This window comes from Chryseobacterium sp. FW101-FHT12H09, from assembly GCF_058790395.1.
On the sequence record NZ_JBYTCP010000005.1, the window covers coordinates 609,309 to 666,979 of the forward strand.

60 protein-coding genes and 1 tRNA gene (2 of these 61 cut by a window edge) are annotated in these 57,671 nt (G+C 32.9%); 30 read left to right on the forward strand and 31 right to left on the reverse strand.

The genetic code is table 11. From position 1 onward, the window contains the following. From AC3WRL_RS21800 to AC3WRL_RS21820, 5 genes are all read right to left on the reverse strand, one after another. On the reverse strand, window positions 1–324 hold the beginning of the coding sequence (locus tag AC3WRL_RS21800) for a mechanosensitive ion channel family protein (RefSeq protein WP_214827554.1). 522 nt of this gene lie to the left of the window's left edge; only the first 324 of its 846 coding nucleotides appear in the window; its start codon is at window positions 322–324; its stop codon lies off the left edge, out of view. 367 nt (window positions 325–691) lie between these two features. Continuing rightward, window positions 692–1,426: an SDR family NAD(P)-dependent oxidoreductase gene (locus AC3WRL_RS21805; protein WP_214827550.1), complete on the reverse strand. Its 735-nt coding sequence runs from the start codon at window positions 1,424–1,426 to the stop codon at window positions 692–694. Window positions 1,427–1,556: 130 nt separating this feature from the next. Continuing rightward, window positions 1,557–1,934 carry a preprotein translocase subunit YajC gene (gene yajC / locus AC3WRL_RS21810; RefSeq protein WP_214827545.1) on the reverse strand — a complete coding sequence of 126 codons (378 nt, stop codon included), beginning with the start codon at window positions 1,932–1,934 and terminating at the stop codon, window positions 1,557–1,559. A 4-nt stretch (window positions 1,935–1,938) separates the two neighbouring features. Then, window positions 1,939–2,448, reverse strand: coding sequence for a DUF1573 domain-containing protein (locus AC3WRL_RS21815; RefSeq protein ID WP_214827544.1), 510 nt, complete (start codon window positions 2,446–2,448; stop codon window positions 1,939–1,941). A gap of 1 nt (window position 2,449) precedes the next feature. Next, a complete protein-coding gene (locus AC3WRL_RS21820) occupies window positions 2,450–3,355 on the reverse strand; it encodes a transcription antitermination protein NusB (RefSeq protein WP_214827543.1) in 906 nt (301 codons plus the stop codon). A 90-nt stretch (window positions 3,356–3,445) separates the two neighbouring features. Between AC3WRL_RS21820 and AC3WRL_RS21825 the strand changes: the two genes are divergently transcribed. Further along, window positions 3,446–5,107 (forward strand): ABC transporter ATP-binding protein, encoded by a 1,662-nt coding sequence (locus tag AC3WRL_RS21825; protein ID WP_214827542.1) that lies wholly within the window; start codon window positions 3,446–3,448, stop codon window positions 5,105–5,107. A gap of 99 nt (window positions 5,108–5,206) precedes the next feature. After that, window positions 5,207–5,542 carry a DUF3276 family protein gene (locus AC3WRL_RS21830; RefSeq protein WP_034679055.1) on the forward strand — a complete coding sequence of 112 codons (336 nt, stop codon included), beginning with the start codon at window positions 5,207–5,209 and terminating at the stop codon, window positions 5,540–5,542. Between the two features lie 230 nt (window positions 5,543–5,772). Here the strand turns inward: AC3WRL_RS21830 and AC3WRL_RS21835 are convergent, their stop codons facing one another. From AC3WRL_RS21835 to AC3WRL_RS21890, 12 genes are all read right to left on the reverse strand, one after another. After that, entirely contained in the window at window positions 5,773–8,319 is a 2,547-nt protein-coding gene (locus tag AC3WRL_RS21835) for a T9SS type A sorting domain-containing protein (RefSeq protein WP_214827538.1), read from the reverse strand. A 286-nt stretch (window positions 8,320–8,605) separates the two neighbouring features. Continuing rightward, a tRNA-His gene (locus tag AC3WRL_RS21840) sits at window positions 8,606–8,681 on the reverse strand. Between the two features lie 35 nt (window positions 8,682–8,716). Further along, window positions 8,717–9,436: a bacillithiol biosynthesis deacetylase BshB1 gene (bshB1, locus tag AC3WRL_RS21845; protein WP_214827534.1), complete on the reverse strand. Its 720-nt coding sequence runs from the start codon at window positions 9,434–9,436 to the stop codon at window positions 8,717–8,719. 166 nt (window positions 9,437–9,602) lie between these two features. Then, the gene (locus AC3WRL_RS21850; protein ID WP_261510031.1) at window positions 9,603–11,252 is read right to left on the reverse strand and encodes a tetratricopeptide repeat protein; all 1,650 of its coding nucleotides are present in this window, start codon (window positions 11,250–11,252) and stop codon (window positions 9,603–9,605) included. Window positions 11,253–11,341: 89 nt separating this feature from the next. Next, complete coding sequence (locus AC3WRL_RS21855; protein WP_214827528.1) at window positions 11,342–12,214, reverse strand: PstS family phosphate ABC transporter substrate-binding protein; 873 nt, start codon at window positions 12,212–12,214, stop codon at window positions 11,342–11,344. Beyond that, window positions 12,204–12,401: a DUF308 domain-containing protein gene (locus AC3WRL_RS21860; protein WP_373428030.1), complete on the reverse strand. Its 198-nt coding sequence runs from the start codon at window positions 12,399–12,401 to the stop codon at window positions 12,204–12,206. The genes AC3WRL_RS21855 and AC3WRL_RS21860 overlap by 11 nt, the downstream gene beginning before the upstream one ends. A 74-nt stretch (window positions 12,402–12,475) precedes the next feature. After that, window positions 12,476–13,312: an energy transducer TonB gene (locus tag AC3WRL_RS21865; RefSeq protein ID WP_214827525.1), complete on the reverse strand. Its 837-nt coding sequence runs from the start codon at window positions 13,310–13,312 to the stop codon at window positions 12,476–12,478. A gap of 23 nt (window positions 13,313–13,335) precedes the next feature. Next, window positions 13,336–13,908 (reverse strand): ExbD/TolR family protein, encoded by a 573-nt coding sequence (locus AC3WRL_RS21870; RefSeq protein ID WP_261510032.1) that lies wholly within the window; start codon window positions 13,906–13,908, stop codon window positions 13,336–13,338. 11 nt (window positions 13,909–13,919) lie between these two features. Beyond that, on the reverse strand, window positions 13,920–14,522 hold the full coding sequence (locus tag AC3WRL_RS21875) for an ExbD/TolR family protein (RefSeq protein WP_214827519.1): 603 nt from the start codon (window positions 14,520–14,522) through the stop codon (window positions 13,920–13,922). 62 nt (window positions 14,523–14,584) lie between these two features. Next, window positions 14,585–15,448, reverse strand: a complete 864-nt coding sequence (locus AC3WRL_RS21880; RefSeq protein ID WP_172280800.1) for a MotA/TolQ/ExbB proton channel family protein — start codon at window positions 15,446–15,448, stop codon at window positions 14,585–14,587. 241 nt (window positions 15,449–15,689) lie between these two features. Beyond that, a complete protein-coding gene (gene leuS / locus AC3WRL_RS21885; RefSeq protein ID WP_261510036.1) occupies window positions 15,690–18,503 on the reverse strand; it encodes a leucine--tRNA ligase in 2,814 nt (937 codons plus the stop codon). A gap of 171 nt (window positions 18,504–18,674) precedes the next feature. Beyond that, window positions 18,675–19,142, reverse strand: a complete 468-nt coding sequence (locus AC3WRL_RS21890) for a lipocalin-like domain-containing protein (protein WP_214827514.1) — start codon at window positions 19,140–19,142, stop codon at window positions 18,675–18,677. 146 nt (window positions 19,143–19,288) lie between these two features. Here AC3WRL_RS21890 and AC3WRL_RS21895 point away from each other — a divergent pair, with 146 nt between their 5' ends. Continuing rightward, window positions 19,289–20,041 carry a glycosyltransferase family 2 protein gene (locus AC3WRL_RS21895; protein WP_214827511.1) on the forward strand — a complete coding sequence of 251 codons (753 nt, stop codon included), beginning with the start codon at window positions 19,289–19,291 and terminating at the stop codon, window positions 20,039–20,041. After that, entirely contained in the window at window positions 20,041–20,667 is a 627-nt protein-coding gene (locus AC3WRL_RS21900; protein ID WP_261510039.1) for a deoxyuridine 5'-triphosphate nucleotidohydrolase, read from the forward strand. Before AC3WRL_RS21895 ends, AC3WRL_RS21900 begins: the two co-directional genes overlap by 1 nt. Here the strand turns inward: AC3WRL_RS21900 and AC3WRL_RS21905 are convergent. From AC3WRL_RS21905 to AC3WRL_RS21930, 6 genes are all read right to left on the reverse strand, one after another. Next, on the reverse strand, window positions 20,659–21,894 hold the full coding sequence (locus tag AC3WRL_RS21905) for a 3-deoxy-D-manno-octulosonic acid transferase (RefSeq protein ID WP_214827504.1): 1,236 nt from the start codon (window positions 21,892–21,894) through the stop codon (window positions 20,659–20,661). The two genes, AC3WRL_RS21900 and AC3WRL_RS21905, sit on opposite strands and share 9 nt — an antisense overlap. Window positions 21,895–21,897: 3 nt before the next feature. Then, on the reverse strand, window positions 21,898–22,242 hold the full coding sequence (locus AC3WRL_RS21910) for a cupin domain-containing protein (RefSeq protein WP_492331236.1): 345 nt from the start codon (window positions 22,240–22,242) through the stop codon (window positions 21,898–21,900). After that, the gene (locus tag AC3WRL_RS21915) at window positions 22,223–22,690 is read right to left on the reverse strand and encodes a DUF1648 domain-containing protein (RefSeq protein WP_214827500.1); all 468 of its coding nucleotides are present in this window, start codon (window positions 22,688–22,690) and stop codon (window positions 22,223–22,225) included. The genes AC3WRL_RS21910 and AC3WRL_RS21915 overlap by 20 nt, the downstream gene beginning before the upstream one ends. Before the next feature lie 12 nt (window positions 22,691–22,702). Next, window positions 22,703–23,419 (reverse strand): C40 family peptidase, encoded by a 717-nt coding sequence (locus AC3WRL_RS21920; protein ID WP_492331237.1) that lies wholly within the window; start codon window positions 23,417–23,419, stop codon window positions 22,703–22,705. Window positions 23,420–23,485: 66 nt separating this feature from the next. Beyond that, window positions 23,486–24,133 (reverse strand): O-methyltransferase, encoded by a 648-nt coding sequence (locus tag AC3WRL_RS21925; RefSeq protein WP_492331238.1) that lies wholly within the window; start codon window positions 24,131–24,133, stop codon window positions 23,486–23,488. 392 nt (window positions 24,134–24,525) lie between these two features. Further along, window positions 24,526–25,359: an OmpA family protein gene (locus tag AC3WRL_RS21930; RefSeq protein ID WP_214827485.1), complete on the reverse strand. Its 834-nt coding sequence runs from the start codon at window positions 25,357–25,359 to the stop codon at window positions 24,526–24,528. Window positions 25,360–25,445: 86 nt separating this feature from the next. On the opposite strand from AC3WRL_RS21930, the gene tilS reads away from it, so the two are divergent. The 7 genes from tilS to AC3WRL_RS21965 all read left to right on the forward strand — a co-directional run bounded on the left by tilS (window position 25,446) and on the right by AC3WRL_RS21965 (window position 32,623). Continuing rightward, window positions 25,446–26,756, forward strand: a complete 1,311-nt coding sequence (tilS, locus tag AC3WRL_RS21935) for a tRNA lysidine(34) synthetase TilS (RefSeq protein ID WP_214827482.1) — start codon at window positions 25,446–25,448, stop codon at window positions 26,754–26,756. An 8-nt stretch (window positions 26,757–26,764) separates the two neighbouring features. After that, window positions 26,765–28,840: a protein-disulfide reductase DsbD family protein gene (locus AC3WRL_RS21940; RefSeq protein WP_492331239.1), complete on the forward strand. Its 2,076-nt coding sequence runs from the start codon at window positions 26,765–26,767 to the stop codon at window positions 28,838–28,840. Window positions 28,841–29,052: 212 nt separating this feature from the next. After that, window positions 29,053–29,580 (forward strand): biopolymer transporter ExbD, encoded by a 528-nt coding sequence (locus tag AC3WRL_RS21945; protein WP_214827476.1) that lies wholly within the window; start codon window positions 29,053–29,055, stop codon window positions 29,578–29,580. 66 nt (window positions 29,581–29,646) lie between these two features. Then, the gene (locus tag AC3WRL_RS21950) at window positions 29,647–30,156 is read left to right on the forward strand and encodes a hypothetical protein (protein ID WP_214827473.1); all 510 of its coding nucleotides are present in this window, start codon (window positions 29,647–29,649) and stop codon (window positions 30,154–30,156) included. Window positions 30,157–30,167: 11 nt separating this feature from the next. Next, entirely contained in the window at window positions 30,168–30,950 is a 783-nt protein-coding gene (locus AC3WRL_RS21955) for an alpha/beta fold hydrolase (RefSeq protein ID WP_261510050.1), read from the forward strand. A gap of 10 nt (window positions 30,951–30,960) precedes the next feature. Then, window positions 30,961–31,782, forward strand: coding sequence for a hypothetical protein (locus tag AC3WRL_RS21960; protein WP_492331240.1), 822 nt, complete (start codon window positions 30,961–30,963; stop codon window positions 31,780–31,782). Window positions 31,783–31,831: 49 nt separating this feature from the next. Next, window positions 31,832–32,623 carry a patatin-like phospholipase family protein gene (locus AC3WRL_RS21965; RefSeq protein WP_261510053.1) on the forward strand — a complete coding sequence of 264 codons (792 nt, stop codon included), beginning with the start codon at window positions 31,832–31,834 and terminating at the stop codon, window positions 32,621–32,623. A 51-nt stretch (window positions 32,624–32,674) separates the two neighbouring features. Here AC3WRL_RS21965 and AC3WRL_RS21970 read toward each other — a convergent pair whose 3' ends face one another. Then, complete coding sequence (locus AC3WRL_RS21970; protein ID WP_492331241.1) at window positions 32,675–33,679, reverse strand: DHH family phosphoesterase; 1,005 nt, start codon at window positions 33,677–33,679, stop codon at window positions 32,675–32,677. A gap of 228 nt (window positions 33,680–33,907) precedes the next feature. On the opposite strand from AC3WRL_RS21970, the gene rpmH reads away from it, so the two are divergent. Together rpmH and AC3WRL_RS21980 are read left to right on the forward strand one after the other, a co-directional pair. Continuing rightward, window positions 33,908–34,066: a 50S ribosomal protein L34 gene (rpmH, locus tag AC3WRL_RS21975; protein WP_034681061.1), complete on the forward strand. Its 159-nt coding sequence runs from the start codon at window positions 33,908–33,910 to the stop codon at window positions 34,064–34,066. Window positions 34,067–34,223: 157 nt separating this feature from the next. Next, window positions 34,224–34,934 carry a cell division ATP-binding protein FtsE gene (locus tag AC3WRL_RS21980; RefSeq protein ID WP_214827459.1) on the forward strand — a complete coding sequence of 237 codons (711 nt, stop codon included), beginning with the start codon at window positions 34,224–34,226 and terminating at the stop codon, window positions 34,932–34,934. On the opposite strand, the gene AC3WRL_RS21985 is transcribed toward AC3WRL_RS21980, so the two are convergent. From AC3WRL_RS21985 to AC3WRL_RS21995, 3 genes are read right to left on the reverse strand one after another with little or no spacing between them, the layout of a single operon-like run. Further along, on the reverse strand, window positions 34,935–35,630 hold the full coding sequence (locus AC3WRL_RS21985) for a tRNA1(Val) (adenine(37)-N6)-methyltransferase (protein ID WP_261510056.1): 696 nt from the start codon (window positions 35,628–35,630) through the stop codon (window positions 34,935–34,937). Beyond that, window positions 35,630–37,084, reverse strand: a complete 1,455-nt coding sequence (locus tag AC3WRL_RS21990) for a sensor histidine kinase (RefSeq protein WP_214827455.1) — start codon at window positions 37,082–37,084, stop codon at window positions 35,630–35,632. Before AC3WRL_RS21990 ends, AC3WRL_RS21985 begins: the two co-directional genes overlap by 1 nt. Then, window positions 37,074–37,670, reverse strand: coding sequence for a riboflavin synthase (locus tag AC3WRL_RS21995; RefSeq protein ID WP_261510057.1), 597 nt, complete (start codon window positions 37,668–37,670; stop codon window positions 37,074–37,076). Before AC3WRL_RS21995 ends, AC3WRL_RS21990 begins: the two co-directional genes overlap by 11 nt. Before the next feature lie 49 nt (window positions 37,671–37,719). On the opposite strand from AC3WRL_RS21995, the gene pdxA reads away from it, so the two are divergent. The 12 genes from pdxA to AC3WRL_RS22055 all read left to right on the forward strand — a co-directional run bounded on the left by pdxA (window position 37,720) and on the right by AC3WRL_RS22055 (window position 49,318). Then, a complete protein-coding gene (gene pdxA, locus AC3WRL_RS22000; RefSeq protein ID WP_492331242.1) occupies window positions 37,720–38,811 on the forward strand; it encodes a 4-hydroxythreonine-4-phosphate dehydrogenase PdxA in 1,092 nt (363 codons plus the stop codon). A gap of 84 nt (window positions 38,812–38,895) precedes the next feature. Beyond that, a complete protein-coding gene (locus tag AC3WRL_RS22005) occupies window positions 38,896–39,423 on the forward strand; it encodes a YceD family protein (protein WP_492331243.1) in 528 nt (175 codons plus the stop codon). Window positions 39,424–39,492: 69 nt separating this feature from the next. After that, on the forward strand, window positions 39,493–39,696 hold the full coding sequence (gene rpmF, locus AC3WRL_RS22010) for a 50S ribosomal protein L32 (RefSeq protein ID WP_034681046.1): 204 nt from the start codon (window positions 39,493–39,495) through the stop codon (window positions 39,694–39,696). Between the two features lie 125 nt (window positions 39,697–39,821). Continuing rightward, window positions 39,822–40,301, forward strand: a complete 480-nt coding sequence (accB, locus tag AC3WRL_RS22015) for an acetyl-CoA carboxylase biotin carboxyl carrier protein (RefSeq protein ID WP_492331244.1) — start codon at window positions 39,822–39,824, stop codon at window positions 40,299–40,301. A 93-nt stretch (window positions 40,302–40,394) separates the two neighbouring features. Further along, complete coding sequence (gene accC / locus AC3WRL_RS22020) at window positions 40,395–41,750, forward strand: acetyl-CoA carboxylase biotin carboxylase subunit (protein ID WP_214827441.1); 1,356 nt, start codon at window positions 40,395–40,397, stop codon at window positions 41,748–41,750. A gap of 177 nt (window positions 41,751–41,927) precedes the next feature. After that, window positions 41,928–42,953, forward strand: a complete 1,026-nt coding sequence (locus tag AC3WRL_RS22025) for an MACPF domain-containing protein (RefSeq protein WP_261510064.1) — start codon at window positions 41,928–41,930, stop codon at window positions 42,951–42,953. Window positions 42,954–43,144: 191 nt separating this feature from the next. Further along, complete coding sequence (gene rocD, locus AC3WRL_RS22030; RefSeq protein ID WP_261510066.1) at window positions 43,145–44,395, forward strand: ornithine--oxo-acid transaminase; 1,251 nt, start codon at window positions 43,145–43,147, stop codon at window positions 44,393–44,395. Between the two features lie 2 nt (window positions 44,396–44,397). Continuing rightward, window positions 44,398–45,159 (forward strand): glycosyltransferase family 2 protein, encoded by a 762-nt coding sequence (locus tag AC3WRL_RS22035; RefSeq protein ID WP_261510067.1) that lies wholly within the window; start codon window positions 44,398–44,400, stop codon window positions 45,157–45,159. A gap of 4 nt (window positions 45,160–45,163) precedes the next feature. Then, the gene (locus AC3WRL_RS22040; RefSeq protein ID WP_261510069.1) at window positions 45,164–46,144 is read left to right on the forward strand and encodes a WaaS/CpsH family glycosyltransferase; all 981 of its coding nucleotides are present in this window, start codon (window positions 45,164–45,166) and stop codon (window positions 46,142–46,144) included. A gap of 24 nt (window positions 46,145–46,168) precedes the next feature. Then, window positions 46,169–47,158, forward strand: a complete 990-nt coding sequence (locus tag AC3WRL_RS22045) for a hypothetical protein (RefSeq protein ID WP_261510071.1) — start codon at window positions 46,169–46,171, stop codon at window positions 47,156–47,158. Beyond that, window positions 47,155–48,102, forward strand: coding sequence for a WaaS/CpsH family glycosyltransferase (locus AC3WRL_RS22050; protein ID WP_261510072.1), 948 nt, complete (start codon window positions 47,155–47,157; stop codon window positions 48,100–48,102). Before AC3WRL_RS22045 ends, AC3WRL_RS22050 begins: the two co-directional genes overlap by 4 nt. A gap of 4 nt (window positions 48,103–48,106) precedes the next feature. Further along, on the forward strand, window positions 48,107–49,318 hold the full coding sequence (locus tag AC3WRL_RS22055; RefSeq protein ID WP_261510073.1) for a glycosyltransferase: 1,212 nt from the start codon (window positions 48,107–48,109) through the stop codon (window positions 49,316–49,318). Window positions 49,319–49,345: 27 nt separating this feature from the next. Here the strand turns inward: AC3WRL_RS22055 and AC3WRL_RS22060 are convergent, their stop codons facing one another. The 3 genes from AC3WRL_RS22060 to AC3WRL_RS22070 are packed head-to-tail and all read right to left on the reverse strand — an operon-like array spanning window position 49,346 to window position 52,036. Further along, on the reverse strand, window positions 49,346–50,569 hold the full coding sequence (locus AC3WRL_RS22060; protein ID WP_261510075.1) for a glycosyltransferase family 4 protein: 1,224 nt from the start codon (window positions 50,567–50,569) through the stop codon (window positions 49,346–49,348). An 8-nt stretch (window positions 50,570–50,577) separates the two neighbouring features. Continuing rightward, on the reverse strand, window positions 50,578–51,234 hold the full coding sequence (locus AC3WRL_RS22065) for a glycosyltransferase (protein ID WP_261510078.1): 657 nt from the start codon (window positions 51,232–51,234) through the stop codon (window positions 50,578–50,580). Window positions 51,235–51,238: 4 nt separating this feature from the next. After that, window positions 51,239–52,036, reverse strand: a complete 798-nt coding sequence (locus AC3WRL_RS22070) for a glycosyltransferase family protein (protein WP_261510079.1) — start codon at window positions 52,034–52,036, stop codon at window positions 51,239–51,241. A 188-nt stretch (window positions 52,037–52,224) separates the two neighbouring features. On the opposite strand from AC3WRL_RS22070, the gene AC3WRL_RS22075 reads away from it, so the two are divergent. The 3 genes from AC3WRL_RS22075 to AC3WRL_RS22085 all read left to right on the forward strand — a co-directional run bounded on the left by AC3WRL_RS22075 (window position 52,225) and on the right by AC3WRL_RS22085 (window position 55,358). Further along, entirely contained in the window at window positions 52,225–52,746 is a 522-nt protein-coding gene (locus tag AC3WRL_RS22075) for a hypothetical protein (RefSeq protein ID WP_261510081.1), read from the forward strand. Between the two features lie 96 nt (window positions 52,747–52,842). Further along, a complete protein-coding gene (gene gltX, locus AC3WRL_RS22080) occupies window positions 52,843–54,354 on the forward strand; it encodes a glutamate--tRNA ligase (RefSeq protein ID WP_214827410.1) in 1,512 nt (503 codons plus the stop codon). Between the two features lie 47 nt (window positions 54,355–54,401). Continuing rightward, window positions 54,402–55,358, forward strand: a complete 957-nt coding sequence (locus tag AC3WRL_RS22085) for an acetyl-CoA carboxylase carboxyltransferase subunit alpha (protein ID WP_214827407.1) — start codon at window positions 54,402–54,404, stop codon at window positions 55,356–55,358. A gap of 59 nt (window positions 55,359–55,417) precedes the next feature. Here the strand turns inward: AC3WRL_RS22085 and AC3WRL_RS22090 are convergent, their stop codons facing one another. Further along, window positions 55,418–56,116 carry a DUF6759 domain-containing protein gene (locus AC3WRL_RS22090; protein WP_214827404.1) on the reverse strand — a complete coding sequence of 233 codons (699 nt, stop codon included), beginning with the start codon at window positions 56,114–56,116 and terminating at the stop codon, window positions 55,418–55,420. A 145-nt stretch (window positions 56,117–56,261) separates the two neighbouring features. Between AC3WRL_RS22090 and tsf the strand changes: the two genes are divergently transcribed. Together tsf and AC3WRL_RS22100 are read left to right on the forward strand one after the other, a co-directional pair. Further along, window positions 56,262–57,089: a translation elongation factor Ts gene (gene tsf / locus AC3WRL_RS22095; protein WP_214827400.1), complete on the forward strand. Its 828-nt coding sequence runs from the start codon at window positions 56,262–56,264 to the stop codon at window positions 57,087–57,089. 283 nt (window positions 57,090–57,372) lie between these two features. Next, window positions 57,373–57,671 carry the start of a T9SS type B sorting domain-containing protein gene (locus AC3WRL_RS22100; protein WP_261510083.1) on the forward strand. It continues 2,518 nt past the right edge of the window, so 299 of the gene's 2,817 nt are visible here — the first part of the coding sequence; the start codon lies at window positions 57,373–57,375; its stop codon lies off the right edge, out of view.

A 57,671-nucleotide genomic window follows, 5' to 3' on the forward strand; every position in this document is an offset into this window, starting at 1 on the left:
TCCCACCGCCAAACCGGCAGCACCTATCATTGCAACAAATGCAGAGGTCTGTACCCCCAATTGAGTTACGACAACGATAAAGAGCAAAATATTGAGACTCCAATTAATAATATTCAAAAGAAAAAGCTGTAAGGACGGCTCCATATTGCGCCTTTTAAAGGCTTTTTCAACTAATTTCTTTATCATCCTTATGATCCATGATCCGATGAGATATATCAAGAACGCAGAGATTACTGCTGTAATAATCTTTGGAGCCCATGCAATAGCTGAAGCCATAAAGGTATCCCAATGTTGCTGAATGTTATTCAATTTTAGATCGTCCATCTTTGTATTTATTTAATTTTTGATATTTTACCCGTTTATTTACTCTCATTTTGTAATTAATTTTGAAAAATAACCTGCATCCAAAAAACAACAAACTCTAAACCTTTGGTTTAAAGTACATATTATAGTAAAAAAATAAATTGGATAGCAAAATAGCCCTGTTTCAGGCTTAATCAATGATCATTTTTGAAATTGAATCTTGTAAAAAGAAGTAATTAGAATTTTAAAAATACTGAAAAAAAAAGTAATCCACAATTTCTATGAAGTCTGCCTTTTGGAAAACCTATAAGCACAAAAACAACAAATAAATCTATTTATTCTATTTCATGAAAATAAATTATCAAAAATAAAAATTCAATGAAAAAAATTACGGCAATTTAGCAACAAGACTTTCAGGTAAAACTTTCAAAATATTATAAATTATCTTCCATTTAAGATTAGGTACAATGGTAAAAGAATTACCTGCATGAACAATGAACTTTGCTACATAGTCGGGTTCCATCATTAAAGAATCATTAAGCTCCAGACCTTCATTCATTTTAGTTCTGATATAGCCAATCACTAAAGCATTAACAATGACTTTTCTGGAAGACAGTTCTTGTCTTAGCCCCGCTAAATATTGTGTGAATGCAGATTTTGTGCTTCCATAAATAAAATTACTCTTTCTTCCTCTTACCCCTGAAAGTGAAGAAAGTCCAACAATTCTTTCCAATCTTTTATTACTTTCATCCATGGCTATAATATTAAGGATAGAGACTCCACCCATATAATTCACCTGCATCATCTGGTAAGTTCCTTTGAAATCTCGTAAAGCTTTTTGATTATCAACTAAAAAACCTGCGGCATAAACCACAATATCAGGTTTTACAGGAAGGTCATTATAAAACTTCTGATGAGAATCAAAATCAGCTGCATCAAAATATAAAACCTTTATTCTTGAAACATCTAAATCATTATCTCTTACAAAACTCTCCAAGGATTCCGTATTTCGCGATGCTGCAATAACAGAAAATCCCTTCTGCAAGTATTGTCTACCTGCCTGCTTAGCAACATCAGAATTAGCACCTAAAATAAGAACAGTTTTATTTGTATTTTGATTCATCAAGCAAAGATAGATTAAACCATAGATAAGTCAAATAATCAAATATTTATTAGCTATTCAAACTGGTATAAAAAAATCGGCGCGGTGAACTTTGTTCACCGCGCCGATACTATACGATTTAAACTAAAAATTATTTCTTTTCAGTTTCAATTACTTCTTTTTTCTCAGCAGTTTTTTCAGCTGCTTTTGTTGCTTTTTCTCCAAAACGAGTATCAGTAAATTCTCTTGATACTGCTGCTTTTTCGAATTTTAATTTTCCTGATAATGTTTCAATAACAAAACCATCATCCTGAATTTGAGCAATTCTTCCATGAAGACCAGAAGTAAGAACTACCCTACTTCCTACTTTCAGATTCTCCTGAAAGCTTTTTTCCTGCTTTTGTTTTCTCATTTGTGGTCTTATCATTAAGAAATAAAAACCGACAAACATCACACCCATCATGATCAGCATCATAGAAGATCCTCCACCTTGTGGCTGTGCTTGTAAAAATATGGTTAACGTATTCATTTTATTATGGTTGAATATTCGCTGTGAATGTTAATTTAATTGGAGCTTTTTCTACGTTAGCATATACATCAGCATATTTCTGAACGTTTCCATCGAAGTTTGAAGAATCAAAGTGTAATGTAATTTTTCCTTTTTTTCCAGGTAAGATAGGCTCTTTAGTAAAATCAGGAGCAGTACATCCGCATCCAGGTTTAACTTCAGAAATTACCAATGGATTTTTTCCGGTATTAGTAACTTCATATACATGCTGAACTTTATCTCCTTTTTTGATCTTTCCAAAATCAAAATTACTTTCTGATAGAGCAATTGATGTAGATGGCTGGTCAGACTTTACCGGAGCTGCTGCAGTTTCTCCAGCTACAGGAGCTGTTGCAGAGTCAGCAGGAGCTGTAGTTACAGCGGCAGAATCTGCTGCTATAGATTCAGCACCTTTAACTTCTTTGTTTTCTTTTTTACAAGAAACTAAACCAAAGCCTATAATAGACAAAGCGATAATTGATAACGTCTTTTTCATGTTAAATTCTATTTTGATCTTTACAATATTTATCTAAAATTCCATTAATGAAGATATTAGATCGATCAGTAGCAAATACTTTAGCAATTTCTATATATTCATTAATTATTACTCTTGAAGGCGTGAAAGGAAAATTATCAATTTCTGAAATAGCTGTAGATAAGATAACTTTATCCATCAAAGCAATTCTTTCCAAATCCCAGTTTTCTAATCTCTCACTTAATTTCTTCTCATTATTCTCCCAGTTATTCAATGTGTCTCTAAGAAGTTTACCCGCAAAGCTTTTATCATCTTCATCTTTGATCATTTTTATCAATGTTCTGCTTTCTTCGTCTTCTTTAAGGAAACCAATCGTTTTCTGAACCATTGAATTTGCTATGTGAATATCATCATACCAAGTTAATTCTTTATCACCAAGGTAATCATGAAAATCTTCATTTTCAGCGATATATCGCAAAAATAATTTCCCGATAAATTTTTGATCTTCTTCGAAAGAATATTCTTCCACTTTCATGAAATCCTGATAACGCTTTCCAGCAGTAATCCTTTGGAAAGTTTTTACCAATAGGTCATCATGCAAATCCCATTTTAATTCCTTATGTTGTCCTGTAAAGAAAAGTCTTTCTGGATTTTCTTCAAGTTTAATCAACACCTGGTTGCTAATAAATTTTTGATTGGGATTAATGTCAGAATCAGTCTTCAAATACTTCTTCTTCCCAATTTCCATTTGGTTTTCCGCAAGATCTTTAAGACCTACTAAAAAATTAAGTTGATAAATATAGAGATGATAGATTTTTTCTATACTAGAAAACATGTTTTTCTCTAAAACATCGAACTTAATGGGATTCTGGTAGTATGAATATACATTTTCTACCACTTTTTCACGGATTTGTCTTCTTCCTAACATTCAAAGAGCTTTTTATGGGTGCAAAGATACAAAATTTAAAATTTATGAAATTCGTAGTGTGAAGGTATTTTTGTAATTTTGTAAAACTATATGAAAGCTTTAAAAACTCTGAACCCTTACTTTTGGAAACACAAAATATTATTGTTTTGGGGGTTATTATTCATCATCGCCAGTAATTTCTTCAATACCTATAAGGTTCAGTTTGTGGGAAAATCCGTAGATGAGCTTACAAAAGGAGGACAGATGGGTTTTAATAAGCAGGTATTGATTTACGTTGCTATCATTGTAGGCTGTTCATTATTGACAGGATTCTTCACTTTCATGATGAGGCAAACAATTATCGTTGCTTCAAGAAGAATTGAGTACGAGTTAAAAAATAAGATTTACAGACATTATCAGGAATTATCTTTAACTGATTACAAACAAACTACCATCGGAGATCTCATGAACAGGTTAAGTGAAGATGTAGTGGCTGTAAGAATGTATCTTGGCCCTGGTGTCATGTATGTTGTGAACCTGGTAATTTTGCTTCTTATCACCAGCATCTATATGATAAAAACAGATGTTTCAATGACCTTATGGACATTGTTACCACTTCCCATATTATCATATCTTATATTTAAGGTAAGCTCGATCATCAATAAAAAGTCAAAAATCATGCAGAAAAGCCAGTCTGGCATTTCGACTTTTGTACAAGACAGTTTTTCGGGGATCAGGGTTGTTAAATTCTTTGCCAAAGAAAATTACATTAAAAAAAATTACGGTATTAAAGTTACCGACTATCAGGATAAGGCCTTAGATCTAGCCAAAACGGAAGCCTATTTTTTTACAATTATCCTATTTGTAATAGGACTTTTAAATGTAGCGATCATTGTAATTGGTGGCCAAAAATACATTGCCGGAGAATTGAGCATCGGAAAAATCGCTGACTTTTTCATGTATATTAATACTTTGATATTTCCATTTTCAATGGTCGGATGGGTAACTTCGGTTAATCAGAGAGCGGAGGCTTCTATGCAAAGAATTAATGAATTTTTAGATAAAAAATCTGAGATCACTAATAAGAATTTCGATGACTATTCTATTAAAGGTGACATTGAATTTAGAAATGTTTCTTATGTTTACCCAAATACAGGAATTAAAGCTTTAGAAAATCTAAGTTTTACAATTAATGCAGGACAATCACTAGCCATTATGGGAAAGACCGGAAGCGGAAAGTCTACTATAGCATTACTCCTTTGCCGTCTAATTGATCCTACGGAAGGAGAGATCTTGATTGATGGTAAAAACCTTAAAGAACACAATCTTGAGGTTTACAGAAATTTTATAGGTTATATTCCTCAGGAAAGTTATTTGTTTTCTGATTCTATTGAAAATAACATTGGTTTTGCGATTGACAATCCTTCGCATGAAAAAGTAGTTGAATATTCAAAAATTGCTGATGTTCACAAAAACATTATAGAGTTTAAAGAACAATACAAAACTACGGTTGGAGAGCGTGGAGTGATGCTTTCGGGGGGCCAAAAACAAAGAATTTGTATCGCAAGAGCATTAATTAAGGATCCAAATATCATTATTTTTGACGATTCTTTATCTGCTTTAGACACCGAAACAGAGCAAAATATTCTTGAAAATATTGACACTAAAATCAATAACGCAACATCCATAATCATCACACACAGAGAGTCTAGCGCTCAAAAAGCTGATAAGATCATTAATCTTACCGAAATTACCAATTCTGTAACTGCTTAGCCGATTCATTCAAAATTGTTAAATAAATCATAAAAAAAATTTTGTGATTAAAAGAAATCTTTTATATTTGTTCTTAACAAGATTAAAAAATATCTAACAATGAGTGAATACAAGGAACGCCATGAAAATGAAATTTTCACGAAGGTGTTAAAAGCAGGAAGAAGAACATATTTCTTTGATGTGCGTGAGACGAAAGCAGGGGATTATTATCTTACAATTACCGAAAGTAAAAAGAATTTCGGAGAAAATGGAGAGGCTACATTTGAGAAACACAAAATATACCTTTACAAAGAAGATTTTAAAAGTTTCCAGGAAATGTTCAATGAGTCAACAGATTTCATCATTAATGAAAAGGGTGAGGATGTAATTTCAGAAAAACATGACAAAGACTTCAAAAGCAAATCTTATACTATAGATTCTGACGACGAAGTTTAAAAAAAAGAATATCTAAAAACACAAGCATCTGAAAAAAGGGTGCTTTTTTTGTGTCCAAAAATTCTAAAAGTGACCATTTTCCTTATTAAATATTTAAAATAAAAAAGTACACTTTTGAAAAGTGTACTTGTATGCTGTTAGCTGCTATAATCTCGAACCATTTTCTGACTCTTGCATTGTTTTTATTCCACAACTTTGATAGAAGTAAGCCATACAGTATAATACATTTCTTAGTTTTTAATAAATTTTTTAACGGCATCACCATTGTTTGTAATTACTTTAATCAAATAAGTACCAACTTGATAATTTGACACATCAAGTTGAACATCTTTTTTATTTACCTTTTCAGCTTTCAATACCCTTCCTGCCATGTCATAAAGTTCAATAGATTTAATATTTGAGTTTGAATTTTTAACGGTGATTATTGAATGAGCTGGATTTGGAAAAACTTCAATATCATCGTTCTCAAAATTTAATGCTGATAACCCAAGCAGAGAAGCAGGAATTAGAGAAACATTGTCTAAAAAATAATATGCATCAGGACCATTGCTATTTTGAAATTGAACATTATTTAATCCCCCAATATAAAGGTATTTTAAATTCGGGTTGCTGCCAGTTGTAAATGTAAAAGTAATTGTTTCCCATTCAGTTGCCGAAGTAGAGCTTGAAAACGTTGGATTTGTCAAAAAAACTTTATCCGAAGTTATATTTGAAGTTGGAATAATTCCGCCTGTTGTTAACTCTAAATTAGCATCTGTAATAAATACTTGAAATTTTATGCCGTTTAATAAATAATTATCAGCCTTTGATACATCAAAAGACAATTGATATTTAGTGTTCGGCAGCAAAGAACTCGTTAACTCGGTTTTTAAAGATTCACTATAAACATTTTGTAATAAAGCAGGTCTATTTGAAGAGATAAACATTCCGACATAAGCTTGGTTTCCACTGATTTTATCGGCCTGATTACCAAATACGTTTGAAGGAATGCTTACTTGTGGATATGTTGAATCTGAATTAAAGTAATCAGGAGATGGGAAATAACTTGGAGATTGCCAACCACATGATTTATACAGTTGACTGGTGTAACTGGGAGCGTAACTGTGTTCTTCAAAATCACCATTTCTAACCAAATTGGGTTGAGTAACACTTGTACAATGATTGAAAACATTAACATAAATATAGGTAATGTTTCCACGTTGCCCAGTTATATTGTCAAATGGCACATACCGTAACAGATGAACACCCGGGACATAAGATTTGAATGTAAATGAAGTGGGGGTAATTCCTGATATAATTGCATCCGGATCATATAAATCCTGAACAAATTCAAAACTTAAATTGGACGATGAACCACTAGTATAATCATTACTCAATATTCCATCTATACTAATATTTGTGCCTCCATTGCCTTGATAAGTATAAACTCCATTTAAAAATCCGTCATTAACTCCGCCAATTGATATTCCTCCACAACTTGCGACCCCATAATTTTTGTAGGTAAAGTTGCTAGTACTTCCAAAAGTTCCTTGAAGACTATAACCAATATCACATAACACCTGTCTTTCTTCACTTGTTAAAGTTCTTTTAGCGAAAAAACTGGAAGCCCGGTCGCTCATCATAAAATACTGATCGTTAGAATTCCCGTTGTAACAAGCGTCTTCAAAATGACTTAAGCTACCTCCATTTTCAAAACACGGCGGATTGTAAACAGGCACTGTAACATTACCAACATACTTCATCGAACTTGAACAATTAAAAGAACCACTATTGCCGTTAAATTCAGGTGGAAATACATTGCAGCTCGGAAATAAAACAGGACCTGGAATAGCTAAATTATAATTAAAACCATACATTTGGCCACCAATTGCGGGAGAATTTATAATTAATGATACATCTGAACTTGTTTTCAAATTTTTATCATATCTCGTAAAATAATTTCCCGGATTATTAAAGAAAGAACTGTTTCCATTATATCTCATTAAACTATTAACCCCCAAAGCATGTGTAACTTCATGAATTATTGTGGAGTAAAAATCAAGATAATTAGCTGGATATGCCGTAGCTGTATTATATTTATTATAATCTAAATTCCAGTTTACTGTTCCTGTAAAATTAAAACATGCCCAACCGTGATAGAACTCACCGACACTATTTGTGTTAATAATAGGAAGAACAGTATTAGAATACGAATCAACTCCGGCATGTATCGTCTTCCAGATTTCATTATCTAAAATTCCCCCAAAATCAATATTTTGATTACTAATTCCGGCTGAAAATGTTGGAAAACTATAAAAGGCACTTGCAGAACTACCTTTATTTGAGGACAACCCTACAGTTGTTGGATTTCGTATCCAAAACTTCACCTTATTTCCTGTGTTTTTTAAAGGAGTGTTGATAAAATCAGAAATATCCAGAAATGCCTGAAGTATTATAGACCTTCTTTGGTCATGAACCGCATTTCCGACAATTTCCATACCACTTCCATTTTCAAAATAAAGCTCAAAAATACCTGAAGTGAAAGACTGTGCATTTAATATTGTTTTTCCATTTTCTGTAGAATGAGGTTTTATAATTTCAATTTCGGATAATTTCAATATTCGACCTTCATTATCGAAAACTTGGTCAAAAATCCCATTTGGTGTATGGTAAATTTCAGAAGCTTTTTTATCCTGTGCAAAACCCAAACAACTTATAAACAGCACTATATAAATAAACTTATATAATTTGTGAAAATTAGAATGAATCGATTTTTCCTTGTCTAGATAATTTTCCATTGACGTTTAATTTAAGAGTTTTAACGGAGTTAGTTTTTACAAATCTAGGAAATAATAGCATTTCTCTATTTTTTTGAACCAAATTTCATTAAATTAAAATTCAATCATTTTTTCACATCACTATTTAATGTGATTCAAAATTTTTCTCCCCGTTTTATATGCTCTGCGGAAAATTATCAATAAAAAAAAATTAAACAAAAGAATTGAATCTTAATAATTATGATTCTTTTTAATCTTAAATTGATACAAAATAAAAAAGTACACTTTTAAAAAGTGTACTTTCTTTGGGTGAATGAGGGGTCTCGAACCCCCGACCTTCGGAACCACAATCCGACGCTCTAACCAACTGAGCTACAATCACCGTTTTGTGGTTGCAAATATAGGAAAGAATTTTTAATTACAAAACAATTCCTTCAAAATTTTTCAATGCAATTAACTTCTCTGTCGTAAAGCCCTCAGCGTAAGCAACTCCCGATAAACGCCCTAAATCCTGAGCTCTGTAAGTTAAACTTTCAAGGAAGTCTTTGGTGGCAATTGGAGTCACCGGTTCTTTAGAATTTGGGTCATAAAATTGAGTTTTGAATGCTAAACATGCTTCAATCTTTTTATCAAGATGTTCGGATATATCTATTACGAATTCCGGTTGGATATGTTTCCATTGGATATAATGAAAAATATGCTTCGGTCTCCATACTTCTTGGTTTTCTCCTTCTGCTACAGTTACCACTTTTCTAAGCCCTGCTAAAAAGCATGCATCGGAAACTAATTTTGATCCTTTTGCATGATCTGGATGTCTGTCATCAATCGCGTTGGCTAAAACGATTTCTGGACGGTATTTGCGGATCATTTTCACAATTTCCATTTGGTACTCTTCTGAATTAACAAGAAAGCCATCCTTCATTCCTAAATTCTCCCTCGCAGAAACGCCTAAAATCTTAGCAGAATCAGCAGCTTCCAGTTTTCTGGTCTCATCAGTACCTCGAGTTCCCAGTTCACCTTTTGTCAAATCAACAATAACGCATTTTTTACCCTCTGACACCAATTTGGCTATTGTGCCTCCGCAACCCAATTCTACGTCATCAGGATGCGCTCCAAAAGCTAGTATATCTGTTTTCATCTGTTCTTTTTATTTTTTAATATGTCAGATGGAACGCCCAACAATTATGCTCATGTTTTTGAATTTTTAACCAAGGGCGTTTCATATTTTCAAAGATAAGTTTAAAACAAAAACTTCCCAAACATTACGAATGGGAAGTTTTAATATCTATAATTTAAATTTTAAATTACTTATTAATCTCGCCGTTAAGTTTTACAGCATCCTGATATGTTGGATCTAATTGAAGAGACTTAGCAACATAATCTTTAGCTTTAGCAATATCAGAGTCTTTACTCATATAAGCTACTGCAAAGTAAGCATATGCTAAAGTCTGCTTATTAGCTTCCGTATCGGCAGGCTTTACAGTACTGATAAATTTCTCATAAGCTATTTTCGCAGCATCATTATTTCCAGCTTGTTGATAAGAATATCCCTGACTGTAATAAGCAGGAGCCCAATCTGGAAGTAAAGTACTCATTTTTTGCCAAGTAAGAATTGCCCCATTCCAGTTTTTAACATCTTGATAAGCTGTTGCTAATTTGAATAATGAATCAGTATCCTGAGTATTAGCAGCTACTTTTTGTTTTAAACCTTCAATTGTTGGGTTTGTTGGTCCTGAATCTGCAGAACCTTGTGTTGCCCCACCGCCTGCAATTTTAGCAAGCTCCATATCCCACTTCATGGTTTCATCTTTTGCAGCTTTAGCAATAGCAACTTTTTGTTGAGCTTCAGTTGTTAAAGCAGTCTTCTTAGCAGCATCCTTTTCGTCTTTAGCCAATCCAGCAGCAATTAGCCCCTGTAAACCTTGATCTGCAGGCTGCATTCTTGATTTATCAGCCTGAGAAGCGAAGCTGTCCATATTTTGTTTAGCTTCTGCATATTTTCCATCAGCATACAATTGATAAGCCCTCAATTTAAATTTGATTGGATCATCGATCTTGTCAAATATCTTATCTAATACTGCTTTAGAATTAGTATAATCTTCATTTGTAAAATAAAGTTTAGAAATTTCTAATTGTGTATATGGATCTTCATCTGCATATTTTGTATAATTGATTAAATCCTGAGTTGCTTTATCATTCTGCTGATACTTGATATCATAGGCAGCCAAAGCTTTATAAGCAGGAGCATATGTTGCATCAACACCAACTGCTTTATCAATATTTTCTTTAGCTAACTTCCATTGTTGAGCAGCCATCCATAAAGTCCCCATTCTTGCATAAACAGAAGCTTTATTTTTAGCAAGTGGTAACGCTTTATCATAAGCCGTCATTGCATCACCAGGAATTTTCTTTAATCTGTAGGCATCACCTAAAGTATAGTAATAATTTGCTGGAACTTCTTTTTTCTGTGCTCTTTCGATTGCTTTATTCAAGAATTGAATTGCTAAGTCAGGAGAGTTATTTTTCTCAAATAAAGTTAAAGCTTCAGCCGCTCTAAACAATACTTCAGCATCTTTTTCTCTTGAATCACTTACAATTTTCTGAATTTCAGCTACTGCAGCTTTATCACCTTTTCCTAATTTTACAGCTGCCAATCCAATCTTGTTTAGGTAACTTTTGTTATCCGCTGCAAGACCTTTGTTGAAACTCTCTGTTGCTTTTGCAAAATCTGGTTCACCTTGTCTTAGAAAAGTATTTCCCAAATAGAAATAATTTTCAGCAGTAGGTGCTTTTGCGATCATATCAGTGAAGTTAGTTTTTGCCTGAGCAAATTTATCACTATCGATGCTGTTAATACCATCTTGCAATGTTTGTGCAAACGAAAAATTGGCAAAAAATACCACCGCTGCTCCAAAAGCAATCTTTTTTACATTCATAATCATTATATCTTTCATTTTATATTTTCTAAATCGATTTAAATGATACACAATTTTCAGACCAAAATAGTGTATTTATTTAGGGTAAAAAGTTAATTTAATATTTTTTAACGCATTTGCACCTCTCTTTTATAGATATTATATGGTTGCAAACCTTCTTTTTGAACGATCATCTGCCCTAATTGGGTACATGAATATCTAATAAAGCCATTAGCAATATTAAAATTCCCTTCATTTGTTAAAAAATACAAAATTCTTGTAAAAGGATATTTCATTTCCCGTAAACCTGCAGCATCCGCAGTATATAATTTTCCGTTATTTTCTACAGGTAAAATTTTAACCATATCTCTTAATTGTTCAGAAGTCTTATCATAAGGACGACTAAATGTATTGAGTCCAATTACTCCAATTTTGTCGGGATACTTGTTCAACTGCTCAATAATATTTTCACTACCTGGAATAATAGAAAATTTCAGATCCTTAGGTTGTTTCTTTAATTTCTGAGCAACAAAATTCAGATTACTGGAATTCACACCATCAAAAATAAACTCTTTACTTTCGGAGAGAAGACCTTTTTGAACTTCATCCATTGAGATACTGGTCTTCGCAGAATTTTTCGGAACTACAAAAACAACTGCATCTGCAGCGAATCTGGCAGGAAGAAATTTAGAACCAACCTGCTCCTTATAGGCTTTAAGTTCTTCAGAACTAAGATCTCTTGACATGACAGCAACTCTGGCTTTATCATTTAATAAATCCAAAAAGCCTAAATCTTCTTTCTTTGTAACGATTTTTATATGTGCTTCAGGATAGTTGATCATATAGCCATCAGCTAATGCTTCTGTAACACTTTTAAAGGATTCATCTGTAAGAATCGTAAGATCTCCTTTATAATAGGAAGGAGACTTATCCTCTTTTTTACAACTTACAGCAATAACGCTTAAAACAAAAAGCATTATAACTTTTATACTATTCTTCATTTCCTGAATTTTTTATTCTTGAAACCGCTCTATAAATTCTAAAGATTCCGTATAGGATCATAACGCCTCCAAGAGGATACGCTACAGTAGGCTCTAAAATAATAAAGAAGAATTTGTAAAAAATAACTACAATTCCTAAGACAATATAAAACAATCCTGTAACTAGGGATAACCAATTGAACATCATACAACAAAAATACCAAAAAAAATAAAAAGAGAAGCATATGCTTCTCTTTTTTAATTATTATTTAAAGATAAAAATTACCCTTCAAAATTCATTGTCAATGGTAATCTGAAACGGTAACGTACAGATTGTCCATTAATTTTAGCAGGACTCCATTTATTCTTAATAGATTTAATGGTTCTTACTGCCTCAGAATTAAAGTCTGAATTTTTACCAGTTGCTTTAACGTCTGTAATACTTCCATCTCTTTCAACTACGAAAGTTACTTCAGCTTTTACAGCTCCTTCATCTCCATTCATCGCAGAACCATCAAAGTTACTAGACACTTTATTTCTAAATGCGTTAATACCTCCTGGGAATTCTGCAGTTTGCTCTACCTCGGTATAAACCTGAGTATCACTAACTTTCACTTCAGCAGTTGAAGTTTTTGTCCCTGTAGATGGCGGTGGCGGTGGTGGTGTGTAAGCCGGAGCTTTTACCCCCTCCTGATTATTTAAACCAGTCGTCGTTTCTAACTGCTTAGAAATTGGCGGTGGTGGAGTTTCAATCTTTGGAGCTTTTACAGGCTCCGGAACTACGTTCTGGATCACCTCAATTTTCTCCTCTTTTGGAGGTGGAGGTGGTGGAGGTGGTTCTTCTTCTTTTGGCTGCTCAATAATTTTATCTTCCTGAAGAATTTCTACCAAATCAGCTTTAACTTCTTGCTTTTCCGGTGCTGTAAGTCTTTTAATAGTAAGATAAATAAAAGGAGACAAAGCCGCAACTAGGAATAATGCCGTTCCAACAATAAAAGATTTTGTCAGAAGTCTTGGATACTGATGTCTCAGATCATAGGCACCATATTCCTTGTTTCTATTTTCAAATACAATCTCGTCTAAAGTAAGATTCTGACCGTATACATTTTCATCTGCCATAGATTTACAATTTTATGGTTAAATTACTTTGTAGCTGGTGTAGCCGCAGCTCCATTATTCCCAACTTTCTTGTTATAAATAGCTTGCTCCCAAGGCTTCACATCGGTAACTCCGTACTGCTCGCTTTTGGTAATAGCCATTTCATCAAGAATATCAACAAAGTTCTTATATACAGCATCGTCTGTCGGCTTGATAATTACAGTAAATTTAGTTTTATCTGCCGCTTGTGCTTTTGCTTGCTCAATTACTTTTCTAACACCTTCTCTATCAAAAGTAGTTTCATTAAGATTCTGATCAGTTAAAGATGTATTATCTTGCTGATGCCAAAAAATCCTATTGTTCTTACCTAATAATAAAGAAATTGAGTTAGAAAGTTTAATTTCAGTTGGAGGTGGTTTTTTGTCTTTTTCTTTCGGTTTTGCCGGAAGACCCAAATCCATAACGTTAGGTTTACTAAACGTGGTTGTGAACATAAAGAAGGTAATCAATAGAAAACCCAAGTCCACCATTGGAGTCATATCGACTCTGGTACTCTGTTTCTTGGAACGTACCTTGCCGCCTTTGGCGCCTTTTTCCTGTACTTGTACTTCTGCCATTTCTAGTGATATTAAGGTTTACCTTCTTGTGATGTAATCAACCAAAATTTAAGAAAATCGATATCTCTTAAACCTTCAAATAGGCTTTTAACTTTAGGATATTGAGTTGTAACGTCTCCTTTGATCGCTAATTTGTAATCAGGATTTACGCTCAAACTTTGTTGTACCCAGTCTACTAACTGCTTATTTGTACTGTCCATAGGAATCCCGGTAGGACTCTTAAAACTTTTCTGCTCCTCATCTGACAAATCAAGATAGCTTTTAAGTTGGTTCATAGGAACCCCAATTGCTTGTACTTTTTGAAATGCAGCTTTTTCGTTGTTGTCAAAACTAATTCCATATTTTTGACCCATTTTATCTAAAAGCTGTAATCTCTCTGATGCGTTCTCAACAGGCTGGAAATAAAATTTTCCATCCGGAGTAGCGTTGATAGTCATTAAACTAGCATCAGGAAGTAACTTCTCTGATATTGAAGATGGCGGTTTAATCTGCTCCACGTCAGGTTTTTTAAACTGAGTGGTCAATATAAAGAATGTAAGTAGTAGGAACGCAACGTCACACATTGCGGTCATGTCCGTTACTACTCCATGTCTTTTTGGTTTGACTCTCGCCATTATTTTTATTATTTTTAATTAAACTTCTTTTATTGCTAATGCAAATAGCTTGCTAAAAATTCTTAGTTGAATTCCGCGAAAGATTGTTGGATGCTCATAGCGATCTCATCGATCTTGTAAGTTAATCCATCAATTTTAGATGTAAAGAAGTTATAAAGGATAATAGCGATAGCTGAAGTACCAATACCTAATGCCGTGTTGATCAAGGCTTCAGAGATACCTGTAGAAAGTGCAGCAGCATCTGGAGTACCACCACCTGAACCTAATGCGAAGAATGCTTTGATCATCCCGATTACAGTTCCTAAAAGTGCTACTAACGTTGCAACAGTACCTAAAGTAGAAAGAATCATCATGTTCTTTTCTAACATTGGCATTTCAAGAGTTGTAGCCTCTTCGATAGCTTTATTAAGAGCTACCATTTTTTGCTCTTTGTTTAAAGTCGTGTCATGAGATAAAGCTTTGTAAGTCGTAAGACCTTCTTTAACTACATTACCTACAGATCCTTGTTGTCTGTCGCACTCTTCTAAAGCTTCATCAATTTTGTTTTGATTTAATAAACTTCTTACTTGAACTACGAAGCTATCTAAGTTTCCTTTTCCAGCTGCTTTACCAAGAACGAAGTATCTTTCAAAAGAGAAAACGATTACAGTGATCATGAAAGTAATCAAGATTGGTACGATAACCCCTCCTTTGTAGATAATACCTAAAAACGACTCTGGGTGAATGTCTTTTCCTTCAACACTTGAAAAAGCTACAGATCCACTCCCTAGTTTATCTGCATCTTTGAAGTTACCAGGACTCCCTAATACGAATAAATAAATACAAACTCCTATAACGAATAAAATAGGAATAATAATAGCCGGGTTTAAACCTCCTGCTTTTCTAGCAATTACTTGCTCATCATTTTTTGAAACATTCATTTCCATATTTAACTAAATTATATTGTTTTAAAATTTTATCAAGTTGTAAATTAAAGGCAAAATTAATTAAAATACAAGAGTCTTAAATAAACATTTTGCTTTTTTTTGATAACGAAATATTATTACGATTTCGATATTTCAATTATTTTCTTTTTTTTTATTGATATTCTCCAATATTTAAAAATACTTTAAAAATTTGAAAAAATTAACCCCTCATTTTTTCAAATTTACCAATGTTAATTTTTTTTTAAATTACAATATTCACAATTCTGTGAGGGACAACAATGATTTTTTTAGGGGTTTTTCCTTCCAAAATTTGTTGCATTTTGGGATCGCTAATCACCAAATCTTCAACCTCTTTGGCCGATAATTGAGCAGATAGGGATATTTTGAACCTCATTTTACCATTTACGCTTACAGGATACTGAATTTCATCTTCTACTAAATAAGATTCATTCAATTCCGGGAATTTCTCAAACTCTATAGATGTATTATTTCCTAACAGACTCCACAGCTCTTCACAAATATGAGGAGCATAAGGAGAGATGATAACGGCTAAGGGTTCAAGAATATTGCGTTTGTTGCATTTTATTTTTTGTAATTCATTTACAGCAATCATAAATGAGGATACAGAAGTATTGAAAGAGAAGTTTTCGATATCGAAAACAACCTTCTTTATTAAGGTATGTAATATTTTATATTCAGCTTTTGTAGGTTCTTCATCAGAAACTTCAAATACATCACCATTAAAATATAGGTTCCAGAATTTTTTAAGGAAACCATATACTCCACTTAGCCCTTGTGTATTCCATGGCTTTGATTGTTCTAACGGACCTAAAAACATTTCATACAATCTTAATCCGTCTGCTCCGTATTCATTACAGATATCATCGGGATTTACCACATTGTATTTTGACTTAGACATTTTTTCTACTTCACGATCCACAATGTATTTTCCATCTTCTAAAATAAATTCTGCCTCTGCATAATCTGGTCTCCATTGTTTGAACGCTTCAGTATCCAATTCGTCAGACGTACCTTTTAATAAAGAAACATCAACATGGATCTTCTGAGTCTTATATTCATTTGATAGAGCTTTTGAAACATATTGGTTGGTTCCCTCTATTCTATACACAAATGCACTCATCCCCAAAATCATTCCTTGATTGATCAATTTTTGAAATGGTTCATCCTGATTGATATATCCTCTGTCTTTTAAGAACATATTCCAGAAACGGGAATATAGTAAGTGTCCGGTCGCATGTTCGCTTCCTCCTATATATAGGTCTACCTGTCCCCAATAGTCTGTTAATTCCTTTTTAGCAAAACCTTCTTCATTATGAGGATCCATATATCTTAAGAAATACCATGAGCTTCCCGCCCAACCTGGCATTGTAGATAATTCCAGTGGAAAAACAGTTCCATCATCTATCAGATCTGTAGCTACTACTTTTTGATTTGCTTCATCCCACGCAAAAAATTTCGCGTTTCCTAATGGTGGATCTCCATCTTCAGTTGGCAAATATTTTTCAACTTCAGGAAGTTCTAAAGGTAAAGCAGAAACTGGCAAAGTATATGGCATTCCATCCTTATAATATATAGGAACCGGTTCACCCCAATAACGCTGTCTTGAGAATATAGCATCACGCTGTCTGTAATTTGTGGTTCCATGACCAATATTGCGATTTTCAACTTCAGCAATTATTTTTGCTTTAGCCTCCTCGTAACCTAATCCGTTTAGAAAATCTGAGTTTACGCAAGTACTCGTTTTAGAATCAAAAGATTTTTCCTGAATATCTTCATCGGTTTCAACAACCTTTTTAATTTCTAAATTAAATTTCTTAGCGAATCTGTGATCGCGCTCATCGTGAGCTGGAACAGCCATTACCGCTCCTGTACCATAACCCATCAATACATAATCTGAAATGTAGATCGGCATTTTTTCATTGCTGAACGGATTGACCGCATAACTTCCGGTAAAAGCACCACTCACGTTTTTAACGTCAGCCATTCTGTCTCGCTCCGTTTTTTTAGAAGTTTCTTCAATATAAGTATCTACTTCTGCTTTTTGAGCTTCTGTAGTAATAGCATCTACTAAAGGATTTTCAGGAGCCAACACCATGAATGTTGCTCCATATATAGTATCCGGCCTTGTTGTGAAGACCTCGATAATTTCGTTATGATTTTCAACGTTAAATTTTACCTGAGCTCCCTGAGACTTTCCGATCCAATATTCCTGAGAATCTTTCAACGGTTGTGGCCAGTCTAAAGTTTTCAGACCTTGAAGCAATCTTTCAGAATATGCAGAAATTCTCATACTCCACTGCATCATTTTTTTCTGAAACACTGGAAAACCTCCTCTTTCAGACTTACCATCTTTTACTTCATCGTTAGCAAGTACTGTTCCTAATGCAGGACACCAGTTTACAGTCGTTTCTGCTCTGTAAGATAAACGGTAATTTAACAAAGTATCTTCCTTATCTATATCAGAAGCATTTTTCCATTCTTCTGCTGTGAAGTTTAACTCTTCATTTTGATTGGCATTTAAACCTTCCGTTCCTTTTTCTTCAAAATGCTGAATTAAAGTTTCGATAGATTCTGCCTTGTCTGTATTTTTATTATACCAGGAATGATATAATTCAATAAAGATCCATTGTGTCCATTTATAATAAGAAGCATCTGAAGTTCTCACTTCTCTACTCCAATCGAAGGAAAAACCAATTTTTCTTAACTGCTCTTCATATCGCGTAATATTCTGCTCAGTAGTAATTGCAGGATGTTGTCCCGTTTGAATAGCATATTGTTCAGCTGGAAGTCCAAAACTGTCATAACCAACGGGGTGAAGTACATTAAAACCTTGATGTCTTTTATATCTCGCATAGATATCAGATGCGATGTATCCTAGAGGATGCCCAACATGAAGTCCTGCTCCGGATGGGTACGGAAACATATCGAGAACATAAAATTTGGGTTTATCTGTTGTATCGGAAGTCTTATAGGTCTGTTTTTCTTCCCAGTATTTCTGCCACTTTTTTTCTATCTGCTGATGATCGTAAAACACTTATGTATAGATTTTATTTAAAATTATTTTCAAAAAATTTGAAGAATTACAAAAATAAAGATTTTAAAAGAAATAGAACTTTAATTTTTAATTAATTAGCATGCTTTAACTAAACTAAAAGATCCCATCCGAAGATGAGATCTGTCTATTTAATATGTAAAGTCTTATATATTACTGAGGAATTCTCTTGAATGTAATAGTTTTAGACTTGTATACATTAGGATCTGTAGCATCTTCGATCGTAAGATTCATTGTACTTTCATTGAGCGTAGTTACTTTTCCTTTATCCGGAACTACAGTTCCCTGATATTTAATCTCTATTCTGTTATCACTTGTACTGTAGGTATATGTAAAATTCTTTTCAGAGACTGTACTACATATTGCTGGATTTCCTATTTCATCTTTATCTGTTCTTTTTCCAGTACTCCCCTCATTGAACAGCCATCTTGAATCTTTTTGGCATGTTGTGTAGGCAATTTCGTCTGATACTCCAGCCCCATTTACAGGAACAGTTGTTACCACCTCTTTTAATGGTTGCCAAAGTCCGTTAATTGGAAATAGCTGCTGTGGATCATCATCTTTACACCCGGTTGCTACTAATAATGATAAACCTGCAAATAGTAATGCTAATTTCTTCATATATCAAATTTTTCAAGGCCTAAAATTATGATTTTTTTTAAATACTCTGTCATTTTTTTTAGGTTTTGCAATTATAATTTTCATTTTCTTAAAATTCCTTCAATAAAACAGATATTTTAAAACCTTATATTTGCAGAAAAACACGCATGCCCCAAGTTTCGATAATTACTCCATGTTATAATTCTGCCAGGTTTTTGGAAGAAACGATACATTCTGTAATGAGCCAAACATTTACAGATTGGGAGTGGTTGATCACAGATGATAAATCTGCTGATAACTCTGTGGAAATTATTCGGAAGATCAGTGATCCAAGAATAAAACTATCTGTTGCCGGAAAAAATGGTGGTGCCGGACATGCAAGAAATCTTTCTTTACAAAAAGCAAATGGTAGATATATTACTTTTTTAGATGCTGACGATTTCTGGGAACCCAATTTTTTAGAAGAAATGGTTAATTTTATGAAACGTGAAAATGCTGAAATTGCCTATTCAAATTATGCCAGATGTAACGAAGAACTAATTCCCCAAATTGAAGACTTCAAAGCTGACAAAGAGGTTACATTTGATAATCTATTAAAAACATGCCGCCTGTCTTTATTATCTTCAATGTATGATTCCCAGAGAGTAGGAAAAGAATACTTCCCGGAAGGCAGCAAACGTGAAGATCACGTAATGTGGCTGAATTTACTTAAAAAAATCCCTGTAGGAAAACCTCTTCCTAAAACTATGGCAAAATACAGAATGCATTCAACAAGCGTTTCGAGAAAAAAACAACATATTATAAAAGATCAATATCTGGTATACAAAGACTTTATGAAATTTTCTACATTAAAATCATTATACTATACCGCCAACTGGGCTTTAAATGGATTTATGAAATATTCTAAAATTTTCAACTAATGGAATATTCAAAAGAATTCAAAACGGCATTGAGTAATTTTTCTTCTATAGAAAAAGACCGTCTTATTTTCAGACTCCTTAAAAAGGATAAGCTTTTATCTAAGAAATTATATTTCGAGCTTATTGACACTGAAACAACAGATCAGAAAAGAGACCAAATGGAAGAATTAATTGAAGAAAAAGTTCTTTCCGCATCTAAACATCTGAGCAATCCAAAATATTTCCTCGTTCTCATCCGCAAATTAAGTGCAGAAATTACGGAACATATAAAAGTGACCACGGATAAATTTGGTGAAGTATCTCTTCATTTATTTCTGATCAATAAAATTTTAGATCATAATGATAAGTTAAGCCATCAAAGATTCGACAATGTTTACAAGTTATATCTTTATCTGATCAATAAATTGATAAAAGCTCTGCTCACCATAAAAAAACTGGATGAAGATTATTGGATCGAATTTGATGAATTATTAGAAGAATTGGAAACTAAGATCCTTAAAAATAATTATTTACAAAAGCTTTGTATCAATAATAGTTTTGATTTTAATTGGTTAAAATCCGATGGAATCCCCGAAAACTTAGATCTGATTATAAAAGGAATAAAAAGCCAGGGCTTTTTAAAATGATTTGATTTTTTCTATAATAAGTGCTGAAGATTCTGGTTTATCATCTACAAATTTCCTGGCATTACCTGACATTTCTTCAATTACCTCATCGTTATTAAGAAGAAAAAGAATAAAATCGGCAGCTAAAGCTTCACTTGAGAAGGCTTTCCCTCCATTTGCAGACATTAATTCATCTGCTTCAGGGTTTTTCTTGTAGTGATCCCCAAACACGACAGGGACCCCGTACGTTGCTGCTTCAAGAATATTATGTAATCCGGCATCATGAAACCCCCCTCCTACGACTGCAATATCAGCATAGGAATATAATTTAGACAGTAAACCAATGCTATCTATAATTAGGAGTTGTTGATTCTTAATTAACGATTGGTCATTAGTTATTTCACTATACAATAAGGAATCTGGAAAACTTTGTTTTAAATTATGAACTCTTTTTAAATCATGGGGAGCAATAATAATTTTAACACTCCTATTCATCCCCGTAATTAACTCTGCAATTTTTTCTTCAGCATGCCATGAACTTCCAAAAACAATTGTCTTGTCTTTTCCTTTGAAGTCTTTAATATAATCTACATGATGATCAACGTTTCTCAATTGCTTCACTCTATCAAATCGGGTATCACCTGTTATAGAAGATTTTACCAATCCTACATTTTTAGCTAAAGCATACGAAAACCCCGTTTGGTGAAAAAACCAATCGACATTATTCTGCAATTCCTTTACAAACCATTTTCCGTAGGATGTAAAGAAAGACTGCCTTTCATAAAACAATGCTGAAATCACAAATACTTTTACATTTCTGCTTTTCAGCTCTGCAAAGAGATTATACCAATAGTCATATTTTACCGTAAAAAATAGTTTAACATTAAACTGTGAGACAAACTCTTTTATAACTTTCTTTCTATCAAAGGGTAAATAACAAACAACATCTGCAATATGTTTCTTTTTAACCACGTTTTCATAACCAGAGGGAGAAAAAAAAGTAATCAGAATTTTATGATCTGAAAATTCTTCTTTTAATTTTTCTAAAACAGGAAGTCCTTGTTCATATTCCCCTAAACTCGCAGCATGCATCCAAATAACTTTATCGCTTGGAGAAAAGCTGGATTTAACAAGTGCTAAAGATTCTTTACGACCTTCAAAACCCTTTTTTGTCTTTTCATTGAACAATGAAAAAAGTCTCATTCCGAAAACGAGTAAATTGACAAATATGTTATAAATAAAAGACATTAGTTATTTTTCAATTTCGGTTCTATCATTGTTAGTTGAGGGGTTAGAGATCACTAAGAACTCAAGATCTTTTGTTGCTTCATTAGCAATATAATGTTGAACTGTAGGTAAGATAGAAATATTTTCTTCTTCTTTTACTAAAACTTTTTCATTGTTGATATAAAACACAGCTTCTCCTCTTAAAATATAGAAGAACTGACTGGCTACCTTGTGGAAGTGTAATTTTTCAGCACTACCAGGAGGCATTTTTTCTTGCTTTACAGAAAGCCCGGGAGTATCTTTCAATACCCAGCTATCACAATTATTTCCCCAGATATAATGTTCGGAATTATCTTTCGAGTTTTTCATTTCTACTTTTTTTGAGCATGATAAATATATTAAACCCTAAAGCAATAAACAATAATCCCAGAAACACAAAAATCATATTACTTAATGTCCTGATCTTCTCTTCAGCCACCCACACACTCTCTACAACAGTATCTCCCATTAATAATAAAAATGGAATTAAGATACTGTAAGCAAATATTTGTATTGATTTCTTGTTACGAAAACCATCAGGAACATGAACCATCGGAGAATTTGGGTTTCTTGTAACTCCAACAAGAATAAAAAAGACAAATGTAGAAATAGAAGGGGCAACCCATATCATTTTTTTATGATCATACCCATTTATATTTCCCTGAGCATCAAAATGAGTGGGAATAATATCTGGCAGTCCTGCATATTTCATTCCGGTAAAAACCCAAATTGAAATAAGTAAAATAATGCTGACAATTAATAAACACTTTGAAATCATTTCCTTTACTTACTAAAGAACACTTTTTATGACCCTCAATTTGTGGGTATGTTTATTCATTTCTTTATTAAAAATCCCTGTAGAATCCAGGATATCAATTCTTACTTTTCCTGAAGCGTGAATAATTTTCTGATTCTCCAGCATAATTCCAACATGGATAATTTTTCCTTCGGGGTTTTCAAAAAAGGCTAAGTCTCCCGGCTGACTTTCTTCAACGAACGTTAGCGGTTCTCCTACTTCCGCCTGTTGATAAGTATCTCTAGGAAGTCTTATATCGTGAATCTTATAAACCAATTGGGTAAAACCAGAACAATCTACTGCAAAGAAACTCTTTCCGCCCCATAAGTAAGGAACATTAATGAATTCTCTTGCTGTTAATGCAATACTTTCACGAATGTCATGACTTCTTCGGGATGCTACTGCAGAAAATTCAACTTCTGAACCCATGGAAAGTAATGTTTTCCCATCATTCATTAACACTGAAGCAAAGTCCTCAGTAATTAAAGTTACCTTTCTTTTAGCAAGCTCTTCGTCTGAAACAGATCTTATTTGTTTAGTATCCATCCATCCTTCATACCCATCATAGTGCATCTTTATTTTGGTCCAGTTTTTATCTACTTCCAAAATATCAGCACTTTCACCAAACAATATCTCTGTAACAATTTCTGCTTTATCCGAGTTTTCTGCACGAACAGGAGCTACAGTAACAATACAAATTCCTTTACTCATTAAGTTTATATTAAAAGATTGAATGATTCAAAGATTAAAGAATTAGATTCTCCAAAACCCTTGAATTTATTTTCTTCTCAGAAAATTTACGCCATCACGCAAAGGTAAAATAAGATTTTCAAAATCTTCATCTTTTGCAATCAAATCATTAAGTTCCTTAATTACCTGTGTTGATCTTTGTTTTGGATTCTCTTCCAATACTTTTCCGTACCAAAGAACATTGTCAAATAATATTACAGAACCAGATTTTGTATGCGGTTTAATTAATCTAAAATATTCAGCATAATTATCTTTATCCGCATCAATGAAAACCAAATCAAAAACTTCTTCAGTTTCTTTTAAAAAATCTTTGGCATCCTGAAGTCTAAAATATATCTGCTCTGAATATTCACTTTCTGAAAAATATTTCTGGGGAAGATAAGCAAGATCTTCATTCACATCTAAAGTCGTAATTTTTCCATCTTTAGACAAGCCTGTAGCTAAGCAAAGGGTTGCATAACCTGTAAAAGTTCCTATTTCAAGAACATTTTTAGGCTGCATCATTTTGGAAATAATAGTCAAAAGCCTTCCCTGCTGATAGCCGGAGATCATGTGAGGCTGCGTTGTTTTCTGGAAAGTTTCTCTCCTTAATTTTTTTAAAATTTCAGGTTCTGAAGAAGCATGTGCTTCCAAATATCTGTCCATTTCAGCGTTCTTTTCTTCAAAAAAACTCATGTTACCAATTTTTGTTATTCAAATTTAGCTAAATAAAAGAAAAAAATACCTCAATCCGCAACAAAAGATATGATAAAAATAGGGAAACCCTCATTATAAATACCGTAAAAACCCGGATGGTTTCGCCGACAATACATGGTATCTTTGCTAAGCGATAACGACACCAAATATTATATTATATATACCATGGAAACAGAAGTAAGTAAAGTTAAACAAAAGAGAAGAGTTACAGGATCTCTCGAAAATGTATCTTCTTCTGGAGAAAAGACACGCAAATTATCCGATTCATTTTTTAAGCGAATTATTTCATTATTGAAAAGAGAAGAACTAGTTTGATTAAAAGAATAAATCCCGAATTTCTTCGGGATTTATTTATTATTATAGTTTTTGAATTATTTCTTAGGCGTAATATCCATTAGTTTCATAAACTCATCAAGTTTAGGCATAATGATAATTTCTGTTCTTCTGTTTTCAGCTCTTCCGGAAACGCTCATATTTGTTGCCTTAGGATTGTATTCTGAACGTCCTCCCGCAGTAATTCTTGAAGGGTCAACACCAAACTGAGTTTGTAGTATTTTAGCAACAGCAGTACCTCTCAATGCAGAAAGATCCCAGTTATCTCTTGGTAAATTCGCTGAACTTAAAGGAGCATTATCTGTGTTACCTTCGATCAATACAGAATATTTATCGTAATCGTTGATTACTTTCGCTACTTTACCTAACACCTCCTGAGCTGCAGGTAAGATATTGTAATCTCCGGTTTTATATAACATTTTATCAGATAGAGAAATCATAACAACTCCTTTCAATACTTTTATCTGAACATCTTCATCCGTCACATTATCCAATGATCTTTTCAGTTTATTAGACAATGCTAAGTTCAAGCTATCGTTTTTAGCATTATTTGAAATCAATTGCTTGATATAAGAGTTGGAAGCATTAATCTCACCTACTAATTTATCAATATTTGCAGAACTTTTTCCTGTATTAGACAAACAAGCATCTAAAGATGACTTTAGGGCATCGTGTTGACTTTTCAGTAAATTATTCTCGCCAGATAATGCAGAGTTCTGAGATTTCAGATCCTGAATCTCTCTTTGTCTTTCTCCGATGTTTTCAATACATTGCTTATAGTTAGAACTTAATGCATCATACTGCTTTTTGCTGACACAAGATGTCATTCCCAACGCCATTGCAGAAACTGCTAAAATTTTTAATATCTTCATAAATAATCTTTTTTAGACGAATCAAAGTTAGAAAATTCAATTGAATTATATGAATTATCTTTGCACAAAAGAAATTCTCAACATCTATGTTGAAAAAATTAAGTATTAAAGATCAGCTAGAAAATCTCGTTAACCTACCAGAAAAACACACCTATCTTTTAGCGGTAAGTGGTGGTGCTGATTCTATGGTTCTAGTGTCACTTTTCCACAACTTGGGGCTCGACTTTGAGGTCGCCCATATTAACTATAAACTTCGGGGTGAGGATTCTGATTTGGATCAAAAAGTTGTACAAGATTTTTGTGAGAAAAATCATATTAAATTTCATTTGTATGAAGTTTCAGAGAAAGATAACAAACCAGAAAATTCTATTCAACTTTGGGCCAGAGAAATCAGATATCATTTTTTTAAACTAATTCAGGAAAAAGAAAATCTAGACTTTCTCGTAACAGCGCATCATTTAAATGATCAGCTGGAAACCTTCATTATCAATCTTTCAAAAGCATCCGGAATTACTGGGTTGAGTGGAATTCCTGCAAACGACAATAAAATACTGCGACCACTCTTAAGCTTTTCCAAACAAGAGATCTATGCTTTTGCAAAAGATAATAATATTCAATACAGAGAAGATGCTTCCAATAAAAAAAGTGATTATCTAAGAAATAAGATCAGAAATGAAATTGTTCCGAAACTTATGGAAACAAATGATCATTTTTTAGAAAATTTCAAGAAAACATCTTCTTATTTAAATCAAACTAAAGATTTTGTTCAGAAACAAATTCAGGAAATTGAAAATAACCTTTTAATATTTAACAAAGACCATAAAATACTATCAAAAGAAAAGCTAAATCAGGAAAGTGATTTTGTAAAGTTTGAGATTCTGAAGAAATATGGCTTTAATCAGGAAGAGGAAATTAAAAAAATTTTTAATGCCGAAACCGGAAGTTCTTTTTTTTCCAGTAATTACCAGTTGGTTGTCAATAGGAATGAATTAATTATTATTAATCAAACCGATGAAAAAGAAAATGAAGAGGAAATTATTCTGATGGAAAAATTCAATTCCAATACAACAGATATTAACATAGATCTTAACGACTTTATCCCTCCAGGTACTGATATTGAAAAAAGTTTCCGATGGTGTTTTGATGCAGAACAGATCGAGTTTCCATTAGTTTTGCGAAAAAAACAGGAAGGCGATTTATTTTATCCATTATACTTTTCGGGAAAAAAGAAAGTTTCCAAGTTTTTTAAGGATGAAAAATTATCTATTTTAGCGAAGCAAAAAATTTGGGTATTAGCAGACGGCAATAAAAATGTATTAGGCGTTATTCCTTACAGACAAGACAGACGATTTGTATGTACTGAAAAAACAAAATATACCCTCAACCTTTTTAACTAAAAGTAAAAATGAAAAGTAAATTTAAAGCATGGCTGTTATTAGCTTTGGTATTCTTATTTTCAGGACTCAACGCACAGATCAAAAATCCTGTAAAATTTAAATTCACAGTCAATGATCTAGGAAATAATCAATATGAAGCAGTACTGAATGCTACTATGGAAAGCGGCTGGCATATTTACTCCAGAGACATTCCTGAGGATACAGGAATTCCTACGGAGTATAAAGTTTCGGGGAAAAACATAGAATTGATTGGAAAATTTCAAGAGGTTGGAAAAAAGCACGAGGAATTTTCAGAGGCTTTTGGCGGTACCATTGTTTTTTATTCAAACTCTGCAGGTTTTAAACAAAAATTCAAACTTAAAGATCCTACAAAACCAGCTGACGTAACTTCAGAGATCACCTATCAAACTTGTGATGATAGAGTTTGTCTTGCTCCCAATACATTAGAATTTAATCAAAAAGTAACCCCAAAAGGAGTTACTGAAGAAGTAATTCCTGAAACCACCACAGAAGCTGCAAAAGATTCTGCGAAAACTGCAGTAACGGTTGTAGAAAATCCTGCAAAGGGTGATGTTACTGTTACAGAAGCATCACATTTAGACCCTAAACAATTAAAAATAGAAACACTAGATTTCAAAAAACCTTTAACTGATTGTGGCACTAAATCTTCAAAGGTTGACGAAAACTATTGGACTTATCTGTTTTTAGGGTTTATTGGGGGCTTAATCGCCTTGTTAACACCATGTGTTTTCCCAATGATTCCTTTAACGGTTTCCTTCTTTACAAAGGGAAACAAGAACAAAGCAAAAGGTAAAAGAGATGCCCTTATTTATGGATTTTTTATTTTATTAATATTTGTTCTGTTAAGTCTTCCTTTCCATTTAATTAATGGAATCGCTGGAAATATTTTCAATGAAATTTCTACGAGCGTTTGGCTAAATGTAGCCTTCTTCATTATATTTATTTTCTTCGCAGGAAGTTTCTTTGGATATTATGACATTACATTACCAAGCTCAATAGCCAACAAATCTTCTAAAGCTGAAGAAGCAGGAGGAATTATCGGAATCTTCTTCATGGCTTTAACACTGGTTATCGTTTCATTCTCTTGTACCGGACCAATTTTAGGAAGTTTATTAGGAAGTGCTGTTACAGGTTCTACGAATGTACCCATGTTATTAACTTTTGCACTAGCAGGATTTGGATTAGCTTGGGCAATTATTTTTGGACTTTTAGCATTATTCCCACAAGCATTACAAAGCCTTCCAAAATCAGGAGGCTGGATGAATACAGTAAAGGTCTTTTTAGGTTTCGTAGAATTAGCTTTAGCTTTAAAATTCTTATCCAAAGCAGATTTGGTTTCTAAAACATTCTTCCTAAAAAGAGAACTATTTATCGTTATCTGGATTATCATTACTATAGGTCTTACCCTATATTTATTTGGACTGATCAGATTCCCTCACGATGACAAAAAACCTAAGATCTCTATTACAAGAAAAATATTGGGAGCACTAGGTGTTGGATTTGTCATCTATTTAATTCAAGGGTTAATTCCTTCAGAACGTCCAAAGCTTCAATTATTGAGTGGAATCTTGCCACCATTGAATGTTAGTTATTTCCATGACGAAAAAGACGGGATCCTGGGAATGCATCCTGAACATGATTTCTTTAGTGCTGTGGAACTAGCTAAGAAAGAAAATAAACCGATCTTGATCGACTTTACAGGTTACGGTTGTGAAAACTGTAGAAAGATGGAAGAATTTGTTTGGAGCGAACCAGACATTTTGCCAATCCTTCAAAATGATGTTGTTCTTGCCTCTCTTTATGTAGACGACAAGGAAGAGCTTCCGGAAGATCAAAAAACTAAAATTGATCTTGGAGAAGGGCAAATTAAAAAAGTAAAAACAATTGGTGACCGATGGAGTTTGTTCCAACAAGTGAATTTTAATAATAACTCACAACCACATTACGTATTGGTTACACCAGACGGAAAAGTAATCAATTCACCCGTATCCGGCTACATGCCAAAAGAGGATTTCAAAAAATTCCTTGAATGCGGAGTTAATTATTACAAACAGAATAAATAGTTTTAAACTTAAAATAATGCAGCCTTACCAATCTCTTTGGTAAGGCTTTTTTAATGCATTGATTTTAACAACATTTAAGTATAAATATTCAATAAAACAATTAAATTATTATCACTTTACTTAATTAGGTATAAACTTTGCATAGATTTCCTCAAATAAAGAAAAACACTTCATTCTTTATTAAAAACCGTTTAACATTTAAAAATTGTATTATGGCTGAAGTTATCGCACAAGAAAAATCAGGAAGCAAGCAACGGAAAAAATTAATCCGTATTGACATGACTCCAATGGTAGATTTAGGTTTTTTATTAATTACCTTTTTTATGTTCACTACCAATTTTACGAAACCGAATGTAATGGATCTGGGATTGCCTGCAAAGGATCACACTCCCAACCCTATACCTCCACCAATAGATATTGACACCCAAAATCAAATAACATTTATTATCGGGAAAGATAACAGAGTGTTTTACCACCAAGAGGCAAAAGAAGATTTAAACACCAACAATTTAAAGGAGACAAACTTCAGTGGAGTAAATATCTCAAAAGTAATTTCAGAAGCTTATAAAAAAGCTCCTAAAAAAGAAATCTTTACTATCATTGTAAAACCTACAGACGATTCCAATTATAAGAACTTTGTAGATATGTTAGACAATATTGCTATTTCTAAAAAGGAACGATACGGCGTTACAGATATCAAGCCTTGGGAGAAAAAAGTCTACGAAGAATTAACAAAATAAAAAAAGAAAGAGCATTTTAAAAATGCTCTTTTTTATTTACTTTTGAGCATATAATTTTATTCTTCGATGAAAAACATTTTAATCGCCGCTGCAATTGCCACTTTATTCGTTTCATGTTCAAAAAAAGAAATGCAATCAACATCAAGTCAAGTGGACAGCATAAAAATTGTTGATTCTATCAATGCTGCAAGAACAAAAATAAATGACAGCATTAGAAGTACAAATTATTTTAAAGATTTTAACGGAGATCACAAATTCACCCACAACCTTATTAAAAAATCGGGTTCTGTAAATTTCAAAAAGACAGAAGGAGAAAAGGATCACTACAAAGTTCTTGGGGATATAAAATCAGGAAAAGATTATGTACATATTCAAGGTTATATGAAAATTGTTTCTGAGAAACATATGAATTTTACAGGAAGTATATCACAAAGTATTTCTGAAAATGAGAACGGAAAAATAGACATAAGACAGGGTACAAAAACTTTCCTATCCAAAGATGGTGGAAAAACCTGGAGACTCCAGGACATGGTAAACGGCTCAGGATTTGTAGACTATATCGATATTCACTTTTAATTTTTGAACGCATGCTAAACTTTGAGAAAACAGGAAATGGAAAAGAGACATTAGTTTTACTTCATGGCTTTATGGAAAATCTTTCCATTTGGAGTGATGTTGAGTCTCATCTATCAAAAAACTTCACTCTTCTAAAAATAGATCTGCCTGGTCATGGGAAATCTGAAATTTTAGCCGATGTTCATACCATGGAACTTATGGCTGAAGAAGTAAAAAAAGTCTTAGTTGATCAAAAACTTGACAAAGTTCATTTATTAGGACACTCCATGGGAGGTTATACTTCATTAGCATTTGCTGAAAAATACCCCGAATCACTAAAAAGTTTAACTTTATTTTTCTCCACCTACTTTGCTGACGATGAGGAAAAGAAAAAACAACGTATAAAAAGTTACCGAATTATTCAGGAAGCATTTCCAAATTATGCCAGAGCGGGAATCCCCAATTTATTCAATCCAAATGAAAGAGATACGCTTGAAGGAAAAATAGAAACAGCTTTAGAGGTTGCCCTTTCTACCAATAACCTTGGGGCTTTAGCATGTGTAAAAGGTATGGTTGCACGAACAGATAAAAAACACGTCATAGAAAATCTCGAAGCGAAAATTCTGGTTCTGTCAGGAAAACATGACAATGCGGTAAAAACAGAAACCACCATTAGCAATCTTCCTGACAGAACAAATATAAAATCTTACGTTTTAGATTGCGGACATAACGGACACTGGGAAAAACCAAATATTTGTGCCGAAATTATCAACACAGAACTGCTTCATAATATGCCGAAAAATTTAGTTTTATAAAATTTAGTATATGAAAATCTGGATACTCTCATTCATCTTTATTGTATTTCTCAACTGCAACAAAGAAGCTGCAGAAGCGAAGAGTATTCCAAAGGATTCAATTCAATTAATTGAAAACACCAAAAAGGACAATATAAAAACACCAGAAAATAAATCTGGCATCTTTACTTTCACCACTGAACTTTGCAATAACACCGGGTATTATGACAAGACCAAATATACGAAAGAAGAACTGGAAGGAACCTACAAGTTATATTTTGAACTTAATGGTTTATTACTAGATTCACCGCACGTTTTTGGACTCGAAGCGCTCCGGGAGACCAGAAGAAATAAAGATCAGATATTGCAAAAATTGGAGAAAGATTTTACTGAGAAGAAAAAGCTAATTGAAAACCTGAAAATTGTAAATATCCCGTATTGGCAGAATATGAAGAGGCAAAAATATCAGGAACTGCTCCAATACTATGAAAGGCAAAAAATTCAGATCATGGCCTATTCTGATCCATCGATTTTACTCAGCACCAAAACATCTCAAAAGTGCAGCCGTTTTGTAAAAGCTCTGAATTCGGATGACACCCAAATGGTTGAAGTATGGAGAAAGCTAAGAGAAGAGATGAGTAAAAGGAATGGAAACCCTCAAGAAGTTATGAATGAGTTTGAGAACCATCTCAATTCAGTCGACAAAAAAGACTATGCGATCATAGATCTGATTGTTTTTGGCTGGGGAAACTGCGTTAATAACGAAATTGAAAGGCCTAACTATGATGAAAAAATGAATGACCAATTTTATGCTCTCTTTATAAAAATGGATTCTGAATGCGATGAACCCTAATCCAGCCTTATTAAAATTTCTTGTATCTTAGTAAAGATTAATTTTCTCAATGAGTTTATTCTCTTTCAAAAAAAAGGACCCCATTATCGGCTTGACACTTTCTGGCGGAGGCATGCGTGGAATTGCTCACATTGCTGTTTTAAAAGCACTAGAAGAGTATAATTTAAAACCACAAATTATTTCCGGAACCAGTGCAGGTTCTATTGTTGGAGCATTCTATTCTTTCGGGAAAACACCCGATGAAATGATGGAAATCGTAAAGAGTACAACTTTTTTTTCAAGGTCCTATTTAAAGCTTTCTAAAAATGGGATTTTCAGCTCAAATTTTATTTTAAAACTCCTTACTGATTACTTTCCCGAAGATGATTTCAAGATTTTAAAAATCCCTGTCTATGTTGCTGCAACAGAAATGACACATGGAATTGTAGATTTCTTCTCGGAAGGCCCACTATTCCAACCTCTGTTAGCCTCTTCCAGTGTTCCTTTTGTTCTTCCTCCTGTAAGAATGGGTGAAAAAATATATGTAGATGGTGGCGTTTTAGATAACTTACCTATTGAACCTATTATTGATAAATGTGATTTCTTAATTGCATCTCATGTTAATTCGATCAGTTATGATGAATTAAAAAAAATGAGCTTAATGAAAGAGTTTGATAGAATTTTGCATTTAGCAATTGCAAAATCCGTTTATTCTAAAGTGAGTTCCTGCGATATCTTCTTAGATCCGCCCAAAATGACAAAATTTAGTTTATTCCACAAGAAAAATCTGGATGAAATGTTCCAACAGGTCTACGAATACACCTGTAAAGAATTGGAGAGCAAGGGGTATACAAAAATTTAAAAACCCTTTTTCTCTCTTTATGACTTCTTAAATCTAAACGATTTTACCTTCTTACAAATTCTCTTCTGCCACTCTGGTTTTAAAGGTCTCGAGGGTATCAGGTAAAGATTCATTTGATTTTCCACCTGCCGCATTGATATGACCACCGCCATTGAAATACTTTCTTGAAAACTGATTCACATCCACATCATCTTTACTTCGGAAAGATATTTTTATGAAATCCTCGTACAAATCTTCCATAAAAAATGCAGACATTTTAACGCCAACGATACTTAGTCCATAATTAACAAAACCTTCAGTATCTCCTTTTTGGAAACCATATTCCTGAAGCTCTTTTCTTGTCAGATACAAAACCGCTACTGTGCCATCATTTACCACTTCTATCCTTCCCAGAATTAAAGCAAGTAAGTGTAATCGGGAGACAGTGTTGGTATCCCAGGTATTAGAAGTAATAACAGAAGGATCAGCACCCTTTTCAATTAGATTAGCAATAATACGGTGCGTTGTAGCACTCGTGGAACGAAAACGAAATCCTCCGGTATCTGTCATAATTCCGGTATAAAGACATTCTGCAATATCTTTATTCACTAAATCTTCATCACCCATTGCTTCAATGAAATGATAGATCATTTGTGAAGTGGCAGGAATAATCGTATCAGAATACACATAATCAAATGCTTCAGGCTGCTGATGATGGTCGATAAGGATTTTTTTTGCAGTAGATTTTACAAGCCAATCTCCTAAAATTCCAATTCTTGAAGGTGAATTGAAATCCAAACAGAAAATTACATCAGCCTCATTAATCAGATCAAAAGCAATCTTTCTCTTATATTCAGCGACAATATTTTTCCTCGCCTCAGGCATCCATTTCAGAAACTTAGGAAAATCATTTGGCACAAGCACTTCAGCTACAATTCCTTTAGCATTCAAATAATGTTTTAAACCTAAACTGGAACCGATAGCATCACCATCAGGATTATAATGGGTAAGAATAACTATTTTATTTTCAGGAGTAAGTAGTGTATTAATTTTTAAAAGTTCCGCTGGTGTAAACATCTTTATGTTCTTTAAATTTGAGTCTCCAAAGATAGAGCTTTTAAATAAATCATTAAGCATTAATTTAAGCAACATAGATGCTCTATTTACAATCAACCATATTAATATGACACAAAAAACATTTGAAATTATTTCAAAAAAAAGTAATATAAATTTGTAACTTCTAAAAAAATATATATCTTTGCAACCTGAAAAATAAATAGATAATTACGATTTAAATATATAGTAATGAGTAAAAGAACATTCCAGCCATCAGAAAGAAAAAGAAGAAACAAACACGGTTTCAGAGAAAGAATGTCAACGCCAAACGGTAGAAGAGTTTTGGCTGCAAGAAGAGCTAAAGGCAGAAAGAGTTTAACGATCAGTGCTGCACGCGCTAAGAGATAATCTCAAAATTATCATATACAAATCATGCTTGAAAAGAAGTTTTTCAGGCATTTTTTGTTGTTAAAATTTACTAAAATTTAGGTTCTTTAGGTTTCTTTTTTCTATTTTTAAAATCTGAAAAGATTTTCTTTAGAAATAGCCCTTTTAAAATTGAATTATGCCACATACAAATATCATAGGAGATAGCATTATAACTTTGCAGCACGCAAAAATTGCCCAAAAAAGCTTCACTGTACTTTCCGACGTTAATCTAAACATTAAGAAAGGAAGATTCTGTTATCTTATTGGAAAAACGGGATCAGGAAAAAGCTCTCTTTTGAAAACACTGTATGGACATATTCCTTTAGCATCAGGACATGGAGATGTAGTAGGTTTTGATCTTGCTAAAATGAGAACCTCTGACATTCCTAATCTAAGAAGAAAATTAGGAATTGTTTTCCAGGATTTCCAATTGCTTTCAGACAGAACCGTAGAAAAGAATTTAAAATTCGTCCTTGAAGCTACCGGATGGAGTGATAAGATAAAAATGGAGGATCGCATCAATGAAGTTCTGGGAAGCGTAAACATGAAAAGCAAAAAGCATAAAATGCCACACGAACTTTCCGGAGGAGAGCAACAACGTATAGCGATTGCAAGAGCTTTATTAAATCATCCTGATCTTATTTTAGCGGATGAGCCAACTGGAAATTTAGATCCTGAAACTTCAAATGAAATCATGACCCTTCTAAAGCAGGTTGCTTTGGAAAACGGAGCTGCAGTAGTAATGGCAACCCATGATTACCATATGATTCAAAATTTCCCGGGGGAAGCTATCAGATGTGAAGATGGAAAAGTATCAGTATTGGATACTACAGAATTATTTGAATAATTATTTACTAAAAATATGAAACTCTTTTGTGAGTTCCAGATATTGGTCCGAGTATTTTCTCGGACTTTTTTCTATCACAAAATCAACTTCTTCAATATTACTTTGATTCAAAGAAAATTCTAAGATTAATCTCTTAGTCTTTGAATTTTCTATTCCTTTAATATCAATTCTCCTTTTTAAAAACAAATGATGATCTTCAGAAATCTTCATAAAATCATTTCCGGCCTCAACAGGAATAATTACGGAGAAAATTCCATTTTCAGAAAGCAATGAAAAAGCTTTTGAAATCAGTTGCTTAAAATTTAACTCAACAGTTTGTCGGGCAACTTTATCTTTAGCAGAATTAGACTCTTCAAAATAAGGTGGGTTAGAAACAATCAGATCAAATTTTTCATTGGTTTCGAAAGTTTTAAAATCCTGAAGGGTATTTTTTAATCTTGCTCTAAAAATAGAATTTTCAAAATTAGTTTTAGTTAGGTTTACAGCCACATCCTGAATATCTAATCCTAAAAATTCGGCATCGGAGTTCCTCTGAGCAAGCATTAATGATATTAAACCAGTCCCTGTACCCACTTCCAGCACTTTTCGTACACCTGTTACATAGGCAAGAGCTCCGAGCAAAACACCATCCGTCCCAACACGGAAAACCTCCGGGGATTGATGAATATCAAATTGTTTAAACTTAAAAGGGTTCACTATAAGTTAGTGGGGAGTGTGATCGTAAATGTAGAACCTTTATCAACTTCCGATTTCACAGAAATCTCACCTTTATAATCTTCTACCATTTTTCTTACCATTGATAACCCTAATCCCATTCCACTATTTTTTGAAGTGAAATTAGGCTCAAATATTCTTTCATACATATTATCAGGAATACCTACCCCATTATCCTGTACAGAAATCATTACCCTTCTTTGATGCTGTTCTATATCGACATTAATGATTAATTTCCTATCATCACTTTGAGCCTGTTTCGCATTGGTAACAAGGTTTGTAATGATTCTTGAAAGATAAATCTTATCCATATTAATCATAATATTGGATTTGTTCGTATGAACGAAAACACTGTCATCGCTGAAAACCCGAAGAATATCCGCTATTTCTGCATTAAGGTTAATTGTCTCATTGTTTTTTTCAGGAAGCTTTGCAAATTCTGAAAATGCTGAAGCAACAGTAGCAATTAAATCGATCTGATCTACCATCGTCTTACTCATCAATTTCACCCTCTCCGTAACATTGGGATCCTGTGGATCGAATTTCCTTTCAAAATTCTGAATGGTAAGTTTCATAGGAGTCAAAGGATTTTTCACTTCATGAGCGACCTGCTTTGCCATTTCTCTCCATGCTTCCTCAGATGCTTTGAAACGAAGCCTTTCTTTTTGATCCTGAATCTGAAGGATCATCCTGTTATAAGCTCTTGCTAAGGCATTCAATTCATCATTCTTATAATATCTGATCGGACGCATTTCGTTCTCAAACAAAGTAATCCGGGTAATCATATCAGAAAATTTAGTAATATTTTTTGCTAAACTGTTTGATGTTACCCAACTGATCCATATACTAAATATGATAAGGAAAAAGTCAACTAAAAGGATATATTTAACATACTTATGAAGCACCTCCAGATAAGATGATTCATTATGATAAAGCGGAATATATACGATCCCTATTGGCTCCAAAACATTGTTTTTTAAAACCATATAAGAGGAAGTAAATACCGCATCTTTAGCCTGATCATAACCCCTGATATCCACTCTGGCATCAGTTGTCAGTATTCGATTAACAATATCTACCGGAATTGACTTTTGTGAGATCAATCCCTCATCTTTATTTGAAAGCAGATAATGACCTTTTAAATCGTAAATAACAATATCATGTTGATTAATATCTGCAATTTCGAAAATCTTATTTCCTAAAACTTGTGGAAGATCTTTTGTCTCAAGAATAGTACGACTTACAGCATAATCCAGAAATCTCATTACAGCACTGGTTTTTTCCTGCATGTCTATCTTACTTTGCTGTAATGAATTGCTTCTTAAAACAAAATAAGGAACAAGAGATGAAGCAACTACACTTAAAAGACATACCAACAAGAAACCGAAAAACACACGATTTCTCAAGCTATATCCTTTGTACTTATTAATTGCCATTCTGTTTATTAATTAACCTAGCAATATACTTACCAATTATATCAAATTCCAGATTTACTTTGTCTCCAATTTTTAAATGTTGCATATTGGTAAACTCCCAGGTATAAGGAATAATGGCTACCGAAAATTGAGAATCTTCACTTTTTGCTACTGTTAAACTTATTCCATTCATGGTAATTGAACCCTGAGGAACAGTTACAAAACCTCCTTCATTGTCATATTTAATGGTAATAAAATAACTTCCGTCTTTATTTTCAATTCCTGCAACCTCTCCCGTTTTATCGACATGCCCCTGAACAATATGCCCATCCAGTCTTCCGTCCATCTTCATACAGCGCTCCAGGTTCACAACTGTTCCAACGTTCCAATTTCCGAGATTCGTTTTTTCTAATGTTTCATTAATCGCTGTTACAACATATTGGTCATCTTTAATTTCAACAACCGTTAGACAACAACCGTTATGAGCCAGACTCTGATCTATTTTCAATTCATTGGTAAAGGGACAGGTTAAAGTAAAATCAATATTACTTCCTTTTTCCTCAATTTTCTCAATAACCCCAACTGCTTCAATAATTCCTGTGAACATATTATTTTTTGCTAAATTTGTAAAATTATAATCTTCAAAGATAATCAAAATGAGTCCAAAAAACTATAAAGTACGAGTAGGAATTTCAATAGGTGATTTCAATGGTATCGGCCCTGAAATCATCATGAAGTCTTTGAAAGACAAAACAATTACAGATTTTTTTACTCCGATAATTTTCGGATCAGGAAAACTTTTTACTTATCAGAAAAATATTTTTAAACTGAATCTTAATTTCAATTATATTAATGAAGCTTCACAAGCGCAAGGCGGAAAGCTAAATATGGTAAACCTTGCAAAAGACAACTCCAATGTAGAATTAGGTGTTCCAACGGAAGAGTCTACCCAAATGGCAATTGCTTCTCTGGAAGCTGCTACTGAAGCTTTGATAAAAGGAGAAATCGATGTTCTTGTTACTGCTCCCATCAATAAAGATGAAATGGTAAAAATGGGCTTCAAGCACGCAGGTCATACCGGATATTTTGAAGAGAAATTCAATAAAAAAGGGCTAATGTTTCTAGTAACTGATGATTTAAAAGTAGCCGTTTCTACCCATCACATCCCTATTGCCAAGGTAGCAGAAAACATATCCAAAGAGAAAATCAAAAAGCAGATCAAAGCTTTAAACCAAACTCTAATAGAGGATTTCTGTATTCAGAAACCTAAAATTGCTGTATTAGGATTAAATCCTCACTCAGGAGATGGCGGAGTTATTGGAAGCGAGGAAATAGAAATTATAGGACCAGCTATAAAAGAACTGTCAGACAATGGAATTTTAGCTTTTGGCCCATTTCCCGCAGACAGCTTCTTTCAGCCCAATAAATACAAAAATTTCGATGCCGTTTTGGCAATGTATCATGATCAGGGATTGGCACCATTCAAAACATTAGCTTATGAGGAGGGTGTAAATTATACTGCTGGGTTACCGTTTATAAGAACCTCTCCTGACCACGGAGTCGCTTATGATATTGCCGGAAAAAACATTGCAGATGAGCAAAGTTTTACGGAGGCTATTTTTACAGCAATTAAAATTTTCAACAACAGGAGTGAATATAATGATCTAATGAGCAATAGAATGCAGCCAAGAAAAATGGTTGTAGACAATGGAATAGACGAAGATTTGCCTGATGAAAACGAAGCGTAAATAAAACAAACGCATTTTAAAACAATTTGTTTGACATTTTATTTGTAATTATAAAAAAAATGCATATTTTTGCACACTCATTTTATGGACAAGTTAAGAAACTATGACGTAAGCTTTTCCGGATTAAAAAACGGCAAGCATCAGTTCAAATTTGAGATAGATCAATCGTTCTTTCAATTATTTGACACTGAACAGGAATTTACAAATCCTAGAATTACGGTAGATGCTTTCCTAGAAAAGCACACCACTTTTTTAGAATTTGAAATAAAAATCAATGGAATTGTAGAATTGGTTTGTGATATTACAAACGCAGAATTCGACTATCCTATAGAGAATGAAATTAAAGTTTTGGTAAAGTTTGGAGAAAAATATGATGATAGTGATGAAAACGTTATTACCATTCCAAGCACAGACCACGCTTTCAATGTAGCACAGTTGATTTACGAGAATGTGATGCTTTCCATACCAATGAAAAAAGTATCTCCAAACGTAAGCGATGAAGATTTAGAAATTCTTGATCAATTCAGTCCTAAAGATATTGAAGAGGTTGAAGAAGAACACGAAAGTGACCCGAGATGGGAAGCGCTTAAAAAATTAAAAGACAAAAATTAAAATAATTTAAATATGATGAGATGATGAAAAAAATCTCATCGCTCATCAAATTAAAATAGTTATTACACAATGGCACATCCAAAGAGAAGACAGTCGTCCACAAGAAGAGATAAGAGAAGAACTCACTACAAAGCTGTAGTTCCTCAATTAGCTAAAGATGCAACTACAGGTGAACTTCACCTTTACCACAGAGCTCACTGGCATGAAGGAAAACTTTACTATAGAGGTAAAGTAGTATTGGAGAAAACAGTGGAAACTACTGAAGAAAACTAAGAGGCTATTTTTTAAAAAAACCTCATTTTAATACAAAAACCGTCCAATTTTGATAAAATTGGACGGTTTTTTGTTGTTTTTTATGTTTTTTTGGTATCTTTGACCCAAAATCAAATATCAAATTTATGGACATTAAAGACATACAAAATCTTATTAAGTTTGTATCTAAAGCTGAGGTTTCAGAAGTAAAATACAAAACTAAAGATTTCGAAATCACTATTAAAACTCCATTAGCAGGAAGTGAAGTGAACTATGCACAACCTGCAGTTTACCATACTGCTCCACAGCAAGCAGCTGCTCCTGTACAAACGACTACTCCTGTCGTTCCTACTGAAAAGACTGAAGCCGCCTCTGATGACAGCAAATATGTAACTATCAAATCTCCAATGATTGGTACTTTCTACAGAAAGCCATCTCCAGATAAAGATGTTTTTGTAAATGTAGGTGACGAGGTTTCTAACGGAAAAATTGTTTGTGTAATTGAAGCAATGAAGTTATTCAACCAGATAGAATCTGAAATCAGCGGAAAAATCGTTAAGATATTGGTAGATGATGCTACACCTGTAGAGTATGACCAACCTTTATTCTTGGTAGATCCATCTTAAGGAATTTTAGATTAAAGATTATAAATTTTAGATGAATACTTTTCATTTAAAATAATTTAAAATTCAAAATTTATAATTTAAAATTTCGGAAAGATGTTCAAAAAAATATTAATAGCCAACCGTGGCGAAATTGCAATGCGTATTCTTCGTACTTGCAAAGAAATGGGGATCAAAACCGTTGCAGTATATTCTACTGCAGACAAAGACAGTCTTCACGTAAGATTTGCTGATGAGGCAGTTTGTATTGGTCCTGCGATGAGTAAAGACTCTTATCTTAAAATTCCAAATATCATTGCTGCTGCAGAAATAACCAATGCAGATGCTATTCATCCTGGATATGGTTTCTTATCTGAAAATGCTAATTTCTCAAGAATCTGTCAGAAGAATGGTATTAAATTTATTGGTGCTTCTCCTGAACAGATCGAGAAAATGGGTGACAAAGCTAATGCCAAGGCAACTATGAAAGCGGCTGGTGTACCATGTGTACCAGGTTCGGATGGATTGATCGAATCCTATGAACATGCTGTAAAAGTAGCTGAGGAGACAGGATACCCAGTCATGATCAAAGCAACTGCAGGTGGTGGTGGAAAAGGAATGAGAGCTGTTTGGAAAGCTGAGGACCTTAAAGACCATTGGGAATCTGCCATTCAAGAAGCCGTAGCTGCTTTCGGAAACGGAGGTATGTATATGGAAAAATTAATTGAAGAGCCTAGACATATTGAAATTCAGGTAGCAGGAGACCAATACGGTAAAGCCTGTCATCTTTCTGAAAGAGATTGTTCAGTACAGAGAAGAAATCAGAAATTAACTGAAGAGACTCCATCTCCTTTTATGACTGATGAACTTCGTGAGAAAATGGGTGATGCAGCAGTAAAAGCAGCAGAGTTTATTGGTTACGAAGGTGTGGGAACAATAGAATTCTTAGTAGACAAGCACAGAAATTTCTATTTCATGGAAATGAATACAAGAATTCAGGTGGAACACCCGATCACTGAGCAGGTAATTGATTATGATCTGATCAGAGAACAAATTCTTTTGGCTGCAGGAACGCCTATTTCAGGAATTAACTATTATCCAAAATTACATTCTATCGAATGTAGAATCAATGCAGAGGATCCTTATGCTGACTTCAGACCATCTCCAGGAAAAATCACAGGATTGAACATTCCTGGTGGACATGGAATCAGAGTTGACACTCACGTATATTCAGGATACACAATCCCTTCCAACTATGATTCAATGATTGCAAAATTGATCACTACGGCTCAGACCCGTGAGGAAGCAATTGCTAAAATGAAACGTGCATTGGAGGAATTTTATATTGAAGGGGTAAAAACAACAATCCCTTTCCACAGACAACTAATGGATGATGAGGATTATCTTGCAGGAAACTACACCACAAAATTCATGGAGAGTTTTGTAATGGATAGAAAATACGATAATCATTAGGATTATTTTATATAAAAAAGCAGAAACTGTCTCATTATGAGGCAGTTTTTTTTTATTTAAAATTCACAGAATTCAACAAGAAATCTACAATCAATTATACTGCATGACTTTTATCACATCTCATTATTTCCCTTTTTTTTGATTTAATATTACTTTTGACATGATTTAGAAAAAATTATGAAGAAACAAATTCTATTATGTATAAGTACCTTGCTTATGCTATTTATGTCATCATGTTCCAGTGATGAAATTAATCAAACAACCACTGAAAAATCAGCAAATGAGAATCCAATATCGCTTGAAGATAGTAAAGAATTTGGATCCTATAATGCTTTAGGATACGGCTATAACGTTACCGGAGAATATGCAAATTCCAATTCTACAGGCTTTAAAGTAATTGATATTGATAAGTTTAAAATACACCAAAATCCTAGATTGGTTGATGAAAATACAGTATCTCAAGAATATTCAGAAGAATATGGCGCAGATGCAGCAGCTTTTTCACAAGTCATTTCAAAAAAAGTAAGTGCAACAGATAACCTGCTTCTTTATGGAAAAACAATATCAAATCCATTCAAGTCGGCCATCACAGAAAATTTTAATTTTTTTGATCCTAAATATATTTATGGAAGTTACAACCTCCTAATTAAACAAAAAAGATTTCGATTCAATGCTACAGCAGATTTACTAAGCAATTATTTAACTCAAGATTTTTTAAAAGATCTACAGACAAAAACACCAGAGCAAATAGTACGTGACTATGGTACACATGTCACAGTAGACATTTACACAGGTGCTAAATTAGATATCTTCTTTCAGGCACAAACAACAAATCAAGATCGTCAACGTGCTGCAAGAGCAGGCATAGTAACCGCTGTAAGTACTCTGAACTCAAGTATAGCAAACGATATAGACATACAGGAGGCTTCTAAAAATTATTCTAAAAAGCTATATTACAAAACAAGAGGAGGTGACAAGTCTAAGCGTTTTGCTAACATTATAAATATCGATCAAGGTATACCAAAAATTAATATTTCAGATTGGCAAAGCACCTCTAATAAAAACAATTCTGTTTTAGTAGATTTCGGAGCCAATGGCTTGGTAATAATTTATGATTTAGTAAAAGATCCATTAAAAAAATCTCAAATGAAATCATACATTGACAAATATCTCACTAACAATCAAGTATTTTTAGCTCCGTAAAAATATTATACAATTACTCCCATATTACATAGTCCGCCCATTATATGGCGGATTTTTTATTACTAAAAAACACCTTTAAAATATAATAAGAGATTATAAAATACAATCCAATTGAAATTCCAAATTAAAAATAAACATATCACTAATCAATCCAACATATAATTATTAACTTTGTACAAAACCAAAAGAATATGTCAACAGTAGAAACAGAAAAAAACTCACAGTATTTTATTGACCTTGAAGACAAACATGGAGCACATAACTATCATCCTTTACCCGTAGTTTTAGACCGTGGAGAAGGTGTTTTTGTTTGGGATGTAGAAGGCAAAAAATATTATGATTTTCTTTCAGCTTACTCTGCTGTTAACCAAGGGCATTCTCATCCTAAAATTGTAGAAGCTTTAGTAAATCAAGCAAAAAAATTAGCTTTAACTTCTAGAGCATTTTACAATTCTAACTTAGGAGAATACGAAGAGAAAATCACAACCTTATTCGGCTTTGACAAGGTATTACCTATGAATTCTGGAGCAGAAGCTGTAGAAACAGCGGTAAAACTTGCCAGAAAATGGAGTTATGAAGTAAAAGGAATTTCTGAAAATGCTGCAAAAATAGTTGTATGTGAAAATAATTTTCACGGAAGAACAACAACGATCGTTTCTTTCTCTAATGATCCTGATGCTAATCAGAATTATGGACCTTTTACACCCGGGTTCATTAAAATCCCATATAATGACATTGCTGCACTTGAGGAAGTACTAAGCAAAGAAGCAGGAAATATTGCCGCATTTTTAGTTGAACCTATTCAAGGAGAAGCTGGGGTTTATGTTCCAAATGACGGATTTCTGAAAAATGCATCTGAGCTTTGTAAAAAACATAATGTTCTCTTCATTGCTGACGAAGTACAGACAGGTATCGCAAGAACAGGAAAATTGATCGCTTGCCATCATGAAGATGTACAACCTGACATTTTAATTTTAGGAAAAGCGCTTTCAGGTGGTATGTATCCAGTATCTGCTGTTTTAGCAAATAATGAAATAATGAATGTCATTAAGCCTGGTCAACACGGTTCAACATTTGGTGGAAACCCAATAGCATGTGCGGTTGCAATTGCAGCTTTAGATGTTGTTGCCGATGAGAATTTATCTGAAAGAGCCGAGCAATTAGGACAACTTTTCAGAAGCGAGATCGAAAAATTAATTGAAAAATCTGATTTGATTACTAAAGTTAGAGGTAAAGGCTTATTAAATGCTATTTTAATTAACGATACACCAGATAGTTCTACAGCTTGGAATCTTTGTCTGAAATTAAAAGAAAACGGATTGCTAGCTAAACCAACTCACGGAAACATCATCAGATTGGCACCACCATTGGTAATCACTGAAGAGCAGTTACTTGATTGTGTGAAAATTATCGAAAAAACTATTTTAGATTTCAAAAAATAAATATGCCTGAACTCACTGAAAAAGTAAGTGGCTTAATCATAACCTATAACGAAGAAAAAAACATTCGGGAAGTACTCGAATGTTTTGATTTTTGCGATGAAATTGTTATTATTGACTCTTTTAGTAGTGATAAAACTTTAGAAATTGCTGATGCTAATCCTAAAGTAAAAATAATCCAGAATGTCTTTGAAGATTTTACAAAACAAAGAAATCTGGCTCTGGATCATGCTAAAAATGATTGGGTTTTATTTTTGGATGGTGATGAGAGAATTACGTCATTATTAAGAGCTGAAATTATTAACGAGCTCAATAAATCCGACAAAAAGGATGCCTATTATTTTTATAGAAAATTCTTTTTTGCAGGAAAGCCTATTCATTTTTCGGGAACTCAAACTGATAAAAATTTTAGACTTTTCAGAAGATCAAAAGCAAGATATATTTCAGAGAAAAAAGTTCATGAAACATTGGACGTTTCAGGAACAATTGGAGAATTGCAAAATAAATTACTCCATTTTTCCGTTTCAGATTATGAGTCCTACAAACACAAGATGATTCATTACGGAATTTTAAAGGGGCAGGAGCTATCAAATAAGGGGAAAAAATTTACTACAATAACACAATATACTAAAACAGCATTTAAATTCTTCAAGGCATACATTTTGCGGTTAGGAATATTAGATGGCAAAGAGGGGTATCAACTTTCATATTTACAGGCGTTAAGTGTATATGAAACTTATGAATCGTTAAAAAGGGAACAAAATTAGTTGAATGAAGATTTGTGTAATTAGTTATGATTTTTGGGGTTATGATAAACATATTGTAGAAACATTATGCAAAAAAGGTATTGATGCACATCATATCAAAATTGCTAATGTTACCCATTCTAATTTTCAAGAAAGAGCAACTAATGCAATTAGCAAGGTTTTCTTAAATAAAAATCTAAAAACAGAAAAAAGACAACAGTTTGTTTTAAATTCATTAGCGAAAATAGGTCATCAGGATCAAATATTAGTTTTAAACCCTGATGCTTTTGATACGTCTACTTTAGAAGAAATTAAAACCTACAGCAAACGACTGATCACCTATCTCTATGATAGTCTTGAAAGATTTCCTGTAGAAGATGAAAAGCTGGCTCTTTTTGATAAAGTTTTTTCGTTTGATATTACTGATATCGAAAAGCATGGATTCGAAAAGCTGACTAATTATATTTATCTGGATCATCTTTCCAATAAGAGTCAAAATCCTCAGATGGATCTTTTTTATATTACCTCATATGATAATAAAAGGGTCTCATACATTAAATTACTGGCTAAAAAATTAATTGCGCTGAACTTAAAGTTTCAAATAATGATTATTGGAAAGAAAAGTTGGAAAAATCAGCTAAAAAACTTATTTATCACTGTCCCAGAAAACCTTTCCGTTATATTTAGCATCAAAAAAATCTGTCACAAAGATCTTCCTAGTTATTACAAAAACTCGAAAGCTTTACTAGATCTAACTCGAGAGAATCAACACGGTTTAAGTTTTAGAGTTTTTGAAGCAATGGCTCTTGAAAAAAAAATTATTACAGATAACAGTATTATCAAAGATTATGACTTCTATAATCCTAATAATATATTGGTTTTAGACGAAACTTGCAGTAATTTAACCAAGTCTTTTTTTGACCAGCCTTATCAAAAAATTCCCGATGAGATTTATAATTATTATATGTTAGACAAATGGGTAGATCGGGTTTTTAGACTATCTTAATCAAAAAAATTGAACCATACCTCAATGATTACTTATACTGATCAATCGAAAATTATAATATTTTGTCCACCAAATAGTGTAACCGGAGGTCCTGAAGCTCTGCATCAACTCGCAGATAAGCTATATCATCTCCACATAAAAAATGTTTTTATGCATTACATCCCTAAAAGGAAAAATGCAAAACCAAAAAATTATTCTGTTTATCATACAAGTGAAATTGACATTGTAGAAGATAATTCTAAAAACATTTTAATAATTCCAGAATCTATGACTTTTTTGGTAAAAAAGTATCCTGAAAGCCAAAAAATAATATGGTGGTTGAGTGTTGATTTTTATAAGGTTTTGATGGATCATAGAATAAGAAAGCAAAATATTTTCACAAAACTTTTCTACAAACAAAAAGATAAGGAATATTATTTTGAAAATTTACCTAATGTTTTTCAGTGGGCTCAGTCTTATAGATCATCTGTTTATATTAAAAAGCATGGCATTCCTGAAAATCAAATAGATTTTGTTTGTGATTATATTAACCCTAGTTTCTTACAGAATAAAGGAACCATTGTAAAGGACTTATCAAATAAGAAAGTTCTATACAACCCTAGAAAAGGAAAGAAGGAAATATCTCAATTAATCAAAAATTCACCAGAGTTAAATTGGGTACCAATTCAAAACATGAATGCTGATCAGATAAAAGATTTGATGTCACAATCACTGTTATATGTTGATTTTGGGGAAAATCCTGGTCGAGATAAAATGTTACGAGAATCTGTGTCTCAGGATTGTTGCATTGTTTCAGGAAAAAATGGTTCTTCCATTTATTACGAAGACCTGATGATTCCAGATGATTATAAATTTAGCTTTAGTGAAGATAAGATCCCTGAAATTATAAAAAAAATAAAGGAAATTTTGGAAAACTATAATGAACATATTCCTTACTTTTCACTTTACAAAAAAATGGTTTTAGATGAGGAAATCTCATTTGAAGAAAAACTAAAAGAAATATTTAAAAAATGACGCCAAAGAAGATCACATTAATCTATCCTTTTGCGTACGGTTATATAGATTTTATTGTTCAGGAGTTGCAATCAATTCCTAATGTAAAAGTTACGGATCTCAAAACAGATATCATAAAATATAAGTATCCAAATATATTTGTGAAAATCTGGAATGGCGTTACCAAATTATTTGGAAGTAATGTCAAGAAAAAATATCTTAGACAACAGATCCTGCAGAAAATCAAAGAAAAGCAGGATATTATATTTATTATTCGTCCTGATTTATTAGAAAATTCTTTATTAAAAGAGCTCAAGAATAATACAGCTTGTTTTATCGCATATTATTATGACAGCTGCAAAAAATATCCCCGACAAATTGAAATAATTCATTTTTTTGATGAAATATACTCGTACGAAAAAGAAGATATAGAAAAATATCATTTTATTGAAACTTCCAATTTTATTTATGATGAGACTTTACAATCACTACCTATAAAGTATGACATTTTCAATGTTTCGTCTTATGATTCAAGAATTGATGAAATCGACAGGATTTCAAAGACATTATCTGATGCTGGTTTCATAATTTATTTTGCATTATTCTGGTATGAGAAATTGGTTTATCCGCATTTACATTCTATAACAGAATATTTGTCCCTTAACGAAACGAAGAAACTTATTTCCGAGTCTAAGGCAATGATAGATATTCAAAGGAAAGACCAGAGGGGCCTTTCTTTTAGAACATTTGAAAGTATAGGATACAGAAAAAAATTGATTACAACAAACCCAGCAGTTAAGGACTATGATTTTTACCATCCAAATAATATACTAATTGTTGATAGTGATCAGCTAGATACTGCCGAAATTAAAAAATTTCTTGAATCAGAGTATGTAGAGATACCACGGGATATCATCAATAAATATACAGTCAAGAGCTTTATAAAGAAAATATTCAAATTATAGAATCATGGGTATTAAAAGAAAAATAAAAAATTATATATATTTAAAAAATCATTATCCTTTATCAGAAAAGACCATTATTCCTGATGAAAGTAAAAAAAATATACTTATTGTAGACAGTCAGATCCCAACATTTGATAAGGATTCTGCCTCTAATCGTATTACAGAAATTGCTAAGTTTCTGGCAAAACATTATAATGTATATCTTATGGATTGGAGAAAGGCAATTCCAAAAGTAGAATCTAAGAAATACATCAAAAATCTAAATGATCATAATGTAAATGTTTATACTCCATTTATAGGAAAATATGGTATAATGAAGGGTAAAAAGCACTTTATTAATGATTTGCTTCCAAAACTTGATTTCGTGTGGTGCCACAGACCTGAACTTTTCGAATATTATTTAGATTTCTTTAGAGAAAAAGCACCGAAAGTAAAGATCATCTATGATATGGTGGATATTCATTATCTAAGAATGGAGAGGGGGCTTGAAATTAAGTATGATAAAAACAGAGCTAAAGAATTAGTTCATTATAAGCATATAGAAACTGAATTATGCAAAAAAGCAGATAAAATTGCAGTAATCAGTGATAAAGAAAAAGAATTTATGACCGCTTTTGTAGATGAATCAAAGTTGTTTACAGTAAGTAATGTTCATAATTTAAAGGTAAAACCAGAAGATATGCCAACTTTTGAAAAGAGAAATGGAATATTTTTTATAGGTACTTTTTTACATGATCCCAATGTGGATGCTGTAGAAATATTATATCATAAAATCATGCCCTTGGTATGGAAAACCCTGCCAGACTTAAAAATTACAATTATTGGTTCTGAAGCTCCTGAATCAATTGTAAAAATGAATTCAGAAACATTTGAAATTGCAGGCTTTGTAGAGAATATAATTCCTTATTATGAAAAATGTTTTGCTTCTGTATCTCCGTTAAGATTTGGAGCTGGTGTAAAAGGCAAGATTGGACAGGCATTAGAGTATACTCTTCCTGTATTAACAACCGAAATAGGTGCAGAAGGAATGTTTTTAGAAGATGGAATTACTGCTTTAATTTCTGGTAATGAAGATTATCAAAAATTTGCAGATAACATCATTGAGATATGCAGTAATCCATTAACCTGGAATACATTGCATAACAATTCGGAAAAAGCTATTTATCCGTTTTCGATAGAAGCTCAGAAAGAAGAGATTTTTAAAATGCTGCAATAATTAGGAAAGTATATTGTTACAGATCACTTAAGAATCGCTTATTTTTTGATAAATAGTAACAAGTTCTTCAGCACTTTTTTCCCAAGAGAAGAGTGCTGAGCGATCTAGTCCTTTTCTAGCATATTTCTCTCTTAATGGCTCATTCAGATACAAGTCCAGCATAATTTTGGACAATAATTTTTCATCACTGGGGTCCAGCATAATTCCGGCATCACCAACAACTTCTGGCAATGATGAAGTGTTGGAGGTAACGGTTGCTACACCACATTGCATAGCCTCCAAAGGCGGCAAACCAAAACCTTCGTAAAATGACATATAGTAAAAAGAATGTGCATGGCTGTACAAACTGGCAAGATCTTCATCCGGTACTCTTCCTGTAATTACAATTCTATCTCTTAATTCTTGAGCATTATTATATTCATCAAAAATTTTATCATAATCCCAACCTTTTGCACCTACTAAAACCAGCCCTAGATCACAAATTGCATTTTCCTTAATCACTTTTAAAAAAGCTCGAATTACAAGATCTACATTTTTGCGAGGTTCCAAAGTACCTACACTCAAGAAATACTTTTCGGGAAGGTTATATTTCTTTTTTATTGAATTAAATTTTTCCTCGTTCCGGCAAACGTAGAAAAGTGATTTTGAAGCAGCAAGTAAATTAACAAAAACATGATTCGGATTGAGATGGGGTGCATAATTGAGTAGATCTTTTTTGGTGTTTTCTGATACACAGATTGCGTATCCATCCCTTCCAATACTTGCTATAATATCTTGTATAAGGTCTGCTGTGAAATGTAAATCCGGAAACAAAATAGGTATCAAGTCATGAACTGTAACAACTTTTTTTAGATTTGTATACTTTCTGATTTCGTTATTTATAGGATAATAAAACGAGTGAAAAATATTGGCATTTTTAAAAACCTCTTTAAAATGAGTATTTTTGTAATTATAAATTCCTACTTTATTATAGAAATAACGGAATAGCTTTTCTTTTCTGAACGGCAAAAATCCCCTTCTACTCCTGCTATTGGCTCCATTTATTCTTATTGAATCTTCAGTGAAAAAATCATCCAGCTCTTTTGTGGATGTTTCACTATTAAGTAAGCTTAAATGAGCATAAAATACCTCTATAGCGTCATTACGACTTATCTTCCTAAAGAGTTCCAAAGTTACCCGAAAGATTCCGGTTCGGTTATCTTTATAGAAATCTGCAATAACATCGGCATCTAAAATGATTTTTAGCTTCATAAGAATATTTATACAATGGTATCGTAAAAAGAATTTTGTTGTTCCTGTCGTTTTATTTCTTTAATGTGGAGCAGGCACATTGAATAATCTGAAGCTGGAAGCCCCGCAATTTTTTTATAATTACAAAGTTTTTCGTGGACTTTATTTTCCCACTTAATTCCCCTGTTAAGTTTAAAAATCCGATGTTGGTAGTCCGGAAAATTGATATATCCCTTATCATTTACAAGCCAATTCCAACGTTCAATATGTTCATTTGTAATTCCGTTTACAACATTTATTCTCGGAACCATAAAAACATCTTTTTTCCTTTTTTTAAATAAATAATATTTTATTTCTTCTATGAGAGAGCCTTTCGGGATTTCATCTGCATCTATTTGAAATAAATAATTTTTCGTTGCTTGCTTTATTAGGTTATTCTTAAATGTAGCAAAATCTCCATCGAGACGTGCTTCAATTCTGATAATCTTATCACCATAAGTATCCAAAATAGCTGCTACTTCCTTATTTTTCTCAGTAATATCTTGTAACACGATAACCTCATCATTTTTATTAATGAGGGGAAGTAATACATTTAAAAGTTGAGCAATTTCACCAACCTCATTATTAACCGTGATTCCGTAAGAAATACTGATAAAATTATTTACAATTTTTTTAATAACTTTCATATGATTAATTATTAATTATCGGATAATTACCAGAAAAATGAACAAAATAATTCTCTGATATTACATTGCGGACAAAAACTCTATACTTTTTAGTAGGAAAAAAACAATATCCTTCTTTTCTATAATAATAATTTCTAATGAATTTTGGAATCTTTTTTTCAGCGACTTCAATTTCCTTTCCTTTACTCGTTCCTTTTAATTGATATAGAATCTGGATATTAAATTTAGGGGGTAATGCTTCAAACCATTCATTAGTTTGAGAAATGTAAGCAAAAGGTGTTTCTTCAAAACTATTTAATTCGCCTTGATTATGTTCAGAAAAGTAGTATTCTTTAAAAACATCTGCCACTTTTTCTGGCCGGAAAACAAATACTCCCCCATTTATGCTTCCAAGCAATAAAGGATGTGGATCAAAATGACGATCAGTAAAATATATTTCAGTAGTTTCCTCTAATATTCTTGGAATATGTCCCCACGTCTTATTAAATTCTTTTGTTCCTCTGGGATCTAAAATAGCGCCAAAATATTTATGCTCTGGGAGATACTCAAAAATTGAGGGAGCTTTACTTGATATTACTATATCCAGATCCAGAAACAACACAATATCATAACCTTTTGTTTTTAAAGGGATAAGTAGCTTTTGGGATAGCAACGGACGGTGAAAAGTATCATCCAAAGGTTTGTCAAGAATAATTAAATCTGCCCCACATTTCTTGGCATAGCTTTCAAACTGTACTTTGTTTTTATTAAACAATTTTTGATATTTCTCTCCAACTATAAAAAGACAAATTGCTTTTTTCATTTACAACTTCAATGTTTTTGGATTACAAAAATACATTTAAAAAATATAAGGTGATTTGAATATTTATATAACTTTAAATTTCTATATAGAGAACAAAATTCGTTCTGTGTCCCGTATTCCAAGTGCAATTCGAATTTTTATACATAATAATTTTAGTATATTTGCATCCTAAAATTTAAAGCATATTTATGAAAAAAAAATTAATTTATCTCGCGGGATTATTTTTAATTACTTCTTGTTCTGAGAGAGAAGATGCATTAATCGCAAATGACCAATCTTCTTCAATCACCAATACTAATTTTCAGATGAAAGCTCCGATTGAAACAAATCGGCCTTCTCAAAATGGTGACTTTATAAAAGTAACGGATAATGGGAATGTATTGTATTGCATTAAGTTTGACGGTGTTTGGAGACATATTGATTCTCCTATGACATGGAATGGACTGTTTGTATCCTCAAAAACATTTCGCTATGAGTTCTCATCTATCCAAGACGCTACTTTTGCGACAAGAACATATTTTGGGGACCCCTTACTTGCCGATAATGGATTAGTTCAGGATAATTCTACTGGTAAAATATATTTTAGAGAAAAAAATTATTTGAGATGGATTCCTAGTATGGACTTGTTTAATAAATACAAATTTAATCCTGAAGCAGTACAACATGTAAGCTCTATTTCCGGCTATATAGTCAATCCAGATTTAAAGTAATAATATAAAACCTTCTCTCAGAAGGTTTTTTTATTAATATTATTAAGCTAATTCGGAAATAATTTTAAGTAAATTTGCACAAAATTTAAATTGATAATGGAGAAAGTAAGAGTACGTTTTGCTCCAAGTCCTACGGGACCTTTGCATTTGGGAGGTGTAAGAACCGCATTATATGATTATCTTTTTGCTAAAAACCAAGGTGGTGAATTTGTATTGAGAATTGAAGATACAGATACAGCGAGGTATGTAGAGGGAGCAGAAGAATATATTGAAGAAGCTTTAGAATGGTGCGGGATCATTCCTGATGAAAGTCCTAAAAAAGGAGGGAAATTTGCTCCTTATAGACAGTCTGAAAGAAGAGACATCTATGATAGGTATACAGAGCAGATATTAAAAACTGATTATGCTTATCTTGCTTTTGATACCCCAGAAGAACTGGACGCCATTCGTGCTGAGTATGAAGCAAAAGGAGATGTTTTCTCATATGACAACAAAACCAGAAATCGATTAAGAAACAGTCTTGCTCTTTCCGAAGAAGAATTGCAACAATTACTGGATGCAAAAACACCTTATGTTGTAAGATTTAAAATGCCAGTTGACAGGACTTTAAATCTTGAGGATATCATTCGTGGAAAATCATCTGTCAATACGAATACTTTAGATGATAAAGTTTTAGTTAAAAATGATGGAATGCCAACATATCATTTTGCTAATGTAATTGACGACCATGAAATGGAAATAACCCATGTTATTCGTGGGGAAGAATGGCTACCTTCTCTAGGCTTACATACTTTATTATATGAGGCAATGCAATGGGATGCTCCGCAGTTTGCTCATCTTTCACTTATTCTAAAACCAGAGGGGAAAGGAAAATTAAGTAAAAGAGATGGTGACAAATTCGGTTTTCCTGTATTTCCATTAGATTTCAAAGATCCGGAAACAGGAAACATTTCTAAAGGTTATAGAGAAAACGGATATCTTCCGGATGCTTTTATTAATATGGTTGCTTTACTCGGATGGTCTCCTGCTGATGATAAAGAAATCCTGCCTTTAGAGGAAATGATTAAAGAGTTTGATCTTCATAAAGTTCACAAAGCAGGTGCGAGATTCAGCAAAGAAAAATCTGAATGGTTCAACCATCAGTATATTCAGTTAAAATCCGACAAAGAAATTTTAACGATTTTAAGAAATACAGATCTTGACATTTCAAATATTTCAGACGAAAAACTGATCAAAATAATTCATTTGATGAAAGAAAGAGCTACTTTCCCAAAGGACATTTATGAAAACGGAAAGTTTTTCTTTGTCGCTCCAGATTCTTATGATGAAAAGGCAGCTAAAAAAGCATGGAATGATGAAACTTCTGCAACATTGGGTGAATTAGCCAATGTATTCAATGGCACTGAGGTATTTGCAGCTGAAGTTTTAAAACAAACTGTCCATGATTTTGCCGAAAATAAGGGCTTAGGAATGGGAAAAGTGATGATGCCTCTTCGTTTAGCTTTAGTTGGAGAATTAAAAGGACCTGATGTCCCGGATATTTTAGAACTACTTGGAAAAGAAGAAAGTATAGCAAGAATAAACAATGCTATTAATAATTTTAAATAGAGTCTCATAATTTTTCATAAATTTGAAAGATTAAATTTACTTCAAGAATGGAATATTTAAGTTTCGAACTTCCTATAAAAGAATTAATGGATCAATACCAAACATGTTCTTTAGTAGGAGAAGAAAGTGGTGTTGATGTAAAATTAGCATGTAGTCAAATTGAGGACAAGATCATAGAAAAGAAAAAAGAGATCTATGGGAATCTTACTCCTTGGCAAAGAGTACAGTTATCTCGTCATCCTGATCGTCCTTATGCATTAGACCATATTAAAGGGATTACAGATAAAGGTAGTTTTCTGGAACTTCACGGAGACAGAAATTTTGCGGATGATCCAGCATTAGTTGGAGGCTTAGCTACCCTGGATGGTCATAAAGTGATGATCATAGGAACTCAGAAAGGGAGAACAACGAAAGAAAGACAGTTTAGAAGATTTGGAATGCCAAATCCTGAAGGATATAGAAAAGCTTTAAGGCTGATGAAATTGGCTGAGAAATTCCATATTCCTATTGTAACTTTGGTTGATACTCCTGGTGCATATCCAGGACTGGAAGCTGAAGAAAGAGGGCAAGGGGAAGCTATTGCAAGAAACATCTTTGAAATGGTTCAGCTAAAAACTCCAATTTTCACTTATATTATTGGCGAAGGAGCTAGTGGTGGAGCTTTAGGAATTGGTGTAGGAAACAAGGTATATATGCTAGAGAATACATGGTATACTGTAATTGCACCGGAAAGCTGCTCATCTATTCTGTGGAGAAACTGGGATCACAAAGAAGACGCTGCCAATGCTTTAAATCTTACGCCAAAAGATGCTTTACGAGAAAAGTTTATTGATGGTATTATTGAAGAACCTCTTGGAGGGGCACATTATGATCCAGAAACAGCATATCTGAACTTAAAAAGTTCTATTTTGCAAAATATAAAAGCTTTCTCGAAGTTTACAGGACAAGAACTTGAGACCCAGCGACAAGAAAAATTTATTGCAATGGGGCAATTTAAAGGATAAAATAAAAAAGGTTAAGAATGTTGATTCTTAACCTTTTTTCATATCTGTAATCAATCATTTTATTCAGCAGATACATTCAATTCTATTTCAATATCCTTACTTATCTTTTTGATTGAGGAATATTTTGCATCACAAACCATTGTTGTTAATACATACTCTCCTTTATCTATGAGAATAAAATTCTGCCCTTTTGCCGGAACAGTCAGATTGTAATATTTTTTTCCACTGATTTTTACTATTAAATTACAAGAAGACCTGTTTTTAATATTGATATACGCTTCATTTAAACTGGCATCATTACTGAAAATATGTGTCAACATTGCAGCTGTTCTTTTATTCTCCTCACTTGGTTCAGATTTCTTACTACCACTAATGCTTGCATAGTTCACTTTTTTCTCGGGCGATGTGGGTGCTGAGTTTACAGCTACAGTCTTTCCACTATTTAATTCATTGTTTTTAACAATCTTCTCAATCTTCTCTTTACTAATAGGTTTAATCGTTGGTTTTGCTTCCGGAGAATTATCTGCCATGATAATTTCGATTAGTTTTCTTTTGAAATAATCAGTCTTAGCATGATTTGGATTTTGCTTTAAAAAACCGGCAATAACTCTCGCTTCTTTTGAGCTTTCAGCGTCCTGCTCTGTGTATATGATGAGCGTTTCCTTTTCCACAACAGCCTTAGATTTGGCTCTTTTCTTTTTCTGAGAAAAACCAAGTGTAAAAATGCATAAAAATATAAGGAGAAAAATTTTTTTCATTAACGAAGCATTTAAATAAATTATTAAGTATTAAAATAACGTAAAAAGTCATTTTTTAGTTTGTCATTAAAATCATTATCTTTGCATTGCTCAAAAATAAACTAAAAAATCAAAAGTAATCTTAATAAAAAAAATAATAGATATTATGTCTTATACACCAGCTGCTGCAGACGTAGCAAAATTGAGAAACCAAACAGGTGCAGGTATGATGGACTGCAAAAAAGCTTTAGTTGAAGCAGAAGGAGACTTCGAAAAAGCAGTAGATATCCTTAGAAAAAAAGGACAAAAAGTTGCTGCTAACAGAGCTGACAGAGAATCTTCAGAAGGAGCAGTTATTGCTAGAGTAAACGAGGATAATACTTTAGGTGTTATTATCTCTTTAAACTCTGAAACTGACTTTGTTGCTAAAAACGAAGCTTTCATTGAATTAGCTTATGAATTAGCTGAAATGGCGATTTTTGCTGCTACTAAAGAAGAGCTTCTTGCTACTGATTTCCACGGAATCACTGTTGCTGATAAACTTATCGAGCAAACAGGAGTTATCGGTGAAAAAATTGAAATTGGTGCTTTCGAAAGAATTCAAGGTCCTTACCTAGGAGCTTACATCCATGCTGGAAACAAGATTGCTGCAATTACGTCTCTTTCTACTAAAGTAGATGGAGCTGACGAAGCTGCTAAAGCTGTTTCTATGCAGGTTGCTGCAATGAACCCTATCGCTCTAGACGAGACTATGGTTTCTCAGGAAACTATTGACAAGGAATTAGAGATTGAAAGAGAACTTCTTACTAAAGAAGGAAAACCTGAAAATATTATCGACAATATTTTGAAAGGTAAAATGCAGAAATTCTACAAAGAAAATACTTTGGTACACCAAGCTTTTATTAAAGATGGAAGCCAGTCTGTTGCTGATTATGTAAAATCTGTAAACGGAGATCTAAAAGTTACAGGATTTGTAAGAGTAAGCTTAAGCTAATCGAATCTTTTAAAAGAAACATAAAAATCCCGATGAAGTTTCATCGGGATTTTTTATTAGTGGTAGAAAAATCTAGAAATTCAATCAAAATTATATTTGAATTTAAAAGTGAGTATCCTTCATCAAGCTATATACTACGAAAAAGACTCAATAAAATTACAAGTTTTCTATTCTATATAGATTTTAATAAAGAATCAAGAATATTTTTTCACTTTCACTTATTATTTATTAATAATATATCAAATATTATTTTAAATTTGTAGAAATCCTAATTCCCAAGTTTATGAAAAGATTTCTACTCAGTTTAGTATTGGTTTTTTTTACAGTTAATACAGTCTTTGCACAAAGAGATACAGAACATTGGATAGCACCTTTTTATGCCAATTCCAATGTTGGCGAGTATACTAATGCCTTGTACCTTTCCACAGATTCAGTAACTCCTTTTGATGTGCAAATTTTCAGTGATAATGCCTTAGTTACTACACTTACAATTAGCAAAGGTGATCCAAAGGTTTATACTATTACTGATAATGATATAATTTCCGCCAGCACTCCTGCTGATGGTTTTAAAGTCATTAATAA

Coding starts and splice junctions, on each gene's coding strand:
- AC3WRL_RS21805 (WP_214827550.1), bottom strand. CDS start 1,426: ATGAATCAAAATACAAATAAAACTGTTCTTATTTTAGGTGCTAATTCT.
- yajC (WP_214827545.1), bottom strand. CDS start 1,934: ATGAATACGTTAACCATATTTTTACAAGCACAGCCACAAGGTGGAGGA.
- AC3WRL_RS21815 (WP_214827544.1), bottom strand. CDS start 2,448: ATGAAAAAGACGTTATCAATTATCGCTTTGTCTATTATAGGCTTTGGT.
- AC3WRL_RS21820 (WP_214827543.1), bottom strand. CDS start 3,355: ATGTTAGGAAGAAGACAAATCCGTGAAAAAGTGGTAGAAAATGTATAT.
- AC3WRL_RS21825 (WP_214827542.1), top strand. CDS start 3,446: ATGAAAGCTTTAAAAACTCTGAACCCTTACTTTTGGAAACACAAAATA.
- AC3WRL_RS21830 (WP_034679055.1), top strand. CDS start 5,207: ATGAGTGAATACAAGGAACGCCATGAAAATGAAATTTTCACGAAGGTG.
- AC3WRL_RS21835 (WP_214827538.1), bottom strand. CDS start 8,319: ATGGAAAATTATCTAGACAAGGAAAAATCGATTCATTCTAATTTTCAC.
- bshB1 (WP_214827534.1), bottom strand. CDS start 9,436: ATGAAAACAGATATACTAGCTTTTGGAGCGCATCCTGATGACGTAGAA.
- AC3WRL_RS21850 (WP_261510031.1), bottom strand. CDS start 11,252: ATGAAAGATATAATGATTATGAATGTAAAAAAGATTGCTTTTGGAGCA.
- AC3WRL_RS21855 (WP_214827528.1), bottom strand. CDS start 12,214: ATGAAGAATAGTATAAAAGTTATAATGCTTTTTGTTTTAAGCGTTATT.
- AC3WRL_RS21860 (WP_373428030.1), bottom strand. CDS start 12,401: ATGATGTTCAATTGGTTATCCCTAGTTACAGGATTGTTTTATATTGTC.
- AC3WRL_RS21865 (WP_214827525.1), bottom strand. CDS start 13,312: ATGGCAGATGAAAATGTATACGGTCAGAATCTTACTTTAGACGAGATT.
- AC3WRL_RS21870 (WP_261510032.1), bottom strand. CDS start 13,908: ATGGCAGAAGTACAAGTACAGGAAAAAGGCGCCAAAGGCGGCAAGGTA.
- AC3WRL_RS21875 (WP_214827519.1), bottom strand. CDS start 14,522: ATGGCGAGAGTCAAACCAAAAAGACATGGAGTAGTAACGGACATGACC.
- AC3WRL_RS21880 (WP_172280800.1), bottom strand. CDS start 15,448: ATGGAAATGAATGTTTCAAAAAATGATGAGCAAGTAATTGCTAGAAAA.
- AC3WRL_RS21890 (WP_214827514.1), bottom strand. CDS start 19,142: ATGAAGAAATTAGCATTACTATTTGCAGGTTTATCATTATTAGTAGCA.
- AC3WRL_RS21895 (WP_214827511.1), top strand. CDS start 19,289: ATGCCCCAAGTTTCGATAATTACTCCATGTTATAATTCTGCCAGGTTT.
- AC3WRL_RS21900 (WP_261510039.1), top strand. CDS start 20,041: ATGGAATATTCAAAAGAATTCAAAACGGCATTGAGTAATTTTTCTTCT.
- AC3WRL_RS21905 (WP_214827504.1), bottom strand. CDS start 21,894: ATGTCTTTTATTTATAACATATTTGTCAATTTACTCGTTTTCGGAATG.
- AC3WRL_RS21910 (WP_492331236.1), bottom strand. CDS start 22,242: ATGAAAAACTCGAAAGATAATTCCGAACATTATATCTGGGGAAATAAT.
- AC3WRL_RS21915 (WP_214827500.1), bottom strand. CDS start 22,690: ATGATTTCAAAGTGTTTATTAATTGTCAGCATTATTTTACTTATTTCA.
- AC3WRL_RS21920 (WP_492331237.1), bottom strand. CDS start 23,419: ATGAGTAAAGGAATTTGTATTGTTACTGTAGCTCCTGTTCGTGCAGAA.
- AC3WRL_RS21925 (WP_492331238.1), bottom strand. CDS start 24,133: ATGAGTTTTTTTGAAGAAAAGAACGCTGAAATGGACAGATATTTGGAA.
- AC3WRL_RS21930 (WP_214827485.1), bottom strand. CDS start 25,359: ATGAAGATATTAAAAATTTTAGCAGTTTCTGCAATGGCGTTGGGAATG.
- tilS (WP_214827482.1), top strand. CDS start 25,446: ATGTTGAAAAAATTAAGTATTAAAGATCAGCTAGAAAATCTCGTTAAC.
- AC3WRL_RS21940 (WP_492331239.1), top strand. CDS start 26,765: ATGAAAAGTAAATTTAAAGCATGGCTGTTATTAGCTTTGGTATTCTTA.
- AC3WRL_RS21945 (WP_214827476.1), top strand. CDS start 29,053: ATGGCTGAAGTTATCGCACAAGAAAAATCAGGAAGCAAGCAACGGAAA.
- AC3WRL_RS21950 (WP_214827473.1), top strand. CDS start 29,647: ATGAAAAACATTTTAATCGCCGCTGCAATTGCCACTTTATTCGTTTCA.
- AC3WRL_RS21955 (WP_261510050.1), top strand. CDS start 30,168: ATGCTAAACTTTGAGAAAACAGGAAATGGAAAAGAGACATTAGTTTTA.
- AC3WRL_RS21960 (WP_492331240.1), top strand. CDS start 30,961: ATGAAAATCTGGATACTCTCATTCATCTTTATTGTATTTCTCAACTGC.
- AC3WRL_RS21965 (WP_261510053.1), top strand. CDS start 31,832: ATGAGTTTATTCTCTTTCAAAAAAAAGGACCCCATTATCGGCTTGACA.
- AC3WRL_RS21970 (WP_492331241.1), bottom strand. CDS start 33,679: ATGTTTACACCAGCGGAACTTTTAAAAATTAATACACTACTTACTCCT.
- rpmH (WP_034681061.1), top strand. CDS start 33,908: ATGAGTAAAAGAACATTCCAGCCATCAGAAAGAAAAAGAAGAAACAAA.
- AC3WRL_RS21980 (WP_214827459.1), top strand. CDS start 34,224: ATGCCACATACAAATATCATAGGAGATAGCATTATAACTTTGCAGCAC.
- AC3WRL_RS21990 (WP_214827455.1), bottom strand. CDS start 37,084: ATGGCAATTAATAAGTACAAAGGATATAGCTTGAGAAATCGTGTGTTT.
- AC3WRL_RS21995 (WP_261510057.1), bottom strand. CDS start 37,670: ATGTTCACAGGAATTATTGAAGCAGTTGGGGTTATTGAGAAAATTGAG.
- pdxA (WP_492331242.1), top strand. CDS start 37,720: ATGAGTCCAAAAAACTATAAAGTACGAGTAGGAATTTCAATAGGTGAT.
- AC3WRL_RS22005 (WP_492331243.1), top strand. CDS start 38,896: ATGGACAAGTTAAGAAACTATGACGTAAGCTTTTCCGGATTAAAAAAC.
- rpmF (WP_034681046.1), top strand. CDS start 39,493: ATGGCACATCCAAAGAGAAGACAGTCGTCCACAAGAAGAGATAAGAGA.
- accB (WP_492331244.1), top strand. CDS start 39,822: ATGGACATTAAAGACATACAAAATCTTATTAAGTTTGTATCTAAAGCT.
- accC (WP_214827441.1), top strand. CDS start 40,395: ATGTTCAAAAAAATATTAATAGCCAACCGTGGCGAAATTGCAATGCGT.
- AC3WRL_RS22025 (WP_261510064.1), top strand. CDS start 41,928: ATGAAGAAACAAATTCTATTATGTATAAGTACCTTGCTTATGCTATTT.
- rocD (WP_261510066.1), top strand. CDS start 43,145: ATGTCAACAGTAGAAACAGAAAAAAACTCACAGTATTTTATTGACCTT.
- AC3WRL_RS22035 (WP_261510067.1), top strand. CDS start 44,398: ATGCCTGAACTCACTGAAAAAGTAAGTGGCTTAATCATAACCTATAAC.
- AC3WRL_RS22040 (WP_261510069.1), top strand. CDS start 45,164: ATGAAGATTTGTGTAATTAGTTATGATTTTTGGGGTTATGATAAACAT.
- AC3WRL_RS22045 (WP_261510071.1), top strand. CDS start 46,169: ATGATTACTTATACTGATCAATCGAAAATTATAATATTTTGTCCACCA.
- AC3WRL_RS22050 (WP_261510072.1), top strand. CDS start 47,155: ATGACGCCAAAGAAGATCACATTAATCTATCCTTTTGCGTACGGTTAT.
- AC3WRL_RS22055 (WP_261510073.1), top strand. CDS start 48,107: ATGGGTATTAAAAGAAAAATAAAAAATTATATATATTTAAAAAATCAT.
- AC3WRL_RS22060 (WP_261510075.1), bottom strand. CDS start 50,569: ATGAAGCTAAAAATCATTTTAGATGCCGATGTTATTGCAGATTTCTAT.
- AC3WRL_RS22065 (WP_261510078.1), bottom strand. CDS start 51,234: ATGAAAGTTATTAAAAAAATTGTAAATAATTTTATCAGTATTTCTTAC.
- AC3WRL_RS22070 (WP_261510079.1), bottom strand. CDS start 52,036: ATGAAAAAAGCAATTTGTCTTTTTATAGTTGGAGAGAAATATCAAAAA.
- AC3WRL_RS22075 (WP_261510081.1), top strand. CDS start 52,225: ATGAAAAAAAAATTAATTTATCTCGCGGGATTATTTTTAATTACTTCT.
- gltX (WP_214827410.1), top strand. CDS start 52,843: ATGGAGAAAGTAAGAGTACGTTTTGCTCCAAGTCCTACGGGACCTTTG.
- AC3WRL_RS22085 (WP_214827407.1), top strand. CDS start 54,402: ATGGAATATTTAAGTTTCGAACTTCCTATAAAAGAATTAATGGATCAA.
- AC3WRL_RS22090 (WP_214827404.1), bottom strand. CDS start 56,116: ATGAAAAAAATTTTTCTCCTTATATTTTTATGCATTTTTACACTTGGT.
- tsf (WP_214827400.1), top strand. CDS start 56,262: ATGTCTTATACACCAGCTGCTGCAGACGTAGCAAAATTGAGAAACCAA.